This window comes from Intestinimonas butyriciproducens (assembly GCF_016901775.1).
Taxonomy (GTDB): domain Bacteria; phylum Bacillota; class Clostridia; order Oscillospirales; family Butyricicoccaceae; genus Pseudobutyricicoccus.
The window spans coordinates 1-56659 of record NZ_JACJKW010000016.1; the positions used below are offsets into that span (position 1 = coordinate 1).

Genomic DNA, 56659 nt, shown 5'->3' on the forward strand with positions numbered 1-56659 from the left:
CAGCTAAAAACGGGAGAGGCGCCGCTGGCGCGACGCCTCTCCGCCTAAAAACTTAATATTTCCTGCCAGGGGGCTTTTTTGTACTGTCCGCACAAGATGGGGCAGTTCAAAAGCCCGGCTCTTTTTATTTTTTATAGGTCAGAGTGATGAGAACATTATAAAGGGTGTATGGATCCTTCAGAAAGGGAAAGTGATAGGTTTGGCATGGGGTGTGTATTTTTAGCGTGTGGCAAGGGGCCAGAGAGCAGCCGGAAACAAAAGAGAGAGGAAGGTCTACCGTTCCACCTGCCGGAGTATACCCATACAAGCGGCAGTCGGTGATGGTCAGGGAGATTTTTGCAGCTGATCGGTAAAGCCGTAGAAAAAGAAATTCCGCCGTCCCCCAGATCCCAATCAGGAAAAGAATCTGGGGGCGAAACAGGAAACACAGCAGAGCGAAAAAAGGCAGGGGCACCCCAGAATGCATCCCAGGGCAAAGGGAGGAAGAAGCGGTTTTCCACAGGCCAGGATCTGTTTACAACGGTTCATTGTTCTCATCCTTTCCGATTCCATGTGGAGAGTGTAACAAAAATAAATATAATAATCAACTAAAAATAAAGATTATAGTTTCTTAATAGCAGATAATAGCCCGTATACACTAAGATAGAGGTGGTTGTGTTGGACTATGCATTGCTGGGGAAACGGATCCGGGATGAGCGGCTGCTGTTGCGCCTGACCATAGAACAGCTGGCCGAAAAAGTGAACAAAAGCACCAACTATATCGGTCAGATCGAGCGCTGTGATGGAAAACCCAGCCTGGAGACCATTGTGGATATTGCCAATGCCCTGGGCACCACGGTGGACAGTCTGCTTCGGGACAGTTTGCCGGCGGCCCAGCGGGATGGAGCGGACCAGGAGCTGCTTTCTCTCTTTGCATCCCTGGATGAAAAAGGGAAAGCCTTCTTGCTGGATGTGGTCAAACGGTATGTATATTATTATGGAAAGTAGCCTGAGTAAAAGAAAAGACCGGCCTTTGGCCGGTCTTTTCTTTTACTATTTTCCAAATACTTCTTTGGCCCGGGCCATGTTTTCGGTGACCTTTACACCGAAGGGACAGCGGCTTTCGCAGGCACGGCAGCCGATGCACTGGGAGGCATGGGCCCCCAGCTCTTCATAGTGGGCCTGGACGGTGGGAGGAGGCGTTTGTCCTTTTTCCACCAGATCCAGCAGTTTATGGACCTGAGCGATGTTGATATGGGAAGGGCAGGGCAGGCAGTGGTTGCAGTACATACATTTGCCCTTGAGAGAGAATTGGGGCGTGGAGGCCAGGACCACAGAATAGTCCTTTTCTTCCGGGGAGGCCGTTTCATACCGGAGGGCTTCTGTCATTTCTTCCGGTGTTCGCACACCCACCAGCACGCTGCCCACCGCCGGACGGTCCATGGCATAGTGGATGCATTGGATGGGGGAGAGGGCCACGCCGAAGGGGGAGCGCTGGGCAGTCAGGAGAGAGCCGGCCGCCAGGCTTTTCATCACGGTGATGCCGATGTTTTCCCGCTGGCAGGTCTCATAGAATCTGGCCCGCAGGGGGTGCATTCCCAGAAGGGGCTGCTGATAGGTGGCGGGGTCAAAGAGAGGAGCGGTGGAGCCCAGACCGTCGGGGAGCAGATCGTAGGCCGGGTTGATGCTGAAGAGGATCACATCCACAATGCCGCTTTCGATGGCCCGCAGGCCGATGTGAGGATCGTGGGTGCTGATGCCGATGGTGCGCACCGTACCTTGTTGTTTCAGCTTCTGAGCGTAGTCCGCCGTACCGCCGGAGAAGATCTGGTCAAACTCCTGGTCGGTGTCCACACAGTGGAACATACCGATATCCATATAATCGGTGTCCAGACGATGGAGCAGATCTTCGAAGAAAAACTGGGTTTCTTTTAATTCCCGGGTGCGGCCATACTGGCCGTCCTTCCATCGGGCGCCGAAATGGCCCTGGATGAGCACTTTGTCCCGCCTTCCCTTCAAAGCCAGGCTGATATCCCGGCGCACATTGGGTTCGGACATGAACACATCCAGAATATTGATGCCGCCCTCCAAAGCGGTATCCACCACCCTGTGGATGGTTTTGGCGTCCAGGCCTTCCAGGTGCTCGCAGCCAAGGCCGATTTCGCTGGCTTGCAGCCCGGAGCGGCCCAGGGTTTTATAAATCATATATGGCCACCTCGTTTCATGGATTTGCCTTTATTGTAGCACGGGGAAAACAGTGGAACAAGGAAAAAGAAAGGAGCGCCCCGAAGGGCGCTCCCGAAAACGGAGGAGTGTGCAGTTTTGTTGGGCCCAGCTCAGCTGTTCAAAGCGGGTCAGGCCGGCGGGAGTCAGATTGACGCCCTGGAGTTTTTGATTGAAAGCCCGCACATTGCTGCCCTGGTACAGGAGGATCTGGGGGCACAGATGATTGAGGGTCTTGTTCAGCTCCACGATGGCGGCATCACGGGCGTCGTCATCGATGGTGGAAGCGATGGCATCGATCTGGGCGTCGATTTCCGGAATGTTGGTACGGCTCTGGCTGGAAGAGCCAATGGAATTGCTGTGGAACACACCCTTCAGGAAGGTGACGATATCGGTGGAAGAATAGCCGCCGATGGAAGCGGTGAAGTTGCCTTCAGCTGTCACCGACACATAGGTGGCGGTATCCGGGCTTTCGATCTCACAGCTGATGCCGATTTCTTTCAGATTGGCCTGGATCACCTCAGCCATACGGCGCTTACCCTCATTGGAGCACAGGATGCTCAGTTCGATGGAAGCCGGGTCTACGCCGGACTGCTCCAGCCACTGCTTGGCCTTTTCCACATCATAGGTATCGCCGTTTTTCCCGCTGGTGGAGCTCATGCCCACGGGCAGCTGAGAGACGGCCACGCTGCCCAGGCCGTTGGCGGCCACGGTGACCAGATCTTCCTTATTGATGGCACAGTTGCTGGCATGGCGGACCGCTTCATTGTCCAGGCCGGGTTTTTCGTTGTTCAGAGTCATCCAGGACAGGATGTTGGAATTGGAGCGGACGGTGTCCAGTTCTTCGTTTTCTTCCATGCGTTCCAGATCCACGGTTTCCACTTCCATGAGGAAATCCACTTCTCCGGCCTCCAGGGCAATGGTGCGGGCCGAGCCTTCGGGAATGATCTTCCAGGTCATGTCCTTGATGGCGGGAGCGCCGGCATAGTAATCGTCAAAGGCTTCAAAGGTGATGGAAACGCCGCTCTGCCAATCCACAAATTTGTAGGGGCCGGTGCCGATGGGGTTTTTGCCGAAGTCATTGCCGCTGTCAATGAGTTCTTTGGGCAAAATGGCGTTGCCGTGGTTGGACAGGTCATAGAGCAGAGTGGCTGTGGGGGTGGGAGTGGTGATCCTGATGGTGTAATCATCTTCTGCGGTGACGGTCTCCACGGTGGTGGTATAGTTGGAAATATCGGTGCAGGTCTTGGCCCGTTCCAGAGAGGCCACCACATCTTCGGCGGTCATATCGCTGCCGTCGTGGAACTTGACGCCCTGGCGCAGATGAAAGACCCATTCGGTGTCGCTGGTGTTTTCATAACTTTCCGCCAGATCGGCCACAGGCTGCATGTTTTCGTCCATGGTCACCAGTGTGTTGTAGGTGAGCAGATTCATGTAGATGCCCGCCAGAGCGTTGTGTTCTGTGGGGGAGAGTGTGGAGGCTTCGCTGCCGGTGGCAATGACAATGCTGTCCTTGGCCGGTGCTTTTTCCTCTTCTTTGTCCGCGGTCTGGCTTCCCTTGGTGTTTTCCTGGGCTGTGTCTTTCTGGCATCCGGCCAGAAGCCCCAGGGACAGCATCCCGGCCAGAGCCAGAGCCAAAAGCTGCGTTGTGCGTTTTTTCATCATGGCAGCCTTTTTGAAAATATTAAGAAAATATGTCGGATCTGTTTCCGTAGGGTATTGTAGCGGGGAAAAACGCCCAATGCAACCTTTATTCGATATTGTGATAGGGTAAAGCAGCGTTATTGAATGTGTCTATAATAACTCAGGATATTTTGTGCAAAAGGACGGAAAACTTTAGAAGAGGGAGAAACGGGAACTTTTGGAAAAGGGAATCGTCTAATGGAGTAAGCAGCTCTTTAAAACACGAAAGGAGAGGACGGGACATGAAAAGAATCATGGCGTGGATCGTGGCAATGACGCTTCTGCTGGGGATGACCCCCAGCGCTTTGGGAGCATCGGAAGAGTGGAATCAGCAGGCCCAGCAGGTCACCCAAAAGGTCAAGGCTCTTCTCGGGATCGGCGATGAGTACACCGATTTCCACAGTGAGTATCAGACCAACGAAGGGGTGCCTTTGTGGATGCTCAACTGGAGCTTGGGTGAGCTGCGGCTGACGGTGGAGGCTACTGCTCAAGGGCAAGTGATGGAATACCGGCTGGATGATGGGGACTATTCCTCTCAGGAGCCGGGATTTGCTCCCTCTGTGCCCAAGGTGAGTGATGCCCAGGCTTTGAAGTTGGCCCAGGCCTTCATCGACAAGCTGCTGCTGGAGGGGGAAAGCGTGAAGCTGGACGCTTCCCAGATCAGCCGGGGCGGCGATGAGATCTGGTTTTATTTTGATATTGCCCTCCATGGTCTGCCCTCCCCCTTGTCTGGACGGATCACCCTGGACGGGGAAGATGGAACGGTGATTTCCTATCGCCGCACCAATCCGGAGAACTATCGGGGTGGAGTGGATAGCCCCAAGCCTTCGGTAACTTTGGAGCAGGGCCGTGTTACTTTGCAGGGAACCCAGAAGCTTCAGCTGGAATACACCCGGCAGATGGAAAATGGTACAGAGAGCCAGCAGGCTCATTTGCGCTATGTGCCGGTGAGCGGGGACAATTATGTGGTGGATGCTTTTACCGGAAAAGCGGTCAACCTGTCCCAGCTATGGCAAGAATACTATAAGGAATCCGGCGATCAGGAAAGCGGAGGCAGCAATTCTGCTGCGGACGGCGGCCTGAGCGAAGTGGAGCTGGAAGGGCTGGGCAAGCTGGATCAGGTTCTGGAAGAGAAGGAACTGGACAGTTTGCTGCGGCAGATGCCTCAGCTGGCCCTTCAGGATTTTCAGCTGGCCGAGACGGCCTATTATTATAACAAGGAAGACGATTGCTATACTGCCTCCCTCAGCTATACACGGCAGAAGGGAGAGGTGCGGGAATACAAAAATGCCACTGTCAATGCTTCCGATGGACAGCTGATCCGGTTCTTTGCCTTTGGAGATGAAGAGCGGGAGGTTTTGGAAGGAGAAGCGGCTATGGCAAAAGGCCGGGCCTTCCTGGAAACCTATTTCCCCCAGCAGTTCAGCCAGGTGGGAACCTATGAGGGAAGTAGTCTGCAAGGAGAAGGCGTGGCGCTGGTGCGTCAGGCAAATGGCGTGCCTTTCCCGGAAAACTATTATCGCATGAGTTTTGACAAGCAGACTGGCGCCCTGCTGTCCTTCCAGGGGCAATGGGATGAAGATGTGACCTTTGCTGGCAAAGAGGGGATCATTTCCCTGGAGCAGGCCGAGAGCATCTGGAAGGAAGCTCATCCGGTGGAGCTGGGGTATTCGGCAGCTCCCACCGATCATGGGGATAAATTGATGCTGGCCTATCAGTATACGGAGGAGGCCAAGCAGGTTTATGGTGTGGATGCACTGTCCGGCGATGCTCTGCGCAATCAGTGGGAGCAGGTGCAGGTTTCCTATACCGATGTAAAGGAAGGAGACAGCGAGATTTTGGCCCTGGCCCAGATGGGCGTGGGCTTCAAGAGCGATCTGTTCCAAAAGAACAAGGCGCTGACCCAGGCGGATCTGCTGGCCTTCCTGGTGTCGGCTCAGGGTCAGTATTACGATCCTCAGGTGCCGGAAGAGCTGGAAAGCCTGTACTGGAGTGCCTATGAGCTGGGTATTCTGGAAAAGAGCCAGCGGCAGGAGGACGCCCTGATTACCCGGGGGCAGCTGGTGAAGATCATTCTGGATATGTCGGGCTATGGCAAGGCGGCCGGAATGTGGCAGATCTATCAGTGCAACTTCAGCGATGCCGGAAAGATCCCCAAAGAATATTACGGTTATGCCGCCATTGCCCAGGGATTGGGCATGGTGAAGGGGAATGGCAGCGGCCGGTTTGCGGCCCAGGATACCGCTACCCGGGAGCAGATGGCGCTGATGTTCTACCGCTTTATGAATCGTCCCGTATAGACAAAAAGCCAAAGAAGCGGCCCGCATTGCGGGCCGCTTCTTTGGCGCATGGGTTAGTTTTTTGGTTGATTATAAAAGAAGGGAAGAAAGGGCACATCCTCCACCTGGAAGGTCTTGCCCCTGAGATAGGAAAGCTCGCCCCAGTCGCCTTCCTGGGAAAAATGAAGTTTGTAGGAGTAGAGAGCCTGATGGGTCATGCCATAGGGGCGGTTGCGCTCCATGGTGCCGTACTTGGTGTCGCCCACCAAGGGCCAGCCCCGGTGGGACAACTGCACACGGATCTGATGGGTGCGGCCGGTGAAGAGCTCACACTCCACCAAAGAGAGCTTGCCCCGGCTTTGCAGCACTTTATAGCTCATGGAAGCGGTGCGGGCGCCGGGGGTATTCTTTTTCACCACCCGCACCTGGTTTTGCTTGCTGTCCTTCAAAAGGGTATCCTGGATGACGGCCTGCCGGGGGGAGGGGGTGCCGTGGACCAGGCAAAGGTAGAATTTCTGCACCTGGTGCAGCCGGATCTTCTCGTTGAGCACCCGCAGCCCTTCCGCCGTTTTGGCGGCCATGACAATGCCGCCGGTATACCGGTCGATCCGGTTGCACAAGGCGGGGGTAAAGGACTGCTCTTTGTCCGGGTCCCATTCTCCTTTTTCATAGAGATAGGCCTTGATGTGGTTGATCAGGGTGTCCAGCGTGCCCTGGTCGTCTTCATGGACCACCATTCCGGGGCGCTTGTCGCACAGGAGAATGTGATCGTCTTCATAGAGGATGTGCAGCCGGGGAGTGATGCGGCGGAAGGCTTCCTCTTCCTTCACAGGCTGGAAAAATTCATCGTTGATATAAAGGGAGAGCACATCCCCCTCGGTCAGCCGGTCGCTGGTCTGGCACCGTTTGCCATTGCATTTGATCCGCTTGAGGCGCACATATTTGTGCATCAGGGAGGGGGGCAGTGAGGGCAGGGCTTTTTGAAGAAACTTGTCCAGCCGCTGGCCGGCGTCGTTTTTGCCGATGGTCATCTCTCGCATGGCGTTCTCCTGTCGGGTTGTTTTTTTCGGGAATTTGTGATATCATTATACACCAGCGGCGCTCTTTTGCAAACGGGCCGCTGAGGTCCAGGGCGAAAAATTGGGAAATGCGGGTTTTTTGAAACTATTTCTTGACAAACCCCTGGCAGAACACTATAATATTCGATGTATCATTGTGGGAGGTGTGTATTTGTGCTGCTCAACCTCCGTGATGTGCTGGCTTCCGAAGGGATGTGTCTGCCCTTTGATTATGCCTTTTCCCTGGCGGAAGAGGAGCTTTATGGGGAGCACCCGTTTCAGGAGCCGGTGAAGGTCCAGGGGAAATTGGAGAACAAGGCCGATGTGTTTTATCTCTCGGCTGCCGTTTCGGTTCCTGTTTCCACCCGCTGCGCCCGCTGCGGCAAGCCGGTGGAGTATGTGAAAAAACTGGATCTTGCGTTGGTCATCACCCAGACGGTCAGCGGCGATGATATTGCCGAGGATGTGTATGTGGTGGAAGGGGACAGCTTTGAGCTGGACGATATCGTCCGGGAAGAGCTGCTTCTGCACATGGAACTGTCGGTGCTTTGCAAAGAGGATTGCAAGGGACTGTGCCCCAAGTGCGGCCACGATTTGAACGAAGGAGACTGCGGCTGTGACCGCAGGGAGATCGATCCACGCCTTCAAAAGCTCACACAGCTTTTTCAGGAATAAATAATATGTTTTCATAGATCGAGGAGGTGTCACCGATGGCGGTCCCGAAGAGTAAAATCTCGAAACAGAGAAGAGACAAGCGGCGTAGTGCCCACTGGAAGCTGGAAGTTCCCGGTATGGTCAAGTGCCCCAAGTGCGGCGAGATGGTCATGCCCCATAGAGCATGCAGAAGCTGCGGCACATATAAAGGCCGTGAGGTCCTCAAAGTCGAGGTCAGCAAATAACACACGCATGAAAGATAGAGAGGGGACACCACCTTCTCTATTTTTTGTTATGTGGATGTTTTTGACCAAATGTTTGCCGAAAAGGAGGAACGGCCTGTGCCTGCCAAAATTGTGCATGTGGATCCCCAGAGCCCGGCCGAGAAGGCTGGGATCTCCGCTGGATGGTGGCTGCAAAAGATCAACGGCCATGCCATCCGCGATGTGCTGGATTACAAGTTTTATTCCTATGACAGCCGTCTGGAGCTGACTCTGAGCCAGGAGAAGGATGGGGAGCAAAAATCCCTTTCCATCGGAAAGGCCGAAGGGGAGCCGCTGGGGCTGGATTTTGAGACCTATCTCATGGACAAACAGCGCAGCTGTGCCAATAAATGCGTTTTTTGCTTTATCGACCAGCTGCCCAAAGGAATGCGTTCTTCTCTTTATTTCAAAGACGACGACGCCCGTCTCTCCTTTCTCATGGGCAATTATATCTCCATGACCAACCTGAGCGAAGCCGATGTGCAGCGGATCATTGCCATGCACATTTCGCCGCTGAATGTATCCATTCACACCACCAATCCGGCTCTGCGCAGCCGGATGCTGGGCAACCCCCGGGGCGGGGAGAGCCTGGAATACCTCCGGCGGTTTGCTCAGGCCGGACTCAGGATCATGGGTCAGATCGTGGTGTGCCCCGGCTGGAACGATGGGGAAGAGCTGGAGCGGACGCTGGAGGATCTGGCGGCCATGCATCCCAGCATTGCCCATGTGGCCCTGGTGCCGGTGGGGCTGACCCGTCATCGGGAGGGGCTGGAGCCGCTGCGTCCGGTAGGAAAAGAGAAAGCACGGCAGATCATCGGAGTGGTGGACAAGGCCCGGGAAAAATGCCTGAAAACCTGCGGCGAAGCCTTTTTCTATGCGGCTGACGAGTTTTATCTCAAGGCAGGATTGCCTCTTCCGGGGGAGGAATACTATAACGGTTATCCCCAGCTGGAAAATGGCGTGGGGCTGATGTCTCTATTTCGCCAGGAACTGCAGGGGGCGCTGCTTATGGCAGAGCCCACGGAAAATCCCCCGGCCTTTCTCATTGCCACCGGCGTCTCTGCCGCTCCCTTTATGGAGGAGATGGTGGCGCTGTGCAAAGAGAAGTGTCCGGCCCTTCAGGGGAGGGTGCAGCCGGTAAAAAACGACTTTTTCGGCCATGGTGTGGATGTGGCCGGCCTGCTCACCGGCGGGGATATTATCCGCCAGGTAAAGGATGTGCTCCGGCCGGGAGAAGAACTGTGGATCCCCGACTGCATGCTTCGCCACGGTGAGACCGTCTTTCTGGACGATGTATCGGTGGAAGAAATGGAGCAAAGCCTGGGGACAAAGGTGCGGGTGCTGCCGGTGGACGGCGGCGCCTTCTGTGATGCCATTTTCCCCTGGGAGGAATAAAAGGGAGGCGGCTTTTCCCGCCGTAAGATCGAAAGGGGGCAGCTATGCGAAAGCCTGTCATTGCCATTGTGGGACGGCCCAATGTGGGCAAGTCCATGCTTTTTAACCGGCTCATTGGCCGGAAACAGTCCATTGTGGAGGATACTCCCGGCGTCACCCGGGACCGGATCTACGCCGAGGGTGAATGGCGGGGCCGGGCCTTTGAGCTTATCGATACCGGTGGTATCGAGCCCAAAACCGACAACGAAATTCTGAAATTCATGCGGGAGCAGGCGCTTATCGCCATTGATACCGCCGATGTGATCATCTTTATCACCGATGTGCGCACCGGCGTCACCGCTGCCGACCAGGATGTGGCCGCCATGCTCAAGCGGTCCAAAAAGCCGGTGGTGCTCTGCGTCAACAAACTGGATGCTCCCGGTGACCCGCCGGCAGAGTTTTATGAGTTTTACAACCTGGGCATGGGCGATCCCATCGGCGTATCGGCCATCCACGGCAACAACACCGGTGATCTGCTGGATGCCTGCTATGCCCATTTTCCCCCGGATACCGGAGAGAGCGAAGAAGAGGAGAACTGTATTCGGGTGGCCATCATCGGCAAGCCCAATGCGGGCAAATCTTCCCTGCTCAACCGCATCGCCGGGGAAGAGCGGGTCATTGTCAGCGATGTGCCCGGCACCACCCGTGACAGCATCGACCAGCGGGTCAGCAACAAATACGGCGATTATATCATGGTGGATACCGCCGGTATCCGGAAAAAAGCCCGGGTGGATGAGGATATTGAAAAAATCAGTGCGCTGCGGTCCATTATGGCCATTCAACGGGCCGATGTGTGCCTGATTATGATCGACGCCACCCAGGGCGTCACCGAGCAGGATACCAAAGTGGCCGGTTATGCCCATGAAAACGGCAAGGCCGCCATTATTGTGGTGAACAAGTGGGATCTGGTGGAAAAAGAGACCAACACCCAGCGGGAATTTGAGCTGAAGGTGCGGGAAGGGCTTGCTTATATGCAGTATGCCCCGGTGATTTTCTTGTCGGCCCTTACCGGTCAGCGGGTGGAGCAGCTGTTCCCCCTGATCAACACCGTGGCCCAGAACAATGCCATGCGCATCACAACAGGCACTTTGAATACCATTCTGGCTGAAGCAACCCTGCGGGTGCAGCCGCCCACAGACAAGGGCCGCCGGCTGAAGATCTACTATATCACCCAGACGGGGATCAAGCCCCCCACTTTTGTCTGTTTCTGCAACGATGCCCGCCTGTTCCACTTCTCTTATCTCCGGTATCTGGAAAACCGGATCCGGGAAGTCTTTTCTCTCACAGGCACTCCCATCAAGATGATTGTGCGGCAAAAAGGGGAAGAATAGGCGCCTTTTTCCTGTTTTTCGGTTTACAAACCGGCATCCTTTGTTGTAAACTGGATGTAAATTGATCATCAAAATAGTTGAGGGGGAGAAGAAATGTTTCCGCACAGCCTGTGGGCCTGGGCGCTGGCCTTGGTCTGCGCTTATCTGATGGGGTCTTTCAGTACATCCATCACCGTTTCCAAACTTTTTTACAAAACCGATATCCGCAAAATGGGCAGCGGCAATGCAGGGGCTACCAATACATTGCGGAATTTCGGAGTGAAAAAGGCGTTGCTGGTGGTGCTGGGGGACGGCCTCAAAGCGGCGCTGGCCATGGTGCTGGCCAAGATCCTGGTGGGACCTGAGGCGGTACTCTATGCAGGCTGCGTGGCAGTGCTGGGGCATATCTTTCCGGTGTATTATGGCTTCAAAGGCGGCAAAGGCGTCATGAGCGCCGCCGCTATGATCCTGGTGTTCGACTGGCGGATTTTTCTCTTTGTTCTGGCTGTCTTTTTGCTGGTGGCTGTGTTCACCCGCTATGTGTCTTTGGCTTCTATGCTGGCGGCAGTGGCTTTTTCCGTGGGGCTCCTTGTCTGTTATCGGGACCATTCCGGTTATCTGGCGGCGGGGCTTTGCACAGCGGCCATTGTGGTCTGGAAGCATCGGAGCAATATCAAACGGCTTTTGCATGGAGAAGAATCCAAGCTGGGTAAGAAAAAATAGATCCACTTTCAGCAGGGCCATCGCGGCCGGAGGTTACTATGAAGATTTCTGTTATCGGTTCGGGCAGTTGGGGCATTGCTGCCACCAAGCTGCTCAGCGAAAACGGCCACGACATGACTCTGTGGTCTTTTGATCCCAAAGAAGCGGCCCTCTTGCAGGAAAAACGGGAGAATCCCGGGCTGCTCCCCGGCATCCTTCTGCCGGAGCGGGTGCAGGTGACCACCGATATCGCCTGTGTGCAAGAGGCTGATATGGTGGTAGTGGCAGTGCCCAGCTTTGCCGTATTTGAAACCGCTCAGAAGATGCGGCCCTATGTGAACAAGAACCAGGTGATGGTGCTTTTGTCCAAGGGCTTTGATAAAAACAGCGGCTACTCCCTGTTGTCCGATCTGTTGGAACGGGTGTTCCTGGGCGAGGTGCCGGTGGTGGCCCTCACTGGCCCTTCCCATGCCGAAGAAGTGGGAAGAGGCATTCCCACCGCTGTGGTAGCCGCTTCCATGAATCAGCAGGCGGCCGCTCTGGCCCAGGAGGCCTTTATGAATCCGGTGTTTCGGGTGTATACCACTCCGGACATTGTGGGAGCTGAACTGGGCGGCGCTATGAAGAACATCATGGCTTTGGCTGTGGGTATCAGCGACGGCGCCGGTTTTGGCGACAACACCAAAGCCATGCTGATGACCCGGGGCATTATGGAAATGGCCCGTTTCGGCGTGGCACTGGGCGGACGGCCCGAGACCTTCACCGGCCTTTCCGGCGTGGGGGATCTGATCGTCACCTGCATTTCCCAGCATTCCCGCAACCGGCGGGCTGGATTGCTCATCGGCTCGGGGGTTTCGCCGGAAGAGGCCATCCAGAAGGTGGGGGCCACAGTGGAAGGGTATTTTGCCGCCCAGGCCGTTCATGCCCTGTCTCAGGGGAAAGACCTGGAACTGCCCATTTGCCAGGCGGTTTACGGCCTGCTCTATGAAGGCAAGCCTTTGGATGAAACCGTGCGGGCCCTGATGACCCGGGATAAAAAGAGCGAGACCCAGGAAAGCTGGATGCAGCATATCAACTGGTAAAAGAACAGCCTGCCCGGAAAACCGGGCAGGCTGAGCGTGTCGAAAAAGTGGCTTTGGCCACTTTTTCGAGTTTTTGCAAGGAGCTGCATGCACGCCTTCGGCGCACACTTGCCCCTTGAGAGGTGCAAAAAGCCACGCACAGGTCGCGGCTTTTTGCGGATTGATTAAAATCCAGCGAAAGGATCACTCATACGGCAGAAATTTTTCGATAGACAAACAGCCTGTCCGGAAAACCGGGCAGGCTGTTTCTTTATATATGGATAAGCAAAAGAAAATCAAAAAACCCTCTGCCAAAGCAGAGGGTTTGATGTTTCACACATATTCCAAGGGAAGGTCTTAGATAGCTCTGGTGACCTTGCCGGAACGAAGGCACCGGGTACAGACATTGACATGGCTGGGAGTGCCGTTGATCAGCACTTTTACACGCTTCACATTCGGCTTCCAGGTCCGGTTCGATCTTCTGTGTGAATGGGAGACTTTGATGCCGAAGCTGACGCCCTTGCCGCAAATATCACACTTTGCCATTTTCTCTGCACCTCCTTTACCCATAAGCTACAAAGCGACACAAGCTATATTACCACAACTGTTTTTTAAAATCAAGGATTATTCGAAAAAAATCATTCTGTTGCCAAATTTTATTTCATCCCCTATAATGGAAACAGAAAGGACAGGCCGCGTGGCCGATTTTAAAAGGAGGTTTTTGGCGATGGAGAAACCCTTTGTCAAACTGCATCAGATCATCGATGAGTTTCATTTGAATCTGTTTTATGCGCCGGCGGGCTGTCTGGAGTCCCATGTGACCAGCATGGATGTGTACCGTCCGGGCCTGCAGCTGGTGGGCTTTTACGATCATTTTGACGCCGGCAGCATCCAGGTGCTGGGAAAAGTGGAGTGGGCTTTTTTGCAGGGACTGGATCCCCATCAGCGGGAAAAGGTCTTTGAGCAGCTGTTTGAAAAGAAAATTCCCTTGCTCATTTTTGCCCGGGATTATCAGCCTTCCCCTGAGTGTCTGGCCATGGCGGAAAAATATGGTGTGCCGGTGGCCGGTTCGGCGGAATATACCACCGACCTGATGGCGGCCATGACCTCTTCCCTTCATGTGCACCTGGGACCCACCACCACTCTTCACGGCGTGTTGGTGGAGGTGTATGGCGAAGGCATCCTTTTGCTGGGAGGCAGCGGCATCGGCAAAAGCGAGACCGCCATCGAGCTGGTCAAGCGTGGTCACCGGCTCATTGCCGATGATGCCGTAGACATCAAAAAGGTGTCGGCCAAGACGCTGGTGGGTTCGGCACCGGAAATGATCCGCTATTTCATCGAACTGCGGGGCATCGGTATCATCGATGTGCGCCGTATTTTCGGCATGGGCTCGGTAAAACCCACCGAACGGGTGGATCTGGTGGTTCGTCTGGAAAAATGGGAGGACGGCAAGCCTTATGACCGGCTGGGAGTGGACGAAGAGACCATGACCATTCTGGATATCAAGGTGCCGGCTCTGACCATTCCGGTGCATCCGGGGCGGAATCTGGCGGTGATCCTGGAAGTGGCCGCTATGAACAACCGGAACAAGCGGATGGGCCACAACGCTGCCAAAGAGCTGAGCGACAAGCTGTACCGCACCATGCTGGCCCAGCAGAACCCGGAAGAAAACGCCTAAAACATACCTGCCCAAGGGCGGACCGTTTGTCCGCCCTTTTTCTTTCCGATGAACGGGAGAAATCTCCCCTCTCCACTACCAATGGAGAGGGGTTTGTGCTATAATTATAGTAGAATATTGTGCGCATTGGGAGGACACTATGGAACAGAACAATTCCTTTAGCCAAGCCGCTGAAAAAGAAGATATCAAGATCTATTGGGATGAACCCATGAGCCGCCATACCACCATGCAGGTGGGCGGCCCTGCCGCCATGCTGGCTCAGCCCCGGGATATCCGGGAACTGGTGAGCCTGGTCTATCTGGCGGGAAAGAACAACTTCCGCTGCATGGTCATGGGCAATGGCTCCAATCTGATTTTCCCCGACGAAGGGTATCAGGGTCTGGTGATCAAAACTGTACCCAATTACGGGGGCATTTATGTGGATGACGACGGGGTGATCCGGGCAGAAGCCGGGGCACTGCTGTCTCAGGTGGCCACGGTGGCAGCCCAGAATGGCCTCACCGGACTGGAATTTGCCCAGGGCATTCCCGGGACTGTGGGCGGCGCTTTGTGCATGAACGCCGGGGCCTACGGCGGAGAAGTGGGGAATCTGGTGCAGCGTACCTGCTATATGGATGCAAACGCCAAGCTGCATATGCTGGCCCCTCAGGATCATCTGTTTGGCTACCGTACCAGTCTGTTTAAAGAGAAGCCGGGAAATGTGGTGCTTTACACCGAGTTTAAGCTCCAGCCGGGGGATGAGAAGGAAATCCAGGAGAAAATGAGCGATTACGCCGCCCGTCGCCGGGAGAAGCAGCCCTTGGATCAGCCTTCCGCCGGCAGCGTTTATAAGCGCCCCGAAGGCCACTATGCGGGAGAACTGATCGAGCAATGCGGCCTGAAGGGATATCAGATCGGGGGAGCCATGGTTTCTCCCAAGCACGCCGGGTTCATTGTCAACACCGGCAAGGCCACCGCTTCCGATGTAATTGCCTTGATGGAGCACATTGAGGAAGTGGTGCTGGAAAAAACCGGCGTTTCTCTGGAACGAGAAGTGCGGGTAGTGACTCACCGGCGGTAACAACCGCCGGAAGGATGTCCGGAAAGGAGTGTGGCTTTTTATGGAATGTTTGATCATATCGGGCATGGCCGGTGCAGGCAAGAGCATGGCGGTGGATGTGCTGGAGGATATCGGTTATTATTGCATCGACAATATGCCGGTTTCCCTCATTCCCCGTTTTATCCAGCTGTTTGAAAAAAGCCGGGAGCAGTTTGACCGGGTGGCCCTGGTGGTGGATGCCCGCAGCGGTGACGGCTTTGAAGAGTTGTGTCAGGAGCTGGACGATGCCAGAGGGCTGGATTTTTCCTACCGGATCCTGTTTCTCGATGCCCGCAATGCCATTTTGACCAACCGGCATAAGGAAAGCCGCCGGCGTCATCCTTTGCAGACGGCGGATATGGATCTGGAACAGGCACTCTATCAGGAGCGGCGGGTGCTGGAACCCATTCGCCGCCGGGCAGACTTTATGATCGATACCAGCGCCCTGCTGCCCGCCGATTTCCGGGCCTATCTGGTCAGCTTGTTTGCCGGCGGGGAAGAAGGGGGCAATATGGTCATTTCCATCGGCTCCTTTGGCTTCAAATACGGCATGCCCGGCGAGTCGGATATGGTGTTTGATGTGCGTTTTCTGAAGAATCCTTACTATGTGCCGGAACTGAAAAACAAGACCGGTCTGGATCAGGATGTATTTGACTATGTGTTTTCCGACCCGGCGGCGGAAGATTTCTGCGAGCGGGTCTGCTCCCTGTTGGAATTTCTCATTCCCCGGTATATTGAGGAGGGGAAGATGAGCCTGGTGGTCTCCATCGGCTGCACCGGCGGTCAGCACCGTTCGGTGTCGGTGGCCCGGCATCTGGGCCAGCTGTTGGGAAAGCACGCCCGGAATGTGAATGTGCGCCATCGGGATGTGAAAAAACACTAGGAGGCCGGTGGTATGCTGCAAAACCAAGTGCCCCATGATCTGTTGCGGGCCGCCCGGGCGGCGGGACGCAAGGTGGCGGCCATCGGTGGAGGCACCGGTCTTTCCACTCTGCTTCTGGGGCTGAAAGAATACACCGACAATATTACCGCCATCGTCACCGTTACCGATGATGGCGGCGGCAGCGGTGTTCTGCGGGACGAATACGGGATGCTTCCGCCAGGGGACATCCGCAACTGCCTGCTGGCTTTGGCCAACACCAGCGATGCCATGAACGAACTGCTCAATTACCGCTTTTCCGAAGGCTCCCTCAAAGGCCAGAGTTTCGGAAACCTGTTTCTGCTGGCCCTCAATGGGGTGTGCGGTTCTTTCCGCACCGCTGTGGCCCGGATGAATGATTTTCTGGCAGTCACCGGCCAGGTCTTGCCGGTGACCACCAGCAATGTGAGCCTGTGTGCTCAGTTTGAGGACGGTTCCTGTGTCACGGGAGAGACCGCCATCACCAAGGCCAAAAAACAGAACAATCTGGTGATCCAGAAGGTGGGTCTCAAACCGGAGGGAGCCAAGGCCTTGCCGGAAGTGATCAAAGCCATTGACGAAGCCGATCTGATCATCCTGGGGCCGGGGAGCCTTTATACCAGCATTATCCCCAACTTGTTGGTGGAGGGAGTGTCGGAGGCCATCCGCCGCTCCCACGGGCTGAAGATCTATATCCTCAACATCATGACCCAGGACGGCGAGACCGAGGGATACAGTGCATCAGAACATCTGAAAGCGCTGATGGCTCATGGCGGCAAAGCCGATGTGTGTCTGTACAACACCGATCGGGTGGCCCACAGGCTGCTGGAAAAATATGCTGGCGAAAGTGCCCGGCAGCTGTGGCCCGATCCCCGGGAGTTCCGGCAGATGGGGGTGGAGCTGACGGGAGAATCCATTTTGTCCCGGGATGCTCATTTTGTCCGTCATGACCCATTGCGCCTGGCCTATGCAGTGATGAAAACCGCTGCCCGGCTGGCGCCCCGGCAGCAGGTGCTGCGCTATTACGATGAATTGATGCTGCGGCAGGAGGAGTAAGATGTCCTTTACACAACAGATCAAAGAAGAGCTTTGCCGCCTGGGGCCGGGGAAGGATTGCTGTGCCCGGGCAGAGTGTTATGGCATGCTGCTCTTTGCCGCGGTTTTCTCCCAAAGCCGCCTGCGGGTACACAGTGACCTGGCGGCGGTGCGGGGGAGAGTCCGGCAGCTTCTCCGCCGGTGCGCCGGGGTGGAGATTTCTTCCCGTCCCGATGGGACCAACGCGCTGATTTTGGAAGACCCTCCTTCTTTGCGGCGGGTTTTTTCTGCCTTTGGATATGAATTTGAAGGAACTGCTCTTCATCTCAACCGGGCCGTGGTGGAGGAAGATTGCTGCCGCATTGCTTTTCTGCGGGGAGCTTTTCTCACCGGCGGGTATGTATCGGCTCCCGGGAGGGGGTATCATCTGGAACTGGTGACTTCCCATTACAATGTGGCCCGGCAGACGGTGCTGCTGCTGGAAGAAATGGGCCTTAGCTGCGGGTTTGTTTCCCGCCGGGGGAATTTTGTGCTTTACTATAAAGACAGCAATGTGATCGAAGAGATTGTGGGACGCATGGGAGCCCCTGGGGCTGCTATGGATTTCCGGCTGCGGAAGGTGGAAAAGGATTTCCGCAACAACATCAACCGCAGGGTCAACTGTGAAACGGCCAATCTGGGGAAAACGGTGGAAGCGGCCGCCCGCCAGTGCCACGCCATTGGCAGATTGGAAAAAGCGGGGCAGCTGGAGCAGCTGCCGGAAAGTCTGCGAGAGACCGCGCGGGTGCGTATGGAGCATCCGGAAGAATCCCTCACGGAGCTTTTGCAGCATTTTGATCCGCCTCTTTCCAGACCGGGGCTGAACAACCGGCTGCGGAAACTGGAGCAGCTGGCAGCCAAATTGGAAGATTGAGAAAAGGCAAAGAAATTGGGAGATAAAGATACTATGGCCATTGATTTTGTCCATTTGCATGTGCACAGCGTGTTCAGCCTGCTGGACGGTGCCTGTCCGGTGGCGGAGCTGCCCCGCAGGGCCAAGGAGCTGGGGCAGCAGTCCCTGGCCGTCACCGATCACGGGGTGATGTACGGGTGCATTGATTTTTATAAAGCCTGCAAGGCGGAAGGAATCCATCCCATCATCGGCTGCGAGGTCTATGTGGCGCCTCGCAGCCGCTTTGACAAAACCGCTGAGTTGGACGGGGAAGCCTATCACCTGGTGCTTTTGTGCCAGAACCAGAAAGGGTATGAAAACCTGATCTATCTGGTGAGCCAGGGCTTTCTTCAGGGATTTTACAACAAGCCCCGGGTGGACTGGGAGTTGCTGAAAGAATACCACGAAGGATTGATCTGCCTGTCGGCCTGCCTGGCCGGGCAGGTGCCCAGGCTGCTGGAGCAGGACAACTATGAGGGAGCCCTGGAGCTGGCCACACAATACCGGGATCTGTTCGGCCCGGAAAACTACTTCATCGAGGTGCAGGACCACGGCATCCCCGAACAGAAAAAGGTCAATGAGGGACTGTGCCGTTTGGCCAAAGAGCTGGGTGTGGGGCTGGTGGCCACCAACGATGCCCATTATCTCCGGCGGGAGGATGCTTCCAGCCAGGATGTACTTCTTTGCATCCAGACGGGAAAAACGGTGGATGAACCCAACCGGATGCGTTTTGAAGGGGAAGAATTTTACCTGAAAAGCGGAGAGGAGATGGCCCGGCTCTTTCCCGAGGACACATTCCCCGGGGCCATTTCCAATACGGTAAAGATCGCCGAGCGCTGTCAGGTGGAATTTGATTTTTCAGAGCAGCATCTGCCGGCCTTTGATGTGCCCGAAGGGTATGATGCAGAGGGATATCTGCGCCACCTGGCCGATGAGGGCTTTGCCCGCTTGTATCCCCATCCGGATGCTTCTTACCGGGAGCGTCTGGAATACGAACTGGACATGATCTGCCGTATGGGGTTTACCGACTATTTCCTCATTGTGTGGGATTTCGTCCGCTTTGCCCGGTCACGGGATATTCCGGTGGGCCCTGGCCGGGGCAGCGCCGCAGGCAGCATGGTCAGCTATTGTCTGGGCATCACCGACATCGACCCTATGCGGTATAACCTGTACTTCGAACGGTTTCTGAACCCGGAACGGGTGTCCATGCCCGATATCGATATGGACTTCTGCGGCGTGCGGCGGCAGGAGGTCATCGATTATGTGGTGGAAAAATACGGAGAAGACCATGTGGCCCAGATCATCACCTTCGGCACCATGGCGGCCAAGGCGGCGGTGCGGGACTGCGGCCGGGCGCTGAACATGACCTATGCCGAAGTGGACGCGGTGGCAAAGCTGGTGCCCCAGGAACTGAAAATCACCCTGGACAAGGCTTTGAAGGTCTCCCGGGAATTGCGCAGCCTGTATGAAAGCGATGAGCGGGTGCACACCCTTCTGGACACCGCCCGGAAGCTGGAAGGCACTCCCCGCAATGCTTCCACCCATGCCGCCGGTGTGGTCATCACCAAAGAGCCGGTACATCGCTATGTGCCTTTGGCCAAAAACGACCAGGGCGTTGTCACCCAGTATATCATGACCACGCTGGAAGAGCTGGGCCTTTTGAAAATGGATTTCCTGGGGCTGCGGAACCTGACCATCCTCCACGATGCGGTGGAACTGGTAAAGCAAAGCGGGGTGGAGCTGGACCTGCACCACATCGATTATGAGGACAAAGGGGTCTATGAGATGCTCTCCCAGGGCAAGACCTCCGGGGTGTTCCAGCTGGAAAGCGCCGGGATGCGCGGGGTGGTGGTGGCCATGAAGCCCCATTCCATCGAAGATATCACCGCGGCCATCGCTTTGTACCGTCCGGGCCCCATGGCCAGCATCCCCACTTACATCGATTGCAAGCACCATCCGGAAAAAGTGCAGTACAAGCATCCTCTGCTGCGGGACATCTTGCAGGTGACCTATGGCTGCACCGTTTACCAGGAACAGGTGATGGAGATCTTCCGCCGTCTGGCCGGCTATTCTCTGGGAAAGGCCGACCTGGTGCGCAAGGCCATGAGCAAAAAGAAGATGGATGTGCTGCAAAGCGAGCGGGAGAACTTTATCCACGGCAACCAGGAAGAAGGCATCGCAGGGTGCGTGGCCAATGGTGTTCCCGAGGAAGTGGCTTCCCAGCTCTTTGACGATCTGCTGGACTTTGCCAATTATGCCTTCAACAAAGCCCATGCAGTGTCTTATGCGGTTTTGTCCTATCAGACCGCCTATGTAAAATACCACTATCCCACCGAATATATGGCGGCTCTGCTCACTTCGGTGCTGGACGACAGCGCCAAAGTGTCGGAATACATCCTGGAATGCCGGGAAATGGGCATCACCATCCTCACTCCGGACATCAACCAATCGGGAGCGGACTTCACTGTCCGGGGTAAGACCATCCGTTTTGGTCTTGCGGCGGTGAAAAATGTGGGCCGGAGCTTTGTGGCCGCTTTGGAAAAAGAGCGGCAGAGGGGCGGGGCCTTCCGTTCCTTCAGCGATTTTTGCTCCCGCATGGTGGAGACCGATCTGAACAAGCGGGCGCTGGAGAATCTCATCCGCTGCGGTGCCTTTGACAGCTTCGGTCACCATCGCTCCCAGCTGCTGCGGGTTTATGAACAGGTGTTGGACGCTTCGGTGAGCGAACGGCGGAAAAACATCGAAGGTCAGATCGATCTGTTCGGTATGGCCCAGGAGGAAGAAGCGGCGGAAGTGGAGCTGCCTGACATTCCGGAATATCCCAAGCGGGAGCTTCTGGCCATGGAAAAGCAGACCACCGGCATCTATCTGTCCGGCCATCCGCTGGATGAACAGGGGGAGCTGATGAAACAGGTAGGAGCCACTCCCATTGCCCAGGTGCTGGCGGCCTTTGCTCCGGAAGAGGAAGAGGGCATGGGAAGAGCGGAAAGCAATCTGCGGGATGGGATGTACATCACTTTGGCCGGTATCGTCTCGGCAGTCAAGCTGAAGACCACCAAAAACAATACCACTATGGCTTATGTGACTCTGGAGGACCGATCGGGGAGCATGGAGCTGCTGGTGTTCCAGAAAGCCATGGACAGTGCGCCTGGCGCTTTCGCAGAGGACAACGCTTTGGTTGTATATGGCCGTATCTCCGCCAGGGAGGATGAAGCGCCCAAGCTGGTGTGCGACCGGTGCGCCGTGCTCACTCCCCAGAGTGCAGCAGAATGGCAGAACAAAAATAGAAATAGCGGATGGAGAAATGCCTCCCGTGGCTCCTCTCCACGGCCCCAGGCCCGGGAGACACAGGGAAGGACGGAAAAAGAGCCTTCCGGCCCCCGGCTGTATCTCCGCTTCAGCGGAGAAAACGCCCCGCTATTGGAACAGACCAAGACTCTTCTGCGCCAAAGCCCTGGCAGAACGCCGGTGGTCATCTTTTACAGCGATACCGGAAAACGGTTTCTGGCCCGGCAGGAGCTTTGGGTCACACCGGGGGAGGAACTGATCCGGAGCCTGGGCGGGCTGCTTTCTTCCCAGAATGTGGTGCTTCGATAGAAAAAGGGAAAGGGAACAAACATACATGACGGAATTTGATATCAAATACAGCGCCTTGCGCAAATCCATCCTGGAAGAGGAATTTTCCGGGCTCAACCCCATGCAGCGGGAAGCGGTGTTCTGTACCGAAGGGCCTTTGCTGCTGTTGGCCGGAGCGGGAAGCGGCAAAACCACCGTGCTCATCAACCGGGTGATCAATCTGCTGAAATACGGCAGGGGCTACGAAGAGGAAATTGCTCCTGTGGGGGCCACCCAGGAGGATCTCCGGCGCATGGCTGCCTATCTGGCCCAGCCGGAGGATGTGACGCCGGAAGATATTGTGGACTTGTGCAGTGTAGATCCTCCCCGCCCCTGGCAGATCATTGCCATCACCTTTACCAACAAGGCGGCCGGGGAACTGAAGGACCGGTTGGAAAAGGCCTGCGGCGCCATGGCCGAGGACATCTGGGCCCATACCTTCCATTCGGCCTGCGTGCGGATTCTCCGCCGGTATGGGGACCGGATCGGCTACGGCAACTTCACCATCTACGACGAGGACGACAAAAAGAAAATGATGGGTCAGGCTCTGCGGGAGCTGGGCTATGATGAAAAGAAGTTTGATCTGCGGGGGGTCATCAGCCAGATCTCCCGGGCCAAGGACAAACTGATCACTCCCCGGCAGTATCAGCAGCAGGCGGGAGATGATTATTACCAGAAGGCCGTGGGCCGTATTTACGAAGAATACCAGAAGCGGATGCGCCGGGCCGGAGCCATGGACTTTGACGACATCATCATGGAAACCGTCCATCTGCTCCAGGAGTGCAGCGATGTGCGGGAGCATTACCAGCGCCAGTTCCGCTATGTGCTGGTGGACGAATACCAGGACACAAACCATGCCCAATATGTGCTGTGCAGCCTGTTGGCCGGGGGCCATGGGAATATCTGCGTGGTGGGCGACGACGACCAGAGCATCTATAAATTCCGGGGCGCCACCATTGAAAACATCCTGGAATTTGAAAAGCAGTATGAAAATGCCCGGGTCATCCGTCTGGAGCAGAATTACCGCTCCACCATGAGCATTCTGGAAGCGGCCAACGAGGTGATCTCCCACAACACCGCCCGGAAGGGCAAGCGCCTGTGGACAGAAAACGGCGAGGGAGACAAGATCGTCTACTTCTCCGGAGACAACCAGGAGGACGAGGGGCAGTTTATCGCCAGCGAGATCCTCAAAGGCTATGGGAAAGGCCAGAAATTTTCCGATTTCACTGTGCTCTATCGGAACCATGCCCTGTCCAACAGCATCGAAGGAGCCTTCAAGCGCAATGCCATCCCTTACCGGATGGTCAGCGGCCTGCGGTTTTTTGACCGGGCCGAGGTGAAGGATATGCTGGCCTATCTGTGGGTCATTGTCAATCCTTCAGACGGCATCCGTCTGCGGCGGATTATCAACAATCCGCCCCGGAAGATCGGCGCCAAGACCCTGGAGCATGTGGCCGATCTGGCGTCCATGGAAAATACCGATGATTTTTCCGTGATCCAAAGGGCAGGGGAATATCCCGATCTGGCCCGGGCCAAGGACAGTCTGGAGGCCTTTGCCAGGATGATCGAGGGCCTGCAGGACAAAGCCCACGATCTGTCTTTGGGCGAGCTGTATGACGCCTTGCTGGAAGAGAGCGGGTATCTGCGGATGCTGCGCAGCCAGGAAAACATCGAAGCCCAGACCCGGATCGAAAATGTGATGGAGCTGAAATCCAACATTGTGGAGTTTGAAAGCACTCACGAAGGGGGGACATTGCTGGACTTTCTGGAAGAAGTGGCCCTGTTCACCGACATTGACCGGTACGATGAGCAGGCCGACGCCGTTACGCTGATGACCATGCACTCGGCCAAGGGATTGGAGTTTGACACGGTGTTCCTCTGCGGCATGGAAGAGGGCATTTTCCCCTCCCACCGGAGCATGGACAGTGATGAGGAGCTGGAAGAGGAGCGGCGGATCTGCTATGTGGCCATGACCCGGGCCAAGCGGAAGCTTTATATCACCTGCGCCCAGCGGCGGATGCTCTATGGCCAGACCTCCTTTTGCCGGCCTTCCCGGTTTATCGGAGAAGTGCCGGAAGAACACATGGAGAAAAAGGCAAAGGCCCGTCCGGCTCCCCAGCGCCGTCAGGCCGCCAGCATCCGTCCCACTGTGCAGAAAAGCTTTACCTCGGCCTTCTCCGGCAAAGCCAAGGAGGCCCAGAAGGATCTGCCCTCTGTGCGCCCTGGTCAGGCCATCACCCACAAGGCCTTTGGGGATGGGGTGGTGCAGGCCTGCACGCCCATGGGCAACGATGTGCTGATGGAAGTGAAATTCGCCGAAGGTACCAAAATGATGATGCTGCGCACGGCCAGCCAGTTTATCACCATCAAATAAAGGAGGAAAACCTATGATTCGTCCCATGCGTCTGGGAAAGCGGGCTATGGAAGAGGAAAAGGCCCGGAAGCTGTTGTCGGAATGTGAATATGCCCTGTTTACTACGGTGGATGAAGAGGGGGCGCCTCACACCGTGCCGGTCTCTCCGGTGGTGTTGGGAGATACTCTGTATTTCCACTGTGCTCCGGCGGGAGAGAAGCTGGATAACATCCGGAAGAACCCCCAGGTCTGCCTGTGCGCCCTGGGACGCACCCAGGTGTTGCAAAAGGAAATGACCATGGCTTATGAATCGGTGGTGGCCCAGGGAAAAGCCCGGCTGGCCCAGGGAGAGGAAGCCCAGAAGGCCCTCTTGGCCATCTGCCAGAAATATTCTCCCGGCTATGAGAGTGAATGGGAAAAGGAAATTGAAAAATTCCCCAAGGTGCAGGTGGTGGCCGTGGACCTGATCCATATCACCGGCAAGAGTAACCGCCTGTGATGGAAAAAGACCTGCCGGAAAGGGGAAGCTGGTGCCTGTACATCCTCCGCTGCGGCGATGGCAGCCTGTATACCGGCGTGACCACCGATCTGCCCCGGCGGCTCCGGGCCCATCGGGAAGGGCGGGGGGCCAAATACACCCGGGGCCGGGGAGAACTGACGCTGGTTTACTGGGAGAGCTGCCTTAGCCAGGGAGCAGCTTTGCGCCGGGAGCGGCAGGTGAAAAAGCTGAAAAAAAGAGAAAAGCTGAAGCTGATCCAAAGCCATCCTTTTTCTTCGGGGGAAACGCTGCCCTGAGAAAATGGCACAGAAGGGAATGGAAAAGGAAGGGGAGAAGCCAAAGTGGAAAGAGAGATTTTGCTGCTGGGAGATCCCAGGCTATACCAGGTTTCCCAGGAGGTCAGGCAGGAAGAGCTGGAACAGCTGCGCCCCATGTTTGAGGATTTGTTTGACTGCATCCGGGGCATTCGCCGGGATTATGGCTTCGGGAGGGCCATTGCGGCCCCCCAGATCGGGATACACAAACGGGTGATTTGTATGCTTACCGACAAGCCCTATGTGATCCTCAACCCCCATCTTTCTTTCGTTGGTGATGAAACCATGGAACTGATGGACGATTGTATGTCTTTCCCGGGGCTTTTGGTCCGGGTGCGCCGGCACCGCCACTGTTTACTGCGCTACCGGGACGAAAACTGGGTGGAGCAGGAAATGCAGATGGACGATGACATGGCCGAACTGATCCAGCATGAATACGATCATCTGGATGGCATCCTGGCCACCATGCGGGCCCTGGACAGCCGGTCTTTTGTGATGAAGAAGCGGCCATAGACTGGCCTTGGGAAGGAAGAAGGCTGCAAAGAAGCAAGAACAAAGGAGGAAAGGCCCGTGCGCTATGATCTGGCCCCTTTGGAGGGGATCACCGGCCCTCTGTACCGGCGGACCCATCACCAAATTTTCGGCGGCGCCGACCGGTACTATACCCCCTTTCTTTCCCCGGGGGAAGGGGGCACGCTGAACAAAAGAGAGCTGCGGGATATTGCTCCTGAGGAAAACCAGGGGCTGCCCTTGGTTCCTCAGCTGCTCACCCGGCGCAGTGGGGATTTCATCGGCGCGGCCCGCCGTTTGGGGGAGATGGGCTACCGGCATATCAACCTGAATCTGGGATGCCCTTCGGGCACCGTCACCGCCAAAGGCAAGGGATCGGGGTTTCTGGCCCATCCACAGGAGCTGGATCATTTTTTGGAAACGATCTTTTCCGCCGCTTTGCCGGTGAAAATTTCGGTGAAAAGCCGGTTGGGTATGACTTCGGAAGATGAGTTTCCTCCCATTCTGGCTATTTTTGAAAAGTATCCCCTGGAAGAGCTGATCCTCCATCCCCGGGTGCGTCAGGATCTTTACCGAAAACCGGTGCGGCCTCATGCTTTCCGGTGGACGGCAGAACACACCAGCCTGCCCCTTTGCTACAATGGGGATCTGGTGACAGCGGCGGACTGTGCCCGGATGGAGCAGGAATATCCCATGCTGCGGGGGTTGATGCTGGGACGAGGGGCTATTGCCGATCCGGCGGTGTTCCGCAAGGCCAAAGGGGGCAAAGCGGCCCGGCGGGAAGAGCTGCGGCTGTTTCACGATACTTTGTACCAAGGATACTGCCAGGCATTCCAAAGTCCCAAAAACGCCATTTGCCGCATGAAGGACATCTGGCGGTGTATGATTTATCTTTTTGAAGATGAGCAGGGGCTGGGTAAGAAATTGCGCAAAGCCACAGAACCGGCGGATTATCAGTGGGCTGTGGAAGGAATTTTCCGCCTGCCCCTGCGGGAGGATGCCAAAGAACCCTGGTGACCTGCTGTTTCCCCAAAGTCTTTTGGGCTTTGGGGAAATTTTTTTGCCATGAGGAAGCAAAACGACAGGGAAAAGCGTCCAATGGGAGAAAGGAGGAAGCGGGATGGAGCAGGAGGAAAAGAAAGCCCTTTTTCAGAAGATGCTGGAACAGGAGGGGGACCGGCTTTTGCGGCTGTGTACCCTCTATCTGAAGGATGGGAATCTGGCAGAGGATGCGGTGCAGGAAAGCTTTTTGCGGGCTTTTCAGCACATGGACGAATTTCGGGGTCAGGCAGCCATGGCCACCTGGCTGACCCGCATTGCCATCAATGTATGCAAAGGCTATCTGCGTTCGCCCTGGCATTGGCGCCGTCTGTCCTCTCAGGTGCTGGAACAGCTGCCGGCCCCTGGGATGCCGGAGACCGATGACACCTTGCCTGGGGCGGTGATGGCTCTGTCCCGGCCCTACCGGGAGGTCATTTTGCTTTATTACTATCAGCAGCTGAAGGCGAGGGAGATTGCAGAGATTCTCCATGTCCCCTTGTCCACGGTGACGGTGCGTCTGTCCAGGGCCCGTCGGCAGCTGAAAGAGCAGCTGAAAGGATGGTATTACGATGAAGAATAAGCGGGATTTTCGTCAGGATATGGATCAGGCCCTGTCCGGGCTGACCTTGGGAGAAAAGAAGGAAGAAATCCTGGAAAAAGCGTTTGCTCCTCAAAAGAAACGGAAAGGCCGGATGGCACGGCGTGTGGCGGTGGCCTGCTTGGCGGTGTGTGCTTTGACTGCGGCGGTCTTTGCATTTTCCCCCGGCCTGCGCCAGATTCTGAATCAGCACCTGGGCAGCTGGCAGGAAGAAAGCCAGCAATTTTCCGGTTTGGAAACGGAGGACAATGGTATCGTCGTCCGGGCAGTATCCGCCCTGTCCGATGACGGTTTTACCCAGATCTACCTGGAAATCCAGGACAAAACAGGAGACCGTCTGGGGGAGAATACCAGTCTGGGATCCTACGGAAGTGACTGGAATCTGGAATTGCCTTCCCAGGAGATGGCTACCATGGGCCAGAAATGTCTGGGTTATGACCCGGAAAGCCGCACCGCCTTGGTGAAAGTGAGTTGGAGTGGAGAAACTACGGGAGAAGAGCAGGTGGCAAAGCTGACCTTACAGAAAATCAGTGCCCGGGAGGAATTTACAGCCTCTTTGCCCCAGACGGAGATTGCTTCCCGGATCCAGAAAACCATCCTGGCAGAAAACACCCAGAAAGCTGGGGAAAAGAGCCCTGTGCTCCAGCCGGGGGAGGAAGCGGCTCCTTTGGAAGAAGGAAAGGGATTTTCTCTTTCGGCCCTGGGCTTTGGAGACGATGGAGCGTTCCATGTGCAGGTCAAGTGTCCGGAAGACATCTGTCTGGAGTATCTGAATGTGCTCACCACTCTGCGCAGCAGAACCGGCCAGGAAGCTCAGTATAACCAAAGTCTGACCCAGATCCTGTTTGAATGGGAAGGGGAACTTTATTACGATATCGCTTTTGGAGGCGTGGGGCCGGAGATCCTGGATGATCTGATGTTGGAGGACTTGTATTTTCTTTATCTCAAGATCCGGCCTGTGGAAGGAAACTGGGAGCTGGAGATTCCTTTGGAGACGCCGGATCAGCTGGTGTATACCCCGGAGACCCAGGTGGAGGGATGCCCGGTGAACCGCATCGTCCTCACCCCCATGACTCTCAGTCTGGAAATCGGAAGCGATCATGCAGGCTTTGGCCAGTCCACAGTGACCTTTGTGATGGAGGATGGCTCCAAACTGGTTCTGGACAAGGGGGACTGCGTCACCAGTTTCTGGAATGGACTGGAAAAGCAGAATGGTACCGGACATTTCTTTGGACGGTGGCTCTTCCCTAAAGCCATCCAGCCGGAAAAAGTGCAGTCCATTGCCTTGGGAGATACAGTGATTTTCTCCAAATGAGCAGCAAAAAAGAGGGTAAGGCCATTGGCCTTACCCTCTTTTTCTAGTTGTTCCAAGCACGGACAAGAGCCTGGGTCAGAGCGGGGATCTCCTCCAAAGGCAGCCGTCCATAGCCGCAAAGCAGGGTGGAAGGGGGTGCCAACATAGGGTCATGGTAACAGTGGGACAGGGGAAGAAGGTCCACTCCCTGCTCCCGGGCCCGACGGGCCATCTCCTTTTCCGAAAGGCCGCCATGGAACCGGAGAAGGAAGTGGAGCCCGGCCTGGGAACCTAAGATCTCCAGGTTTGGGCCCAGGGGAGAGGATTTCAGGCTGGCCGCCAGCTCTTCCCGCCTTTTTTTGTACAGAATACGGGTGCGGTTGAGGTGCCGTTCCCAGTAGCCTTCTTCCAGAAACCGAAGCAGGGTGTGTTGTTCAAAGCGGGAAACGGTGGAGGACTGGAGGGAAAACAGCCGGTGATAGGTGGGAAGCAGGGACATGGGCAGCACCAGATAGGCGATACGGATGGAAGGGGCCAGGCTGCGGGAAAAGGTACCGCAGTAGATCACCCGATCATGGAGATCGCTGCCCTGCAAGGCGGGAATGGGACGGCCGGCATAGCGGTATTCGCTGTCATAGTCGTCCTCGATGAGATACCGTCCTTCCTGCTCCGCTGCCCACCCCAGTATCTGGGCCCGGCGGGGAGCAGGCATCACTCCGCCGGTGGGAAACTGGTGGGAAGGGGTGAGATAGGCGCAGCAGCCCCCGCTTTCTTCCAGCTTCACCGGATCCATTCCGTCTTTATCCACCGGAATGTGGACAACTTTCCGCCCCAGATTGCGGAAGGATTGGGCGGCTTTGGGATAACCGGGCTCTTCCATGGCGTAAACCGTCTCCGGAGGAAGGAGGCAGCAAAGCAAAGTGAGCAGATATTCCATGCCTGCGCCGATGAGAACCTGGCAGGGCTGGCACTGAACGCCCCGGTACTGGTGAAGATAGCGGCACAAGGCCTGGCGCAGGCATAGATCTCCCTGGGCTTCCCCTTTGGACAGGAGCTCCCCCTGTCCCATCACTTCCCGGGTGAGCTTGCCCCAGGTGGCAAAGGGAAAGGCGCTGGGGTCGGCAGAGCCGGGGGAGCAGTCAAAAGGAAGGTATGGTTTGGGCGCTTCAGGCGGCGGTGGGGGAGAAACTGGCCGCTGGGGTGTGGGAAGCTGCGGCAGAGGACAGACATAAAAACCGCTTTTTGGGGCAGCGCGAAGATAGCCTTCGGTGGTGAGCATCTGATAAGCGGCGTCCACCGTATTGACACTCACCGAAAGATGCTGGGCCAGGGCCCGTTTGGAAGGAAGCTTTTCCCCGGCTTGCAGTCCTCCTTTTTTGATTTCTTTCAGGATATGTCGGTAGAGCTGAAGGTAATAAGGCTCGCCGCCGGAAGTGAGAAGGGGAAAGGTAATGTGGCTCATGATAAAACGCTCCTGCAAATGTGATAGGGTATAAAAGAGAAAAAATCCCTTATGAGACCGGATCAGATCCCTTTTATCATAGCAGAGGCGGGGCCAGGGGACAAGGTCAGTTTTCCTTCGGGCCTTGGAGCAGACGGGGAAAAGTCCGGTCAATGGCGAAGGCGCCCAAGGGGGCCGTAATGAGGATGGCCAGCACTGCCACCGTCAGCACCAGTTCTCCGCAGGGCAAACCCATGGCCAGAGGCACTGAGCCGATAGCCGCCTGCACAGTGGCTTTGGGGGTATAGGCCAAAGCGCAGAACAGCCTTTCTTTTTTGTTCAGCGGTGTTTTCAGAAGGGAAAGCCCCACTCCCATCATGCGGAAACAGAGCACGCCCAGCAGCAGCAAAACCGCCATGGGCCCGGCTTTGAAGGCGTAGGATACATCCACCTGGGCGCCTACCAGTACGAAAAGCAGAATTTCCGCACCGCTCCACAAAAGGGACAGCTGCCCGCTGAGGGAAAGGCTGGTTTTGGGGGATGCGTGCCGCCAGGAAACCCCCATGGCCATCACGGCCAGCAGGCCGGAAAAGCCGATAAAGCCGGTGAACAGGTCTTCGGCAGAGGAAAGCAGGAAGGCACAGGAGAGCGCCAGAAGCAGACGGCGAACAGGAAGCAGATTCCATTTTTGACAGAAGTGGGCCAGAATCTGTCCCAGCAAAAGCCCTGCAAGACAACCGAAAACAATGGATGTAGGGATGCGCAGAAGAAAAAGGGGAGAAAAGTGGCCGGTGGCGCACAGATCGGAAAAGACCGAAAAAAGCACGATCACATACACATCATCAGCAGAAGCTCCGGCCATCACCAACTGGGGGATGTGGTGGTTTTTGCCCCATCCCTTTTCCAGCAAGGAAAGCATTTTGGGAACCACCACCGCCGGAGAAACAGCAGCGATCACAGCGCCCAGCAGAGCGCTTTCCAACAGGGAAAGTCCCAGCAAAGAGGGAGCCAGCAGGATCATGCCGCATATTTCACAGGTGGCCGGGAGAAAACACATCAGGAAGGCAGGGCGGCCCATCTGCCGCAGTTCTCCCGCATCCAGGTTGAGACCAGCCCGGGCCAGGATGATCAGCAAGGCCACCTTGCGCAGGTCGGCAGATACGGCGGAGAGGGAAGGGGAGAGCAGGTCAAACACAGAAGGCCCCAGCAGGATGCCGGCCAGAAGCATTCCAAAGAGGGGCGGCAGCCCCAGTTTCTGAGAGGCTTTTCCCAAAAGCATCCCCAGAAGAAAAACAAGTGCCAGACTGTATAGCATTTCGATTGCTCCTTTCTGTTTCGGGGCAACAAAAAAGCTGATGCCCCTGCGGAAAATATCGCAGAAGTCATCAGCCAAAAAGCGGTTTGGGCCTGAAGAGGCCGGGGGAGAACTTCATTCCCGGAAAAAAGAATACCACAGCGCAAAGAGTTTGGCAAGAAAAACTTCCCCGAGGAAACCCTCGGGGAAGCAGATACATTTTGTTATTTATTTCTGGGGCTGGGGAATGGGAATCTCTTCGGGGATGGGGCAATGATAGGTATCACCGTGCATCCGCTCTTTCCATTCTTCCTGTGCCTTTTCCACCAAGGTGGGATCATCCACCAGCTTGCTGGCGGTAGCGGCCAGCACCTTGGCGCCATAGAGCATACCCTTGTGGCCGATGCTCATGCCGGCGCAGGCAGTAATCTGCCAGCTGTGGCCCGGAGCGGCCCGGTTGCAGGTTGCAGTGCTCACCATGATGCAGGGAACGATGTGCTGCACATCGCCCACATCGGAGGAACCATACCCGTTGCGATTGGCAATGGGAGGTACCACCGAACAGATGGCGGGGCCGTCCAGCAGACCTGCGGCCTTCATCTTTTCATACTGGGGGCTTTCCAGATTGAGCTTCTGGGCAAAGTCCAGCTCTTCCTCAGTCCACTGGGGCAGGGGGATCTGCTCCATCATGTCGTGGGCTACTTCCACCAGCACCTTGTTGCTCATGGAGTTATAGCAGCCGCCCAAAAATTCAATTTCCAGCTTGGTTTCGGTCATATGGGCGGCGCCTTCGGCCACCTTGACCAGACGGGCATAGGTATCCTCAATGGCCTGGCGGCTCATGGCCCGCACATAATACCAGACACTGGCGTTATCAGGAACGATGTTGGGGGCTGTGCCGCCTTCTTTGATCACATAATGAATGCGAACATCGCTGGTCACATGCTCCCGCAGGTAGTTTGCACCCACATTCATCAGCTCTACGGCGTCCAGGGCCGAGCGGCCGTTGTGAGGATCGCCGCCGGCATGAGCGGTGACGCCGTGGAAATGGAAAATGGCGCTGTTCAGGCCGTTGGAAGTGCCCAGATTGACTCCGTTCATGGAGCCGCCGTGCCAGGCCAGAGCCACATCCAGCTCTTTGAAAGCGCCGCCGCGGGCCATGAAGGTTTTGCCGGTGAGGGCTTCTTCGGCAGGGCAGCCATAAAAGACCACAGTACCTTCTTTTCCGGTCTCTTCCAGATGGGCCTTCATGCCCAGAGCGCCGCCGATGCAGGCTACGCCCAGCAGGTTATGACCGCAGCCCTGGCCAGGTGCGCCGGGAGTGACAGGATCTTTCTGGGTGCAGATTTTCTGGCTCAGGCCGGGAAGGGCGTCATATTCTCCCAAAAAGCCGATCACCGGATGGCCCTTGCCCCAGGTGGCCCGGATGGCGGTGGGGAGACCGGCATAGCCCACTTCCACTGTGAAGCCCTGCTGACGCAGATAATCGGCCAGCCACTGGCAGGCGTTGACTTCGTTGTAGGCGGTTTCGGGAGTTTCCCAGATCTTCTGAGCCAGTTCGGTCAGTTCCTGAGCGGCCTGATCCACAGCACGGGTGGCAGCGATGTCCAACATAAAAGTTCCTCTCCTTTTCTGGTGGGAGGGTAACCCGGAAAGAGTAAATTCGGCAAGTTGCTGAAAAATGCAAAAAAATTATGTATAAAATACATAAATGCTCCGGTATATGCCCTTCCATTTGTGGATTATGAATCAATTTTACTCCCGTTATAGCGGGTTTGTCAATGCGCCGGGATCATTTGACGGCAAAAGAGGGGATATGGTATCATCAGAAAAAAACAAAGGGAGGATGCGAAAGTGAAGAAGGCATATATTTCTGCGGATATCGAGGGAATGGAAGGAGTTGTCACAAACATCCAGTGCTCCCGGCAGGGGGCGGATTTTGCTGTGGCCCGCAAACGCCTGGCGTTGGATGTGAACGCTGCGGCCCGTGCCTGTTTTGACAGCGGGTATGATGAAGTGCTGGTGTGCGATGGTCACGCCGATATGGAGAATCTGCTCATTGAAGATCTGGACGAGCGGATTAAACTGCTTTCCGGCGCCATGCGCCAGAGCCTGCAGATGGAGGCCATCGACGGCACCTTTGATGCTTATATTTCCTTTGGTCATGCCGGAGCCGGTCTGACTCCCGGCGGCGTCATCGACCACTGCTACAATGGGGGAAAGGTGTACAACCTGCGCTTTAACGGCATCACCATGAACACCGAAACGGTGGCCAATGCCGCCATGGCCGGTCATTACGGTGTGCCTTTGGTGGCCTGCATCGGTGATGCCGCCTTGGCCAAAGAAGTACAGGCTTTTGTGCCGAATTGTGAGGCCATTGTGGTGAAAGAGGGTGTTTCCCGCTTTGCTGCCATTTCCATTCACCCCAACAAGGCCCGGAAGCTGATTTATGATGGAGTCAAGGCAGGACTTGCCCGGCGGGATCAGATCCAGCCTTTGCGCCTGGGAGATCAGGTGACCATGGAAGTGGATTATAAAGATTCCAATATGGCCGATACCGCTATGCTCATTCCTGGAATGCGCCGCCTGAGCCAGCGGACAGTGGCCTATACAGGGGATGCCGAAACGGTTTTCAAACTCCATGAACTGATGCTCTATCGTCTGGTGGACAAGCTGTAAAAAGAAGGGAGAAAAAAGTGCGCTACCCAGAATTTTTGAAAAAAGGGGAAAGCCTGGGTTTTATCGCCCCGTCTTTTGGCTGTGCCATCGAGCCCTATCGCTCGGCTTTTCAGAACTCTCTGAAAAAATGGGAGAGCTTGGGGTATCGTGCCTTGCTGGGACCCAACTGTTATGAAGGTCAGGGGGTGGGAATCAGCAACACGCCCCAGGCCTGCGGAGCGGAGGTCAATGACTTTTTCCTCCATCAGCCGGTACAGGCCATTTTGTCCTGCGGCGGCGGAGAACTGATGTGTGAAATCCTGGATCATGTGGATTTTGAAGCCATCGGCAAAGCGCATCCCAAATGGTTCATGGGTTATTCCGACAACACCAACCTGACATTTCTGCTCACTACCCTGTGCAATCAGGCTTCCATTTACGGTCCCTGTGCTCCGGCCTTCGGCATGGAGCCCTGGCACCCCTCTCTGAGGGATGCTCATGGGCTGCTTACCGGGGAAAAGTGGACGGTGGAAAGCTATGACAAATGGGAAAAGGAAAGCCTGAAAGATGAAAACCACCCCTTGGAACCCTATCATGTCACAGAGGAAAACCGGGTTCTGGCCTTTCCCCAGCAGGACGCCGCTTTTTCCGGCCGGCTCCTGGGCGGGTGCATGGATTGTCTGGTGAATCTTACTGGTACCCGTTTTGACAAAGTGGAGGAGTTTTGTCACACCTACCGGCAGGACGGCATTGTGTGGTTTTTGGAAAGCTGTGATCTGAATGTGTTTGCTATTCGCAGGGCTTTGTGGCAGATGAAGGAGGCCGGTTGGTTCCGTCATGCCAAAGGTTTTCTCATTGGCCGCCCCGGTATTCACGGCCAGCAGATGATGGGCCTGGATCAATACCAGGCGGTGACAGAAGTGCTGCAAGAGTTTTCCGTTCCGGTGATTCTGGATGCCGACATCGGACATTTGCCTCCCATGATGCCTTTGGTGTGCGGCGCTCTGGCCCAGGCAGAGTACCGGGGAGGAAAACTGTCTCTCAGGATGAAGCGGGGATAGGGCTTGACGAACAACTTGTGCCCATGGTATGCTGAGCATAGAAAAGAGCGTTTTGCGGATCATACCCGATCTGCAAAACGCTCTTTTTTTATTTTGGGAAAAGGAGCGGAAGTGTATGACAAAATATCGGAAGATCGGGGCCGATGTGGTCATGGAGATCCTGGGTGGGATGCTCATTGCGTTGGGCGTTTATAATTTTGCTCTGGAAGCTGACTTTCCCATGACCGGCTTTTCCGGCATTTCCTTGCTGCTTTATCGTTTTTTGGGGGTGCCCATCGGCCTTTCCACGGTGCTGCTCAATGTGCCGGTGGCCATTTTGTGTTTCCGGCTGCTGGGACGGGGATTTTTCTTCCGTTCCATCCGGTGTATGGTGCTTTCCTCGCTGCTCATTGACTATGTGGCGCCCTTGCTGCCCCATTATGAAGGAAGTCGGTTGCTGGCGGCCATCTGCACCGGTGTGCTGGCCGGGTTGGGATATGCTTTGATCTATCTGCGCTCCTCTTCTACCGGCGGCACCGATTTTATCATCATGGCGGCCAAAAAGAAATGGCCCCATGTTACCCTGGGCAAGATCACCTTTATCACCGATGTGACGGTGGTGCTGTTGGGAGGACTGCTGATGGGAGATGTGGATGGCGTGATTTACGGTATGATTGTCAGCTATATCATGGCCATTGTGGTAGACCGGGTGATGTACGGCGTGGACGCAGGCAAACTGGCCCTGGTGGTTACCCGGAAAGGGCAGCAGGTGGCTGATGCCATTGAGGCCTGTTGCGGCCGGGGGTCCACCTTGCTTCAGGGGCAGGGGGGTTCCAGGGAGAAGAGAAGAAAGTGGTGATGTGCGCCTGCAACAACAAACAGATGCATCTGGTGCGTCAGGCGGCCAAGGGAGTGGATCCCCAGGCTTTCATCATCATTCTGGAATCCAATGAAGTGCTGGGAGAAGGGTTCAAAACAGGCGCAGCATAAAAAGAAGGCGGAGGGTCTTCCTCCGCCTTCTTGCTATGGCATATTGTTTTTGTGTTTATTTCACCACAGAGCTGTCTTTCAGCACCACATCGTGAGAACCACCTTCCACAATGCTGGTGGCCGAGACCAGGGTGATCTTGGCGTTTTTCTGCAGATCGGGAATGTTCAGCACGCCGCAGTTGCACATGGTGGAACGGACTTTGTTCAGAGAAACGGTTACATTGTCCTTCAGACTGCCAGCGTAGGGAACATAGGAGTCCACGCCTTCTTCAAAGGAGAGCTTCTTGTCGCCGCCCAGGTCATAGCGCTGCCAGTTGCGGGCCCGGTTGGAACCTTCGCCCCAGTATTCCTTCATATAGTTGCCGTTGATGATCACCTTGTTGGTGGGGCTCTCATCAAAGCGGGAGAAGTATCGACCCAGCATGATGAAGTCGGCACCCATGGCCAGAGCCAGGGTCATGTGATAATCGTGGACGATGCCGCCGTCGGAGCACAGAGGGATATAGATGCCGGTTTCTTCAAAGTACTCGTCCCGGGCCTTGGCCACTTCGATGACAGCAGTAGCCTGTCCGCGGCCGATGCCCTTCTGTTCACGGGTGATGCAGATACTGCCGCCGCCGATGCCGATCTTGATAAAGTCAGCTCCGGCTTCAGCCAGGAAACGGAAGCCTTCGGTGTCCACCACATTGCCGGCGCCAACCTTCACTTTGTCGCCATAGCGGGAGCGGATCCAGTCCAGAGTGATCTTCTGCCACTCGGAGAAGCCTTCGGAAGAGTCAATGCACAGCACATCGGCACCGGCTTCCACCAGAGCGGGAACCCGCTCGGCATAGTCACGGGTGTTGATGCCGGCGCCCACCATATAACGCTTGGAGCTGTCCAGCAGTTCATGGGCGTTTTCCTTGTGGGAGGAGTAGTCCTTGCGGAAAACGAAATACTTCAGCTTCTGATCCTTGTCCACCAGAGGGAGAGAGTTGAGCTTGTGTTCCCAGATGATGTCGTTGGCTTCCTTCAGGGAAGTGGAATCGGAAGCATAGATCAGTTTGTCAAAGGGAGTCATAAATTCAGATACCTTGGTGGAGGTATCCATACGGCTGACACGGTAATCACGGCTGGTGACCACACCCATCAGTTTGCCGTCGGGGGTGCCGTCATCGGTGATGGCCATGGTGGAGTGGCCGGTTTTTTCCTTGAGGGCCAGCACATCAGCCAGGGTATGTTCCGGAGTCAGGTTGGAATCGCTGCGGACAAAGCCGGCTTTATATGCTTTGACCCGGGCAACCATAGCGGCTTCATCTTCCACGCTCTGGGAGCCATAAATGAAGGAAAGGCCGCCCTCCTTGGCCAGGGCAATGGCCATGCGGTCATCGGAGACCGACTGCATAATGGCCGATACCAGAGGGATGTTCAGAGTCAAAGCAGATTCTTCGCCCTTTTTGAATTTGACCAAGGGAGTTTTCAGACTCACATTGGCCGGAATGCACTGGCTGGAAGAGTAGCCGGGGACCAACAGATATTCACCGAAAGTATGGGAAGGTTCCTCATAATAAAATGCCATGCTCAACTCTCCTTTATCTCTATATGTTTTCTACAAAAAATAACACAAAACTTCGGCAAAGTCAACAAGAACTTTTTCGGATTACAAAGCGGGGGGCTGTTTCATGCCAATACAGCTGAATACCACCGCAGCAGCGCCAGCCACAATGGCGGAAATACCCAGCACCAATCCGGTGATGGCAAAGGCTTTTTTCATAGGATCCATCCTTTCTCCCGGCAGGCCGGGTATATCGGTTTTTGAAAACGGCTACATCTACATCTATAATAGATGTAGTATAACACACACTGAGACAAAAAGCATCTATTCTTCTGCGGAAAAACAGAAAAGAACAAGAAAAAGTTTTGGCAAAGCAGAAAAAACAGTTGAAAAATACAAAGCAATCCGTTATACTATCTGAGTAACACGCCGGTGTGATGGAACTGGCAGACGTACGGGACTCAAAATCCCGCGGTGGCAACACCGTGCGGGTTCGACCCCCGCCACCGGCACCATACTGGAATGGAAACATTCCACTTGAAGAGCCCAGCCAATTTGGCTGGGCTCTTTTCATAACTATTTCCAGCAGAATTGGTTGAGCTGGGCGGAAAAGTATGTCTGCTTTCGCAAATAGCAAAAGTGAATGAACGGCTGATCGTAACCCCGAGAAGAACATAACAGTTCTTCTCGGGGTTTTGTTGAATATTAACTTTAATTTCCTATTGACTTTAATATTATTTATGATATACTCAATATAGTTAAAGTGAAAACGAAAGGAGAATTGAAATGGAAATAGATAAGATTCCACAGTGGATTCTTGCATTGGAACCGGAAGATGCGACTTTTCTTAAAAATTTTGTGCTGAAATCCGGGTCGCTCAAAGAAATTGCTCGCTTGTATGAGGTATCCTATCCCACTGTTCGTCTTCGTCTGGATAAACTGATCCAGAAAATAGAGCTGAACGATAAAAAGGAGGAGGAGCCCTTTTCCACTTTCATCAAAGGGCTGGCCGTGGATTCCAGAATCGATCTGGAAACGGCGAAGCTTATTATTGATAAGTACAAGCAAGAGAAAGGAGAATAGCAATGTAACATTGGATCTTTATGATCGTTGTCATAGGCCTTTTTGCAATCCATGAAAAATGGGACATTGGTTTATAACTGAGAACCTTTGATTGAATGAGCATAGATGCGTAGGGCTGAAATGATGAAAGCAAGTGATATATAAGGAAAGGGAGAAGCGAGAATGATTGATGTAACGGTTCTAGAACTTGTTGCTGGTTTTGCTATTGCGTTGGTATTGATGGTGGCTGAGAATCTCTTGTGTACAAAGATGAAAAGTCCCCTTTGGGGTGGTATGATTCCATGCTTGATCCTTATAGGAACCATTTGGATTTTTGCCAGCGGTATTGTTCCGTTGGAAATGCGGTATGTTTTTCCCTTCGTTATCCTGAATACTTTGTTTTTTGGAGAGTGGGGAAGTGGACGGGATAAATACAAAAAGCTGCAGCAGAAAGAAATGGAACGCATGAGAGCGAAAGATATGTAAGGAGGTAAATTTGATGAAGGCAGCAATTTCGTTGGTGATTGCCCTCGTTGTGATCGTATTTCATTATTGGGCTTGTCGCCGTCCTCCGAAATATTGGTATGTGGGCGGAATTATCCCTTTTGCGTGGATTATCTTTTTGGCCGTGCTCTTCTTCAATGGTATGATCAATTTGGCAGAGGACTGGAAAACAATTTTGTTTCCTACAGTGATTGTTTTTTTGATGTGGGCCGAAGGCCATGAAGTTGCGAAGAAAAAAGAAATCGCCAAGATGAAAGCAAAAGATATTTGAATCAAAGTCAGACCGTAAAACAGGGAAGCGGTTGACCCTTTGTTTTTTAGTGCCATAAATGTTTTATCGTTGTTCCAAAATCCACAAGCTTTCTTAAGAGCTTGTGGATTTTTTTGTGTTCGGAAAAACATTTACGATTTACGGGGGAAAAGGCGGAACAGGGTTTGAAAGTTGAACCAACAGGGAAAAAGGTGTATAATATAAAACCAATGTTTTGATCATTTGACAGCCATGGGGCGGAGGAGTGGGAAAATGGCAAGGGAAAAAAGACCGGTGTGGCAGGTGCTGGCCTGGGACTGGGGATATTTGCTCTGTTTTGAGCTGGCCCATAAAATGGCGGGATTTTTGCTGCTTCTGCCCTTGTTCCGGGGTATGTCCGCCCGAATGCTTCGCACTTCGGAACTGGAGACCGTCACAAAGCAGACCTTGCGGGCCATGACCCAAAGCCCTTCGGCGGCCGTGGTGAGTTTTCTCTGGGCGCTGCTTTTTTTGTGGTATTTTTATTTTGAAATGATGACCCTGGCCCTGGCTTGTGAGCGAGCCTGGCGGCGGGAGAGCACATCTTTTCTCAGACTGCTGGGAAAGGCTTTTCTCCGCTCTGTGCGGTTGTTCCGATGGGCCAATCTGCCGCTGCTTCTTGGCCTGACGGCGGCGCTGCCGGTGCTGATGGCTCCTTTTACCGGGAACATGGGCATTGCAGGGCAGATCGTCAATTCCTTTCTCAATCTGGCCCAGCAGCACAGTTGGGTATGGGGACTTCTGTTGCTTCTGATCCTGCTTCTGGCCGGGGCGTTGTTCTGGTTTCTTTTCGGCTTTCAGGCCATGGCCCAGGGGGCCAAGTTTCCTCAGGCATGGGAGCAAAGCTGCCGTATTCTCAGCCGCTATAAGAAACAGGCTTTGAATCAGGTGGTGCGCTATTTTCTGCGGATGGGCCTGGGTGTGCTGGTGCTTTATCTGGTGGCGGTGTACATCACGGCGGGAGTGGCCAATTTCCGTTATGATACCGACGAAGCCAGAGCAGTTTTTCAGCTGGATTATCTGGCCTGGAGCCGATTGGGGCGCATTGGTGTGTTTGTTCTTTTCTCCGTGGTGTTCTTTGCGCTCACCACTGTGATGTATCACCGGTTCCGGGGAGACCGGCAGCCTCAGGGAAAGCAGAGACGGCGGCTGGCACGGATATTGCGTCTGACTTCCATCACGCTCGGTTTGGCGGCGCTGGCCGTTTTCAGTGAGACCGAACTGGGCGGTCAGGTGTTTTATTGGCCGGAGACCCAGATCCAGGTGGTGGCTCACCGGGGCGGCGCCCAGTTGGCGCCGGAAAACACACTGGCTGCTTTGCGGGCGGCCAAAGCCAGCGGATCGGCCATTGCGGAGATCGATATCCGTCAGACCAGCGATGGCACACTGATTCTGCTCCATGACACTTCCTTGCGCCGCACGACCGGCTATAATGCCCAGGTGTGGGATGTAACTTATGAAGATATACAGAAACTCAATCTGGTGGAGCCGATTCCCACGCTGGATGAAGCCATCAAGACGGCAGGGAAAAAACTGGATCTGATGATCGAACTGAAGGTAACCGGAAACGAACGGTCTTTGGTGGAGCGAACCGTGGCGCTCATTCGGAAGAACAAAGCAGAGGAACGCTGCTCCATCGCGTCCATGGATCTGGAAACGCTGGAGCGGGTGAAGGAGATCGCACCGGAGATCAAGACGGTCTACATCACTTCCTTGCTTTATGGAGATCAATATAATATTGATTATGTGGATGGATACAGTATCCAATATACATTTCTCAATCCCTTGCTGGTGTCGCAGATCCATGCCGCAGGAAAAGAGGCCTATACCTGGACCGCCAACAGTGAATGGGGTATCCGACGGGCCATCTATTGCCAGCCGGACGGCATTGTCACCGATAACCCTTATCTGGTACAATATTTTCTGGAATCAGGTGATCAGAGCCTGCTGCTGGAATTTTGGACGCCGGTATTTTTCGGCTATCCCACAGCGCCTTCTGTTTTGCTGGATGAAGTAAACGATTTGTTGGAATAGAAAAGGGGACAGATGTGAAACAGGCCATATTTCTGGATACTTTTTTGGGGCGGGTGGGTATCGCCCAGGAAGGTGAGGCCATTACCCATGTGTTTTTTGGAAACTCGGTGCGGCCCGATGCCTTTGTGGAAGAGAGTACCCCTCTTTTGGAGGAGGCCGCCCGGCAGTTGAGAGAATATTTGGAAGGAACGCGCAAAGAATTTGATCTGCCCCTTTGTCCTCATGGAACAGAGTTTCAGTGCCAGGTGTGGCAGCTGCTCAGACAGATCCCCTATGGAACCACCATCACCTATGGGCAGCTGGCCCGGATGGTTGGTAAACCCGGGGCAGCCCGGGCGGTAGGGCAGGCCAACGGCCGCAATCCCATTTCCATTTTCATTCCCTGCCACCGGGTGGTGGGGGCCGCAGGAGTGCTGCGGGGATATGCCGGAGGCACAGAGCAAAAGAAGAAACTGCTGCATCTGGAAGGGGCATTGCCTCAGAAACCGGGAAAGGAGAAGAAAAAATGACAGGAGAATACACCATTGCCGTTCACGCATTGGTCTATTTGAATCATATGGGCACCATGTTGTCCAGCGAAAAGATGGCCTCCAACATTTGCACCAATCCGGCTCGGGTGCGGAAGGTGCTGGCCAAGCTGAAGCGGGCCGGACTGGTGGAGACCCGGGAAGGCAGCGAAGGGGGATATCGCTTTCAGAAAGATCCCGATCAGGTGACGCTGCGCCAGGTGGCCGAGGCGGTGGAAACCACTTTTGTGGAATGTTCCTGGCATTCCGGCGGGGAAGACATCAAATGTCAGGTGGCTTCCGGAATGGCCGGCGTGATGGACGATATCTGCAGCCAGCTCAATAGCATCTGCCTGGACCGTCTGGAGCAGATCACCATCGCCCAGATTGAAAAAAGACTGTTCCATAAGGAATGAATGGCAAAGGGCCGCTTGACCTGGAGCAAACTCCAGGGAGTACAATGGAAAAAAGAAAGGCTGGGAGGGAAAGGCATGACCATTGGAGAAGCGGCGCAGAAATATGATTTGTCCGTGGATACACTGCGTTATTATGAACGCATCGGTTTGATTCCGCCGGTACCACGCACCCCCAGCGGACTTCGGGATTATGATGAAGAGTCGTGCGGCTGGGTGGAATTTGTCAAATGTATGCGCAGTGCCGGCGTGGCTGTGGAGGCCCTGATCCAGTATGTGGCGTTGTTTCGCCAGGGGGAAAGCACCCGGGAGCAGCGGAAGCATCTTCTTCTGGAGCAGCGGCAGCGGCTGTGCAGCCGTATTCAGGAAATGGAACAGACTTTGCAGCGGCTGGATGCCAAGATTGACAATTATGAAAACTGGGTGATTCCGGCGGAGAAGCGCCTGTTTCATTCTCAGGATGTGGAAAAATGCGTGGAATAAGCGGGGCGCACAAGAGTGCGCTCCGCTTATTCTGTTTTGCATAAAAAATGTTATCGAAAAATTTCATAAATATTGAAAATGTGCAAATGATCTTTGAAAAAGTAGGTAAAAAATCTCAAAAAAGCAAAAGATTAAATTGAAAATTTGTGAAAAATGTTTAAATAAAGTGTCGCTTCCATAGGCGGTGAAGAAGATAAAATTGTGCAAATTTCTGATTTTAGAAAAGTAAAGTATGCAAAAATATACAAAAATCAGCGGCGGATTCCAGCGAGGAAACAGGAATTTATTGTTTTTTAATTTTTGACAGCAACCAGGCAGGGGGCTATAATAAAAAGCAGTCAATGGAAAACACAATCCGGAGACAGAACCCAGTTTTCACCTGCGGGGTGCAGGTGAAATGATGAAAATGAGGTGAAAGGTATGAAGAAGAAAACACGAATACTCAGCTTCCTGTTGGCCACTGTGATGGCTTCCGGCTTGTTGGCTGGCTGCTCCAGCGACGGCGGCGATAAGGACAGCGGTAAGGAAGATGGCGGCAAGAAGGACAGCATTGTCATTGCTACCATGGGTGAGACCCCTTCTCTGTCTCCCACTGAGCACAACGCAGTGGCAGGCTCTTATATGAATATCCTCACCTATAACACCCTGTTCAAAACCAGTATGGACCTGGAACCGGTTCCTGATCTGGTGGATTCCTATGAGAATGTGGACGACAGTACATGGCACTTCAAGCTGAAGGAAGGCGTCAAGTTCCACAACGGCGATACCATGACCGCTGATGATGTGGTGGCTTCCCTCCAGTGGGCCCAGGGCTTTGCCGAAGTCAATCTGTACAATAAGAACTTTATCTCCATCTCCAAGGTGGACGACCTGACTGTTGAGATCAAGACCGACGGCCCCGACGCCATGGTGCTGAGCAACCTGACTTCCCATGGTAATGCCGTTGTTCCCAAGAAGCTCATCGACGAAGGTCATGACTTCAACGCCGATCCCATCGGCACCGGCCCCTACAAGCTGGTCGAGTGGAAGCGGGGCGACAGCCTGGAGTTCGAGGCTTTTGAAGATTATTTTGAAGGCGCTCCTTCCATCAAGCATATGACCTGGAAGATCATCCCTGAAGGTTCTTCCCGTACCATCGCTCTGGAAGCTGGCGAAATCGACTTCATCATCGAAGTGGAAGCCATGGACGCTGATCGTCTGAAGGAAAACAGCGATCTGTCCGTTATCGAGTATAACGCCACCAACCTGACCTGGCTGATGCTGAACAACGAAGTGCCCGGCCTGGACAATCAGGATGTGCGTCATGCTATCAACACCGCCATCGACAAAGAAAGCGTCGTCACCGTGGCTTACAACGGTATGGCCACCCCGGCTCTTTCCCAGATGCCTATGAACTTTGAAGGCGCTACCGAAGAGAACGCCGACACCTATGATGTGGAGAAGGCCAAGGAATGGCTGGAGAAATCCGGTGTGGATCCTGCTTCTGTCCAGTTCTCCATCATCTGCTCCGATGACACCAAGAAGCGCGCCGGTGAAGTAATTCAGGCCAACCTGAAGGAAATCGGCATCAACTGCGAAATCGAGAGCATGGACCTGGCCACTTATCTGTCGGCCACAGCCGAAGGTGACTTCACCGCGGCCATCGGCGGCTATTCTTCTGACAGCCTGCTTTCCTATGTGGTAGGCGTCTATCACAGCTCCTCTATCAATGCTTCCAACAAGACTCGTCTGAACAATCCTGAAGTGGATGCCCTGATCGACAAGGCGAAGATCACTGTGGATGCGGCGGAGAGAAAGCCCATCATGGAAGAACTGTCTGCTCTGCTCAACGAGATCTGCTCCCAGGCTCCCATCTATCAGCCCATTTCTATGAGAGCTTTTGATGCCCGCCTCCAGGGTGTGGAAATCACCGACGGCGGCACAATCTTCTGGCAGTATGTCTCTTGGGGCGAATAAGTTTCCAGTATATTGATTCCAATCCAATAAAAAAGCCGGGGTTATTGCCCCGGCTTTTTTGTACAAATGAAGAAGCAGATTTATTGACATTTTCTTGACAAATAACCATGCCTGGGGTAGGATGGTAGCGAGAGGAGCGGGACCATGCGGGAAGAAGAAAAAAAGCCGTTGGATTTGTCTGAATATGGGAGAACAGATCTGATTTTTGATTTTGTCTCCACTTATTATGAAAGAACCAATATTTCCCGGGATTACGGCACGGGGGACTCCTATTCCATGACGGAAGTGCATATGCTCACCCGCATTGCAGATCATCCGGGAATCACTGTGACCGAGTTGTCTCAGCGGGGAAATCGCACCAAAAGCGCCATTTCCCAGGTGGTCAAGCGCCTGGAGGAAAAAGGCCTGGTGGAAAAACGCAAGGCAGCAGACAATGGAAGCCGCACATTGCTTTATGCTACCCCCAGCGGCCAGCAGCTCAGTGAATACCATAAAGCTTACGATGTGGAACACGGCGCAGCTTTTGATGCCATGCTGGCAAAAGAAAAAGGGGAAGAAGCTGTGGAACAGTTTTACGAAGTTTTGGCCTGCATGTATAATTATATGCGCCGGAAGAGAGAAAACAGCATAAGGGAAAAATGCTGTCGGGGATGCGGCTGCGAAGAAGAGCTGACAGCAGAAGAATCATAAGAGTGCAAAACGGCGCCGGAAGCCCGGCGCCGTTTTCTTACAATGTTTATTTAGCGTTTTAGAAGAAAAAAGAGATGGAACAGCGGAGAAAATCCGATTGGAAGCAGGAGAGAAAGGGTTATCTCTGGCGGAAGGTGGCGCATTCGGTCTGCTGGCCCGGGCCGCTGCGCACGGTGACCTGGGCAGCTGTGCAGCTGCCGCCTGCGTTGTAGGTGCAGCTCTGGGCTGCGCAGGAGATCTGGCAGTTGGGATGGGGAACGCCCTGGGAGGGGCCGTTCTGCATTGCGCTGTTCTGAGGCTGGAACGAAGCGCAGCAGGTATCGGCACACTGGCTGGCCTGTGTGCCGCCCACTTCAATGCTCTGGAGACAGCAGCAGCCCTGGGAATTGTTGGCGCAGGAACTGACGCCGCATTGCAGATTTGTCATATCGATCGTCTTCCTTTCTGCGTCCGTCCTTGCCGCTTGGCGGCGTTTCGGACCGCAGTGATAGTTTTTCCCAAAAAAGACGGTCTATTCACAATTTTATTCGTTTGCAGTTGACGGGCTTTTCAGAGCATGGTATACTTCGAACTGTTTGAATATCAAATAAAAAACAACCTGAAAGGAAAAGAAAGGGGCGGAAAGATGGCGGGAAATTTGGAAAATCTCAATGGATTTTTGGTAGGGCTTTTCAATGAGATTTTGAAAATCGAAGGAAATGCCTTGTGTTCTGGGGAGACCCAGGAGATCTCCTTGAGGGATATGCACATTATTGAGGCCATCTGCGCCGGAAAAACCATGCGTGAGAGGCGGACAACAGCCGTGGCCCAGCGGCTGGGCGTGACCACGGGAACATTGACCGTGGCCATCAACAGCCTGGAGAAAAAGGGATATGTGGAGCGCCAGCAGGACCCTGCCGACCGAAGGGTGGTATTGCTCTCGCTGACGGAGAAAGCACTGCGTGCTCAGCAGATCCATGAGAATTTTCATCGGGAGATGGTGGAGAACATTGCCGGTGTTCTGTCTGCGGAGGAAATGGCTGTTTTGATGCGGGCCTTGGGGGCAGTGCAAAACTATCTGCGCTCGTATCAATAAGAATATTTTGGATGGAAAAGAGAGGGGTATTTTATGTCTGTGCGCATTTTTACCGACAGCACCAGCGATTTGTCCCAGCAGCAGGCCCAGCAGTTGGGCGTGGAAGTTATTCCGCTCACCGTCCGGTTTGGTGAGGAAGAGTTTGTGGACGGCGTCACGATGACCCCGGCAGAATTTTATGAAAAGCTGGAAAGCAGCCAGCAGCTGCCGCAAACAGCCCAGATCAACCCGGATGTGTTTGAAAAAGTTTTCAAGGCGGCCCGGGAGCAGGGGGATACCCTGGTGGGGATTTTCCTTTCTTCCGATTTAAGCGGTACTTTTCAGTCGGCCCGGGTGGCCCAGCAGATGCTGGGGGAAGAAGGGATTGTTTTGGTGGATAGCCGTACGGTCACCTTTGGACTGGGGCTGTTGGTGCGGGAAGCAGCGGCGATGCGGGATGCAGGAAAAAGCGCTCAGGAGATCGGTCAGGCCCTGGACGAGCTGCGCCACAGAGTGCGTTTGTATGCCGCTGTGGATACATTGAAGTATCTTCGCCTGGGGGGAAGGCTTTCCGGCGCTGCTGCGGCCCTGGGCGGACTTCTCAACATCAAGCCGCTGATCTCGGTGCAGGAGGGAAAGGTGGAGTCTGTGGCAAAAGTGCGGGGACTGGGACCGGCGCTGGACTGGATCGTCTCCCGGATCGAGACCGAAGAGATGGATCCGGAGCATATGGTGATGTTTGGTCACACAGCTTCCCCGGAAGTGTGTGGAAAATTTGCTCAGAAGGTGCTGGAAAAATTGCCGGTGGCCCAGTATGACTGGGCAGAGATCGGCAGCACTGTGGGTACTCATGCAGGGCTGGGAGCCGTAGGCGCCGCCTTTATCAAAAAAGCGTAGACAAAGGTCAAAAAGAACAGGGAGAAAAGATGGATTTGAATACTTCCCTGAAGGTCAAAACCATGAAAAAAGGGCAGATACGCAAGATATACCGCCAGTGGATGCGGTGGGATTTCCCACCGGCTGAACGCCGTCCTCTCCGGCGGATACTCAAATTTGTGGCTCAAAAGAAATATGAATGCCTGGGACTGTGGCGGGGGGAAAAACAGGTAGGCTATGCTTTTCTGGCTCTGGATGGCCGGGGTGGTGCATTGCTGGATTATTATGCCATGGCCCCGGCCTGCCGGGGAAAAGGCTATGGCAGCACCTTTTTTCCCTTGATCGCCTGCCGGTATCCTGCCGGAATACTGGCAGAAGTGGAAAGCCCGGAAAAGGCCTCCTGCAACCAGGAAAAGGCTCTTCGCTGCCGCCGGGTGGAATTTTACCGGCGGCTGGGGATGAAAGATACCGGCCTTCGCTGCTTGCTTTACGGAATCCCTCTTGCTTTACGGAATCCCTTATGAAATTTTGTGGCATCCCGGCTGCTGGAAACAGGAGGAACTGCACCGGCATCTGGATGGATTTTACCGGCAGCTGATGACACCGCTGATGTACCGGGAGAACCTCCGGTATGAAATGCCGGATAAGATGTGACCGGCTTTACATTTTCTCCTGGGGAGAGTATCATGGGAAACAGCGGGGCCGAAGGCCCTTTTGTGAAAAAGAAAAAAGGAGTGGAGAAATATGGCCAAAGGCATTGTGGGGGCGGAGGACTGTGCCGCTCTGCTGGAAAAACTGGTGACCACCAACACCTGCCAGCCAGAGGGAAACGAGGAAAAGTTGGGACAGATGATCGCCGGTCTGTTTCCTGATTCGGTGGAAAAGCGGTGGATTGATCATGGCAATGGCCGGGCCAGTCTGGCACTGCGCATTCCTGGCGAGAGTCCGGAAGGCGGTCTTGCCTTTATGGGGCACATGGATACGGTGTCCTGCGGCGATCCGGCTTTGTGGAAATGCGATCCCCTCAGCGCTCAGCGGGAGGGAGATCTGATCTACGGCCGGGGCACCGCCGATATGAAGGGCGGCCTGGTGTCGATGATAGAAGCTGCCCTGGCTCTGCTGAAAAAAGGACAGCCGCTCAAGCGGGATCTGTGGCTGTGCTTTACAGCGGATGAGGAAGCTCACGGTACCGGCGCGTTGGCTTTTTCGCAGAATGGCTGGCTGAAGGATGTCAGTGCGCTGGTGGTGGCCGAGCCCTCGGCGGAAAACATCGGTCTGTGTGAAAAGGGGGCTTTGTGGCTGCGGTTTTCCGCGGTGGGCGCCCTGGCCCACGGCTCCCGTCCGGAGATCGGCATCAACGGCGTGGAAAAGCTGATGGAGCTGGAACGCCGCTTCCGTACCATGGTGCCGGTGGAGGAAGAGCATCCCAGCCTGAACCATACCACAATGGCTGTGACACGGCTGGAAGGGGGCATCATGACCAATGTGATCCCGGCTAATGCTGTCATGGAGCTGGATATCCGTACATTGCCCAGCCTGTCTCACGATGCCCTTTTGGAGAAAGCCCAGGGGTTGTGCCAGGAAATGATGGAGGCTTGCCCCGGCCTGCATCTGGAGATGGAAGTGCTCAATAACCGTCCGGCGGTGGAAGTGGCGGCGGAGCATCCCTTTGTATCCTTGGTGCAGGACTGCTGCAAGGAAGCCGGGATCCAGCCGGTGTGCAAGGGGCTGTATTTCTACACCGATGCCTCCCAGGTAGTGCCTGCTCTGGGATGCCCCTTTGTGATCTTCGGGCCTGGCGAAGACACCATGGCTCACCAGATCGACGAACGCATTGACATCCATTCCATGGCTCGGGTGGGCGATGCCTATTATTCCGCCATGGAGAAGATCTGTTTGTAAACGCTGAACGGAAAGAAAAAGACGGACGAAGAAAATTCTTCGTCCGTCTTTTGTTATTTTGGGGAAATGCCCTTTTTGGTTTTCACAAGGGACTTTTAGGCAGCGGGAACTTCTTCGGTGGGAAATTCAGGGATCTGGCCGCCCAGCAGCTCCATCAGATCAAGGACAGTGGAGCCGGCTGCGGGCTCTGTGAGCACAGCATCGGTAAGCTCGCTGTAATCCATGGACAGTTCCATCTTCATTTCCATAGGCTCACCGGTGAAGGCATCGCCGGACAGAGAGAAGGACAGAGTGGTGTTCTTGGTGCTTTCAGCCACATTCATGGAGATCTCCATGCCTTCTGCGGCGGCAGTCAGATCCATTGTCATGGCGGAGATCTTGCCGTTGGTCTCGGTGAGGGTCATCTTGAGGCCTACACTCTGACCATTCTGGGAAAATGCAAAGTTGGAAGTGTACACATTGCCGCTCTTGGTGAAGGCCTTGTCGCCCAGAATGCTTTCGCAGGTATTGAGCACAGTGACCACCTGAGCATAGGCGTCGGGGGCGTCCTTGACCATGTCGGCTGCCATCAGCAGGGCGTCCACAATGGGCATATCCTGGCTCTGAGTCATCAGAGTGGCAAAGTCCACATCCATACCCAGAATCTGCTGATAGATCTCATTGAGAGACAGGGAATACCAAGCATCGGCCTGGAAAGAAGGTTCCAGCTGAGCTAGAACAGGCATATTCAGATAGATCATGCCGGTCTTCATGTTGATGATGTAGTTGATTTCTACATTCTTCAGCGCAGCCATGAGCTGGACAGCCTGCTGGTATTCTTCCTTTGTCATGGAGGATTCGTCCAGCAGCTTGGTCAGATCCAGGGACAGATTGGCCTTCATGTTGGCTGCATCCTCATTCATGCCGCCGGAAATGGTGCCGGTGATGGAGATGGGAAAGGTGGTGCCGCTGTCTGTGACAGACAGCTCCATATTCAGCTTGCCGGAGAAGGACAGCTCTTTGGGCATGGCCTCCTGCATTTCCTTGGAAGCACGCTCCATCAGCTGGAACTTATCCCCATAGGCAGCTCTGAGGGCATCCACATCGATGACATTGACCGTCTTGGTTTCCTGATCCCAGCCCACCATGCAGCCCAGGGCCTGAGCGGCAAAGCGAACGGGAACCATGGTGCGGTCGGTGTTGGGATCGATGTACGGAGCGGCGTCGGTGGGCACAGTCTGGGTCTCATCGTTTTCAGTGACGGTCACCTGGGTGGTGCCCAGAACGAAAGAGACCTGGGTGTCATCCCGCTGAGCGGTAACGGTGCGGGTAGCGCCGTCGTAGGCCACCTGGGCGCCCAGGGCTTCAAATACAGCACGATAAGGCACATAGGTCCGGTCATCTTTCAGCTGAGGAGCGGCATCGGTAAATGTGAGAGCTTTGCCGTTTACCAGCACAGTCACCTGCACATCGGAATCGGCCGGAGCAGCTACAGCGGCCATGGAAAAGACCATAACCAAAGCCATGACCAGAGCCAAAGACTTTTTCAGCATACGGTTCATAACATTTCCTCCTTTTGTGATAAAAGTGAGCCTTTCTCTATGAATATAGTATAATACAGCCGGGTAAAAACCGCAAGGCATTTGGGAGGGGGAGGGAGTTTTCTTTTTGTCCGGAGCGTGATATAATCGGGGTGTGCAAAAGGGGAGAAACTGGGGAAAAGAGAAAATTTTTCAAAAAGGAAACAAAACCGGACTTTTCTCCGTCTAATGCATTTGGATACAAAAAAGAAGGATGGGAAAGAATATATGGATTATACAGAAGTTTCCATTGAGACAACCCGTCCCGGGGCTGAGGAGCTGACAGCAGTGCTGGAGGATGCAGCCCAGGGATTTGTCATCGACGATCCCCAGGATGTGCAGGATCTGCTGACGGCCCCTTCCCCCCGCTGGGATTATATCGACGAGCGTCTGGTGGCGAAAAAAGAGGATCAGACAGGAGTTACGCTGCGCTTTTATCTGGAGGACAGCGAAGATGGACAGCTTGCTCTGGCAGAGGCCTGTCAGCGGGTGGAGCAGCTGAAAAACCAGGGGGAGGACATCCTGGGCAGTCTCTCCATGACAGTGCGTCCTGTGCGCAGTGAGGACTGGGAAAACAACTGGAAACAATATTATAAGCCCTTTGCCGTCGGGCCCCGGCTGCTGGTGCGGCCCTCTTGGGAGGAAGCCCAGCCGGAAGAAGGGCAGAAGGTGTTGGTGATGGACCCGGCCAGCAGTTTTGGCACCGGAAGCCATGCCACTACCCGCCTGTGTCTGGAAGAGCTGGAGGGAATGGATCTGGAAGGGCGGATGCTGCTGGACGCCGGCTGCGGCAGCGGTATCCTGGCCATTGCCGCACTGCTGCTGGGAGCACGGGAAGGGATGGCCTGTGATGTGGAGGAAAATGCCATCCGCACCACTTTGGAAAATATGGAGAAAAACGGCCTGGAGAAAGAGCGGTGCATTTTGCTTCAGGGGGATTTTCTTCAGGATGAGACGATGTACCGGCAGTTGGCGCAGCATCGTTATGGGATCATTACAGCCAACATTGTATCCGATGTGCTTATCGCCATGGCGCCCCACCTGTGCCGCTTTTTGGAAGAAGAGGGCGATCTTCTGCTTTCCGGCATCATCGATGAACGGGGAGACGAAGTGCTGGCCTCCTATGAAAAAGAAGGAATGCTGGTGAAAAGCCGCAAAAGCCGGGAAGGCTGGACGATGCTACACCTGGGAAAAAAGGTGTGAACAAGGTGAAAATTTTTCTTCTCTCCAGTGTGGAAAAAGCTTTGTCACTGGACAAGTTGGAAAGTTTTTGATAAAATAATAGATACTGCTTCTAACAAAGATAAGAGAAGAGGAGGGCCGCCGTGCGTTTTTTTATCAGCCGTCAGGATATCAGCGGTGACACGGTGCAGCTTTCTTGCGAGGACAGCGCCCATATCAGCCGTGTGCTTCGCCGTCGGGAGGGGGACAGTCTTTCCCTTTGCGATGGAGAGGGCATGGATTATGAGGCCTGTATTCTGGAAGCGTCTCCCCAGGGTGTGAAGGCCCGGATCACAGACCGTTTCCCCAACCGCACAGAGCCCCGTATCCAGGTGACGCTGTATGCCGGTTTGTCCAAGGGAGAGCGGTTTGATCTGCTGATCCAGAAAGCCGTGGAGCTGGGGGTTTTCCGCATCGTGCCAGTGCTTTCCCGTTATTGTGTGGTCAAGCTGCCGGAAAAGGAGCGGGAGAAAAAGCTGGCCCGGATGAATAAAATTGCTCTGGAAGCCTGTAAACAGTCGCTGCGAGGCCGTGTGGTACAGGTAGGGCCGGTGATGGATTTTGCCCAGGCGGTGGAGGAAATGGTTCAAAGCCCTTGTCCGCTGCTTTTGTATGAAAAGGAAAACAAACAATCCCTGTCCCGGATGTTGAAGGACAATCAGCAATGTTCCGCCTTTGCCGTGCTCACCGGTCCCGAGGGTGGTTTCAGCCAGGAAGAAGCGGACTATGCCATGGGAAAAGGGCTTTCTTCGGTGTCCGTCGGGCCGCGGATCCTTCGTTGTGAGACGGCGCCTCTGGCCGCTTTGTGCGCCATCATGTACCAAACGGGAAATTTCGATATCGGAGAGTGAGATCTTGAAAAAGACAGAGAATAAGGCGCGGCGTACGGCCGCCCAGGAGAGCGATTATGTGACCAACCGGGTGCTGACGGTTTTTGCCGGCGGCATTCTGCTTTTGATCTTTGCTACCTATCTGAAAAATGGCTTGAGCTATGCCTCTTCCTTTACCACTGCGCTGGGCGTGGCCCAGGGAAGCATCTGGGCAGGATTGGTTCTGGCTCTGGCCGGTCTGGTCCTCACAGGACGGCAGCTGGCCAAGGGCAGCTATAAAAGCACCACCCTGTTCAATGGCAACGGCCTTTTGATGCTGGGGCTGCTTCTGTCCCTGTGTGGTTATCTGATGGTGGATTTCGGGCCGCAGCAGGCTTTGCGGGCTCTCTATGTGATCATCCCCGTCTGGGCCATCCTCTATCTGGTTTACAGTGTCTATCCCCGGGAGTTCTTTACCATTGCCACAGCCATGACCCTTCTGGCGGCTTTCCTGTGGCTGGTGGCCAAGAGTGCGGCCAGCAACAGCTTTACCGCCACTACCGGAGTCTTTTTGGCCCTGGGGCTGGTGGTGTGCGCTGCTCTGGAAGGCCTTTACCTTGCAACCCGTTCCCATCGGGGACGGCTGAAATGGGGCAAGGTGTCTGTTGCCGTCTTTAACCATGACACCAAACATGCTCTTGTGGCCACGGTGGCGGCCGCAGGCGCTGTGCTGCTTCTGGCTGCCTTTTTCCTGGGCGGCAGCGTGGGTTATTATGCCATGTATGCCGTGGCGGCTGTACTGTTTCTGATGGCAGTTTATTATACGGCGCGGATGATGTGATCTCCGCGCCGATCCCCCTGAAATGACCGGAAAAAACTTTTTTGAAAAATTTCGAAAAAGGGGTTGACTTTTCGGGGGAATGGCCCTATAATATGTCTTGCTCGCCACGCTTCACAGCTTCACAGCGAACGGCAGCGAGTGAAGAAATGGCGGCATAGCTCAGCTGGCTAGAGCATTCGGTTCATACCCGAACGGTCGTAGGTTCAAGTCCCACTGCCGCTACCATATTCGGCCCGTTGGTCAAGAGGTTAAGACACCGCCCTTTCACGGCGGTAACGCGAGTTCGATTCTCGCACGGGTCACCATCCATGGAGGCATAGCTCAGCTGGCTAGAGCGTTCGCCTCACACGCGAGAGGTCGTTGGTTCGAGCCCAACTGTCTCCACCATGGAAAAAGCACCACATCCTTTGGATGCGGTGCTTTTTTATTTTTTTATACCCGCAGATCTTCCCGGGAAAGATTTCCGGTGAGAAAAAGAAGGAAAATATAAAAAAGCCCGGTGAGCAAAATGGCCGGAATGAAAGAGGCGGGAATCAGCAGACGCACGGTGAAGCAGGAGCAGGCCATGCAGAGGGCTGGGCCCAGAATCCACTTTTTCCATTGGAGTGAAAATCCGGCGGTGTCTTGCAGACAGCGGATGCTCAGAGTTCCGTTGAAAATCTCGCTGAAAAACAAACACAGAAGATAACCATAGATTCCGGTGGAAGGAAGCAAAAGAGCCAGCAGACCCAGAGAAAGCAGAGACTCGGCAATGTTGATCCGGGCCAGACGGCTTTGTTTGTCCATGGCTTTGAGCATAGCGTCCACAATATCGTCCAGGTACATGATCATCACAATGGGACTGAGGATGCGGAGAAAGTGGGCCACCTGAGGCTCCTGGTAGATGGCCAGACTGATGTCCTGGGCATAAAACAGCAGGATGCCGCAGACACCGATGGAAAAAAGCAGAGACAGACGGAAGATCCGGGTGACGATATAGCGGATGTGAACCTGGTGGCCTTGGATGTGATCTTCGGCCAGTTCCGGAATGAGCAGAGCGCTGAAGGAAGCCAGAAGGGCAGAGGGAAACTGAAGGATGGGCATAGCCATGCCACGGATCAGGCCGTACTGGGCAAGGGCTGTTTGGCAGGACAGTCCGTAGCGCTCCAGCCCCAGGGGCACCATGACCTGTTTGGCCGTGTTGATGGCCGAACGCACCAGGGAGCTGAGTCCCACCGGCAGGCAGATGGAAAGGATCTGATGCAGCCCAGGACCGCTCGCTGGAGCAGAACCGGTGAGACGGCGGCTGTCCAGGCGATAGAGTATAAGCAGACAGCAAAAAGAGCAAACTTCCGATAAAGCCCCGCCGATAACCAGAGCCAGGCAGGCCGCTTCCAGCCCCTGGGGTGCGAGCCAGGTAAACAGGGCCACCGTGAGGCCCATATGGCTCAGCTGTTCCAGCACCTGCGCGGCGGCGCCTTTGGCTACCCGCCGCACAGCGGTGAAATAGCCGCTGTATACGGCGGCTCCGGCCATAAATGGAAGGCTCAGAGCTAGAAGGCGCAGAGGAAGGGGGGAGATCTGTCCGTGGAACCAGGCGCCTGTGATGGGCTCCGCGCCCAGGAAGAGCAGACAAGCGGCCAGCAGACTGCCAGACAGGCTGTAAAGAAAACAGCGGAACACAGCCCGACGGGCCCCCTGGGCGGAAGCACGAGTGAGCTGTTCCGCCACCAGACGGGTGGTGGCCAGGCTCACTCCGGCCAGAGAAAGGGTGATGCCGAAGGAATAGATGGACAGCAGAAGCTGATAGATGCCCATTCCTTCTGCGCCGATCTTGTTGGAGATGTATACCGAAAATCCCATGCCCAGGGTGCGCAGAAACAGGGATGTGGCGGTGAGGATCAGGGTGTTGAGCAAAAATTTCCGAGCCTTTTTCATGGGGGATGCCCCCCTCCTTCTCCATGGTCTGTTTATGCCAGTCTATGCAGAAAGGAAAAAGGGTAGAAGAATGTTGACAAAAGTATACTTGTAAAGTATACTTTTAAATAGAACAATTCCAGAAAAATAACAGGAGGACGGCAATATGGATCTGAAAGCATTCAATCAGCTGAGCTGCGGGCTTTATCTGATCAGCAGTGCCTATGAAGGAAAAGAAAGCGGCTGCATTGTCAACACGGTACAGCAGGTAACAGCGGAGCCGGCTCAGCTGGCAGTGACCATCAATAAAAACAGCTACACCGGAGAACTCATTGCCCAGTCGGGGATGTTTGAAGCCACGGTGCTCAGCAAGGATGTAGCTCTGGAGCAGATCGGCCGTTTTGGTTTTCAGTCCGGCCGGGATACAGAGAAATTTAAGGGAATTTCCTGCCTGCGTGATGAAGAGGGGATCCCTTATGTGAAAGAGGGCATGACAGCTCGTTTCTTCTGCCGGGTCACAGGGCAGATGGATGTGGGAACACACCGGATTTTTGTGGGAAAGGTGGAGCAGGCCCAGTGCATGGAAGGGGAGAGCATGACCTATGCCTACTACCATCAGGTGAAAAAAGGCGGCACTCCAAAGGAGGCGCCTTCCTATCAGGGAGAAGAAAAAGGGCAGCCGGCACAAAAGGGCTGGCGGTGCAAGATCTGCGGTTATGTGTTCGAAGGAGAAGCCCTTCCTCCGGATTTCGTTTGTCCCATCTGTAAGAAGGGGCCGGAGTACATGGAGCCTCTGGCCGGGTAACCGCCCTTCTTTGCCCTTTTTCCGGGCCTGGACAGTTTTCCCGGGCTGTGGTAGACTGAAAGCAAATAGGCCCCTTCAGGGCCGGGAAAGGGTGAAAAGGGATGAATCAACAGCGTCTGGCCAGAGTGCGGCAGGCCATGGCAGAGCAGGGACTGGAACAGATTTTGGTGACGGCTCCTGCTTCGGTATACTATCTCACCGGTCTTTGGGTTTCGCCCATGGAGCGGATGTGGGTGCTGTATATCACAGAAAAAGACTGCGTGCTTTATGCCAATGAGCTTTTTGGGGTGGAAGAGCAGGAAGGGGCGGAGC

At 54.7% G+C, this 56659-nt stretch carries 55 protein-coding genes, 4 tRNA genes and 1 riboswitch (1 of these 60 cut by a window edge); of the genes, 48 read left to right on the forward strand and 11 right to left on the reverse strand.

Annotated features, from left to right (window positions below; genetic code table 11):
* Positions 1-657 precede the first annotated feature (657 nt).
* On the forward strand, positions 658-987 hold the full coding sequence (locus tag H6A25_RS09175; protein ID WP_204751854.1) for a helix-turn-helix domain-containing protein: 330 nt from the start codon (positions 658-660) through the stop codon (positions 985-987).
* A 45-nt stretch (positions 988-1032) separates the two neighbouring features.
* On the opposite strand, the gene H6A25_RS09180 is transcribed toward H6A25_RS09175, so the two are convergent.
* Both H6A25_RS09180 and H6A25_RS09185 read right to left on the reverse strand, forming a co-directional pair.
* Positions 1033-2184: an aldo/keto reductase gene (locus tag H6A25_RS09180; RefSeq protein ID WP_204751855.1), complete on the reverse strand. Its 1152-nt coding sequence runs from the start codon at positions 2182-2184 to the stop codon at positions 1033-1035.
* Positions 2185-2214: 30 nt separating this feature from the next.
* On the reverse strand, positions 2215-3867 hold the full coding sequence (locus H6A25_RS09185; protein WP_204751856.1) for an ABC transporter substrate-binding protein: 1653 nt from the start codon (positions 3865-3867) through the stop codon (positions 2215-2217).
* Positions 3868-4127: 260 nt separating this feature from the next.
* Between H6A25_RS09185 and H6A25_RS09190 the strand changes: the two genes are divergently transcribed.
* The gene (locus H6A25_RS09190) at positions 4128-6185 is read left to right on the forward strand and encodes an S-layer homology domain-containing protein (protein WP_204751857.1); all 2058 of its coding nucleotides are present in this window, start codon (positions 4128-4130) and stop codon (positions 6183-6185) included.
* Positions 6186-6238: 53 nt separating this feature from the next.
* Here H6A25_RS09190 and H6A25_RS09195 read toward each other — a convergent pair whose 3' ends face one another.
* A complete protein-coding gene (locus H6A25_RS09195) occupies positions 6239-7204 on the reverse strand; it encodes an RluA family pseudouridine synthase (protein WP_204751858.1) in 966 nt (321 codons plus the stop codon).
* Positions 7205-7396: 192 nt separating this feature from the next.
* Here H6A25_RS09195 and H6A25_RS09200 point away from each other — a divergent pair, with 192 nt between their 5' ends.
* The 6 genes from H6A25_RS09200 to H6A25_RS09225 all read left to right on the forward strand — a co-directional run bounded on the left by H6A25_RS09200 (position 7397) and on the right by H6A25_RS09225 (position 12667).
* Complete coding sequence (locus H6A25_RS09200) at positions 7397-7897, forward strand: YceD family protein (RefSeq protein WP_204751859.1); 501 nt, start codon at positions 7397-7399, stop codon at positions 7895-7897.
* Between the two features lie 35 nt (positions 7898-7932).
* Positions 7933-8121 (forward strand): 50S ribosomal protein L32, encoded by a 189-nt coding sequence (gene rpmF / locus H6A25_RS09205; protein WP_204751860.1) that lies wholly within the window; start codon positions 7933-7935, stop codon positions 8119-8121.
* Between the two features lie 96 nt (positions 8122-8217).
* Complete coding sequence (locus H6A25_RS09210; RefSeq protein WP_204751861.1) at positions 8218-9534, forward strand: DUF512 domain-containing protein; 1317 nt, start codon at positions 8218-8220, stop codon at positions 9532-9534.
* Positions 9535-9578: 44 nt separating this feature from the next.
* Positions 9579-10904, forward strand: coding sequence for a ribosome biogenesis GTPase Der (der, locus tag H6A25_RS09215; RefSeq protein WP_204751862.1), 1326 nt, complete (start codon positions 9579-9581; stop codon positions 10902-10904).
* 93 nt (positions 10905-10997) lie between these two features.
* Positions 10998-11606 carry a glycerol-3-phosphate 1-O-acyltransferase PlsY gene (gene plsY, locus H6A25_RS09220; RefSeq protein WP_204751863.1) on the forward strand — a complete coding sequence of 203 codons (609 nt, stop codon included), beginning with the start codon at positions 10998-11000 and terminating at the stop codon, positions 11604-11606.
* Between the two features lie 38 nt (positions 11607-11644).
* Entirely contained in the window at positions 11645-12667 is a 1023-nt protein-coding gene (locus tag H6A25_RS09225; RefSeq protein WP_204751864.1) for an NAD(P)H-dependent glycerol-3-phosphate dehydrogenase, read from the forward strand.
* Between the two features lie 336 nt (positions 12668-13003).
* On the opposite strand, the gene rpmB is transcribed toward H6A25_RS09225, so the two are convergent.
* Complete coding sequence (gene rpmB / locus H6A25_RS09230) at positions 13004-13192, reverse strand: 50S ribosomal protein L28 (RefSeq protein ID WP_118428351.1); 189 nt, start codon at positions 13190-13192, stop codon at positions 13004-13006.
* A gap of 181 nt (positions 13193-13373) precedes the next feature.
* On the opposite strand from rpmB, the gene hprK reads away from it, so the two are divergent.
* From hprK to H6A25_RS09295, 13 genes are all read left to right on the forward strand, one after another.
* On the forward strand, positions 13374-14324 hold the full coding sequence (gene hprK, locus H6A25_RS09235) for an HPr(Ser) kinase/phosphatase (protein WP_204751865.1): 951 nt from the start codon (positions 13374-13376) through the stop codon (positions 14322-14324).
* A gap of 139 nt (positions 14325-14463) precedes the next feature.
* Positions 14464-15384: a UDP-N-acetylmuramate dehydrogenase gene (murB, locus tag H6A25_RS09240; RefSeq protein WP_204751866.1), complete on the forward strand. Its 921-nt coding sequence runs from the start codon at positions 14464-14466 to the stop codon at positions 15382-15384.
* Positions 15385-15424: 40 nt separating this feature from the next.
* Positions 15425-16285: an RNase adapter RapZ gene (rapZ, locus tag H6A25_RS09245; protein ID WP_204751867.1), complete on the forward strand. Its 861-nt coding sequence runs from the start codon at positions 15425-15427 to the stop codon at positions 16283-16285.
* A 12-nt stretch (positions 16286-16297) separates the two neighbouring features.
* A complete protein-coding gene (locus tag H6A25_RS09250; protein ID WP_204751868.1) occupies positions 16298-17356 on the forward strand; it encodes a gluconeogenesis factor YvcK family protein in 1059 nt (352 codons plus the stop codon).
* 1 nt (position 17357) lies between these two features.
* Positions 17358-18248 carry a DNA-binding protein WhiA gene (gene whiA, locus H6A25_RS09255; protein WP_204751869.1) on the forward strand — a complete coding sequence of 297 codons (891 nt, stop codon included), beginning with the start codon at positions 17358-17360 and terminating at the stop codon, positions 18246-18248.
* 33 nt (positions 18249-18281) lie between these two features.
* Positions 18282-21863, forward strand: a complete 3582-nt coding sequence (locus H6A25_RS09260; protein WP_207750849.1) for a DNA polymerase III subunit alpha — start codon at positions 18282-18284, stop codon at positions 21861-21863.
* A 25-nt stretch (positions 21864-21888) separates the two neighbouring features.
* A complete protein-coding gene (locus H6A25_RS09265) occupies positions 21889-24255 on the forward strand; it encodes an ATP-dependent helicase (protein WP_204751870.1) in 2367 nt (788 codons plus the stop codon).
* Between the two features lie 13 nt (positions 24256-24268).
* Positions 24269-24733, forward strand: a complete 465-nt coding sequence (locus tag H6A25_RS09270) for a pyridoxamine 5'-phosphate oxidase family protein (RefSeq protein WP_204751871.1) — start codon at positions 24269-24271, stop codon at positions 24731-24733.
* Entirely contained in the window at positions 24733-25029 is a 297-nt protein-coding gene (locus tag H6A25_RS09275) for a GIY-YIG nuclease family protein (RefSeq protein ID WP_204751920.1), read from the forward strand. The genes H6A25_RS09270 and H6A25_RS09275 overlap by 1 nt, the downstream gene beginning before the upstream one ends.
* Positions 25030-25074: 45 nt before the next feature.
* Positions 25075-25560: a peptide deformylase gene (locus H6A25_RS09280; protein ID WP_204751872.1), complete on the forward strand. Its 486-nt coding sequence runs from the start codon at positions 25075-25077 to the stop codon at positions 25558-25560.
* A gap of 57 nt (positions 25561-25617) precedes the next feature.
* Positions 25618-26574 (forward strand): tRNA-dihydrouridine synthase, encoded by a 957-nt coding sequence (locus tag H6A25_RS09285; RefSeq protein WP_204751873.1) that lies wholly within the window; start codon positions 25618-25620, stop codon positions 26572-26574.
* A 103-nt stretch (positions 26575-26677) separates the two neighbouring features.
* Positions 26678-27178, forward strand: coding sequence for a sigma-70 family RNA polymerase sigma factor (locus H6A25_RS09290; RefSeq protein WP_204751874.1), 501 nt, complete (start codon positions 26678-26680; stop codon positions 27176-27178).
* A complete protein-coding gene (locus tag H6A25_RS09295) occupies positions 27168-28511 on the forward strand; it encodes a DUF4179 domain-containing protein (RefSeq protein ID WP_204751875.1) in 1344 nt (447 codons plus the stop codon). The genes H6A25_RS09290 and H6A25_RS09295 overlap by 11 nt, the downstream gene beginning before the upstream one ends.
* A gap of 43 nt (positions 28512-28554) precedes the next feature.
* Here the strand turns inward: H6A25_RS09295 and H6A25_RS09300 are convergent, their stop codons facing one another.
* The 3 genes from H6A25_RS09300 to H6A25_RS09310 form a co-directional block, all read right to left on the reverse strand.
* Positions 28555-29952: a PLP-dependent aminotransferase family protein gene (locus H6A25_RS09300; RefSeq protein WP_204751876.1), complete on the reverse strand. Its 1398-nt coding sequence runs from the start codon at positions 29950-29952 to the stop codon at positions 28555-28557.
* Between the two features lie 106 nt (positions 29953-30058).
* The gene (locus tag H6A25_RS09305; RefSeq protein WP_204751877.1) at positions 30059-31246 is read right to left on the reverse strand and encodes a cation:proton antiporter; all 1188 of its coding nucleotides are present in this window, start codon (positions 31244-31246) and stop codon (positions 30059-30061) included.
* A 54-nt stretch (positions 31247-31300) separates the two neighbouring features.
* Positions 31301-31377, reverse strand: a riboswitch (Fluoride riboswitch).
* A 76-nt stretch (positions 31378-31453) separates the two neighbouring features.
* Positions 31454-32839: an amidohydrolase gene (locus tag H6A25_RS09310; protein WP_204751878.1), complete on the reverse strand. Its 1386-nt coding sequence runs from the start codon at positions 32837-32839 to the stop codon at positions 31454-31456.
* A gap of 240 nt (positions 32840-33079) precedes the next feature.
* Between H6A25_RS09310 and H6A25_RS09315 the strand changes: the two genes are divergently transcribed.
* From H6A25_RS09315 to H6A25_RS13085, 4 genes are all read left to right on the forward strand, one after another.
* Positions 33080-33904 (forward strand): M55 family metallopeptidase, encoded by an 825-nt coding sequence (locus H6A25_RS09315; RefSeq protein ID WP_204751879.1) that lies wholly within the window; start codon positions 33080-33082, stop codon positions 33902-33904.
* 17 nt (positions 33905-33921) lie between these two features.
* Entirely contained in the window at positions 33922-34944 is a 1023-nt protein-coding gene (locus H6A25_RS09320; RefSeq protein ID WP_204751880.1) for an LD-carboxypeptidase, read from the forward strand.
* A gap of 115 nt (positions 34945-35059) precedes the next feature.
* Positions 35060-35782, forward strand: coding sequence for a YitT family protein (locus H6A25_RS09325; protein ID WP_345941602.1), 723 nt, complete (start codon positions 35060-35062; stop codon positions 35780-35782).
* Positions 35782-35913: a DUF2179 domain-containing protein gene (locus H6A25_RS13085; protein ID WP_345941603.1), complete on the forward strand. Its 132-nt coding sequence runs from the start codon at positions 35782-35784 to the stop codon at positions 35911-35913. The genes H6A25_RS09325 and H6A25_RS13085 overlap by 1 nt, the downstream gene beginning before the upstream one ends.
* 55 nt (positions 35914-35968) lie before the next feature.
* On the opposite strand, the gene H6A25_RS09330 is transcribed toward H6A25_RS13085, so the two are convergent.
* Positions 35969-37471 carry an IMP dehydrogenase gene (locus H6A25_RS09330; RefSeq protein WP_204751881.1) on the reverse strand — a complete coding sequence of 501 codons (1503 nt, stop codon included), beginning with the start codon at positions 37469-37471 and terminating at the stop codon, positions 35969-35971.
* 404 nt (positions 37472-37875) lie between these two features.
* Between H6A25_RS09330 and H6A25_RS09335 the strand changes: the two genes are divergently transcribed.
* From H6A25_RS09335 to H6A25_RS09380, 10 genes are all read left to right on the forward strand, one after another.
* Positions 37876-37962: transfer RNA gene (locus H6A25_RS09335), tRNA-Leu, on the forward strand.
* 271 nt (positions 37963-38233) lie between these two features.
* Positions 38234-38530: a DUF2089 family protein gene (locus H6A25_RS09340; protein ID WP_204751882.1), complete on the forward strand. Its 297-nt coding sequence runs from the start codon at positions 38234-38236 to the stop codon at positions 38528-38530.
* A 162-nt stretch (positions 38531-38692) separates the two neighbouring features.
* Positions 38693-38995 carry a hypothetical protein gene (locus H6A25_RS09345; protein WP_204751883.1) on the forward strand — a complete coding sequence of 101 codons (303 nt, stop codon included), beginning with the start codon at positions 38693-38695 and terminating at the stop codon, positions 38993-38995.
* Between the two features lie 13 nt (positions 38996-39008).
* Positions 39009-39284, forward strand: coding sequence for a hypothetical protein (locus H6A25_RS09350; protein WP_118428332.1), 276 nt, complete (start codon positions 39009-39011; stop codon positions 39282-39284).
* A 252-nt stretch (positions 39285-39536) separates the two neighbouring features.
* On the forward strand, positions 39537-41336 hold the full coding sequence (locus tag H6A25_RS09355; protein ID WP_204751884.1) for a glycerophosphodiester phosphodiesterase family protein: 1800 nt from the start codon (positions 39537-39539) through the stop codon (positions 41334-41336).
* Positions 41337-41350: 14 nt separating this feature from the next.
* Entirely contained in the window at positions 41351-41845 is a 495-nt protein-coding gene (locus H6A25_RS09360) for a methylated-DNA--[protein]-cysteine S-methyltransferase (protein WP_204751885.1), read from the forward strand.
* On the forward strand, positions 41842-42258 hold the full coding sequence (locus tag H6A25_RS09365) for an RrF2 family transcriptional regulator (protein WP_204751886.1): 417 nt from the start codon (positions 41842-41844) through the stop codon (positions 42256-42258). The genes H6A25_RS09360 and H6A25_RS09365 overlap by 4 nt, the downstream gene beginning before the upstream one ends.
* A gap of 75 nt (positions 42259-42333) precedes the next feature.
* The gene (locus H6A25_RS09370) at positions 42334-42738 is read left to right on the forward strand and encodes a MerR family transcriptional regulator (RefSeq protein WP_204751887.1); all 405 of its coding nucleotides are present in this window, start codon (positions 42334-42336) and stop codon (positions 42736-42738) included.
* A 420-nt stretch (positions 42739-43158) separates the two neighbouring features.
* The gene (locus H6A25_RS09375; RefSeq protein ID WP_204751888.1) at positions 43159-44694 is read left to right on the forward strand and encodes an ABC transporter substrate-binding protein; all 1536 of its coding nucleotides are present in this window, start codon (positions 43159-43161) and stop codon (positions 44692-44694) included.
* 144 nt (positions 44695-44838) lie between these two features.
* Positions 44839-45384 carry a MarR family winged helix-turn-helix transcriptional regulator gene (locus H6A25_RS09380; RefSeq protein WP_204751889.1) on the forward strand — a complete coding sequence of 182 codons (546 nt, stop codon included), beginning with the start codon at positions 44839-44841 and terminating at the stop codon, positions 45382-45384.
* A 118-nt stretch (positions 45385-45502) separates the two neighbouring features.
* Here the strand turns inward: H6A25_RS09380 and H6A25_RS09385 are convergent, their stop codons facing one another.
* Positions 45503-45811, reverse strand: coding sequence for a DUF1540 domain-containing protein (locus H6A25_RS09385; protein ID WP_204751890.1), 309 nt, complete (start codon positions 45809-45811; stop codon positions 45503-45505).
* Between the two features lie 198 nt (positions 45812-46009).
* Between H6A25_RS09385 and H6A25_RS09390 the strand changes: the two genes are divergently transcribed.
* The 5 genes from H6A25_RS09390 (at position 46010) to H6A25_RS09410 (ending at position 49216) form a co-directional block, all read left to right on the forward strand.
* The gene (locus H6A25_RS09390; protein ID WP_204751891.1) at positions 46010-46459 is read left to right on the forward strand and encodes a MarR family winged helix-turn-helix transcriptional regulator; all 450 of its coding nucleotides are present in this window, start codon (positions 46010-46012) and stop codon (positions 46457-46459) included.
* A gap of 33 nt (positions 46460-46492) precedes the next feature.
* Complete coding sequence (locus H6A25_RS09395) at positions 46493-47335, forward strand: DegV family protein (protein ID WP_204751892.1); 843 nt, start codon at positions 46493-46495, stop codon at positions 47333-47335.
* 29 nt (positions 47336-47364) lie between these two features.
* Entirely contained in the window at positions 47365-47838 is a 474-nt protein-coding gene (locus H6A25_RS09400; protein WP_204751893.1) for a GNAT family N-acetyltransferase, read from the forward strand.
* On the forward strand, positions 47816-47968 hold the full coding sequence (locus H6A25_RS09405) for a hypothetical protein (protein ID WP_204751894.1): 153 nt from the start codon (positions 47816-47818) through the stop codon (positions 47966-47968). The genes H6A25_RS09400 and H6A25_RS09405 overlap by 23 nt, the downstream gene beginning before the upstream one ends.
* Before the next feature lie 90 nt (positions 47969-48058).
* Positions 48059-49216, forward strand: a complete 1158-nt coding sequence (locus tag H6A25_RS09410; protein WP_204751895.1) for a M20 family metallopeptidase — start codon at positions 48059-48061, stop codon at positions 49214-49216.
* A 95-nt stretch (positions 49217-49311) separates the two neighbouring features.
* Here the strand turns inward: H6A25_RS09410 and H6A25_RS09415 are convergent, their stop codons facing one another.
* The gene (locus H6A25_RS09415; protein ID WP_204751896.1) at positions 49312-50757 is read right to left on the reverse strand and encodes a copper amine oxidase N-terminal domain-containing protein; all 1446 of its coding nucleotides are present in this window, start codon (positions 50755-50757) and stop codon (positions 49312-49314) included.
* A 246-nt stretch (positions 50758-51003) separates the two neighbouring features.
* Between H6A25_RS09415 and prmA the strand changes: the two genes are divergently transcribed.
* From prmA to H6A25_RS09445, 6 genes are all read left to right on the forward strand, one after another.
* Positions 51004-51978 carry a 50S ribosomal protein L11 methyltransferase gene (prmA, locus tag H6A25_RS09420; RefSeq protein ID WP_204751897.1) on the forward strand — a complete coding sequence of 325 codons (975 nt, stop codon included), beginning with the start codon at positions 51004-51006 and terminating at the stop codon, positions 51976-51978.
* Positions 51979-52100: 122 nt separating this feature from the next.
* Positions 52101-52847 carry a 16S rRNA (uracil(1498)-N(3))-methyltransferase gene (locus H6A25_RS09425; protein ID WP_204751898.1) on the forward strand — a complete coding sequence of 249 codons (747 nt, stop codon included), beginning with the start codon at positions 52101-52103 and terminating at the stop codon, positions 52845-52847.
* A gap of 4 nt (positions 52848-52851) precedes the next feature.
* Positions 52852-53646: a hypothetical protein gene (locus H6A25_RS09430; protein ID WP_204751899.1), complete on the forward strand. Its 795-nt coding sequence runs from the start codon at positions 52852-52854 to the stop codon at positions 53644-53646.
* Between the two features lie 148 nt (positions 53647-53794).
* Positions 53795-53871 (forward strand) — tRNA-Met (locus H6A25_RS09435).
* Positions 53872-53876: 5 nt separating this feature from the next.
* Positions 53877-53951, forward strand: a tRNA-Glu gene (locus tag H6A25_RS09440).
* A 5-nt stretch (positions 53952-53956) separates the two neighbouring features.
* Positions 53957-54033: transfer RNA gene (locus H6A25_RS09445), tRNA-Val, on the forward strand.
* Between the two features lie 45 nt (positions 54034-54078).
* Here the strand turns inward: H6A25_RS09445 and H6A25_RS09450 are convergent.
* Positions 54079-55563 (reverse strand): oligosaccharide flippase family protein, encoded by a 1485-nt coding sequence (locus tag H6A25_RS09450; RefSeq protein ID WP_204751900.1) that lies wholly within the window; start codon positions 55561-55563, stop codon positions 54079-54081.
* Between the two features lie 145 nt (positions 55564-55708).
* On the opposite strand from H6A25_RS09450, the gene H6A25_RS09455 reads away from it, so the two are divergent.
* Together H6A25_RS09455 and H6A25_RS09460 are read left to right on the forward strand one after the other, a co-directional pair.
* Positions 55709-56347, forward strand: coding sequence for a flavin reductase (locus H6A25_RS09455; RefSeq protein WP_204751901.1), 639 nt, complete (start codon positions 55709-55711; stop codon positions 56345-56347).
* A 101-nt stretch (positions 56348-56448) separates the two neighbouring features.
* A protein-coding gene (locus tag H6A25_RS09460; RefSeq protein ID WP_204751902.1) for a M24 family metallopeptidase crosses the window boundary here: on the forward strand, positions 56449-56659 show its beginning. 854 nt of this gene lie beyond the right edge of the window; 211 of the gene's 1065 nt are visible here — the first part of the coding sequence; it begins with the start codon at positions 56449-56451; its stop codon lies off the right edge, out of view.

Excerpts from the sequence above, each read along its gene's own strand:
- H6A25_RS09180 (WP_204751855.1), bottom strand. The coding sequence starts at position 2,184 with ATGATTTATAAAACCCTGGGCCGCTCCGGGCTGCAAGCCAGCGAAATC.
- H6A25_RS09185 (WP_204751856.1), bottom strand. The coding sequence starts at position 3,867 with ATGATGAAAAAACGCACAACGCAGCTTTTGGCTCTGGCTCTGGCCGGG.
- H6A25_RS09190 (WP_204751857.1), top strand. The coding sequence starts at position 4,128 with ATGAAAAGAATCATGGCGTGGATCGTGGCAATGACGCTTCTGCTGGGG.
- H6A25_RS09195 (WP_204751858.1), bottom strand. The coding sequence starts at position 7,204 with ATGCGAGAGATGACCATCGGCAAAAACGACGCCGGCCAGCGGCTGGAC.
- rpmF (WP_204751860.1), top strand. The coding sequence starts at position 7,933 with ATGGCGGTCCCGAAGAGTAAAATCTCGAAACAGAGAAGAGACAAGCGG.
- der (WP_204751862.1), top strand. The coding sequence starts at position 9,579 with ATGCGAAAGCCTGTCATTGCCATTGTGGGACGGCCCAATGTGGGCAAG.
- plsY (WP_204751863.1), top strand. The coding sequence starts at position 10,998 with ATGTTTCCGCACAGCCTGTGGGCCTGGGCGCTGGCCTTGGTCTGCGCT.
- H6A25_RS09225 (WP_204751864.1), top strand. The coding sequence starts at position 11,645 with ATGAAGATTTCTGTTATCGGTTCGGGCAGTTGGGGCATTGCTGCCACC.
- rpmB (WP_118428351.1), bottom strand. The coding sequence starts at position 13,192 with ATGGCAAAGTGTGATATTTGCGGCAAGGGCGTCAGCTTCGGCATCAAA.
- hprK (WP_204751865.1), top strand. The coding sequence starts at position 13,374 with ATGGAGAAACCCTTTGTCAAACTGCATCAGATCATCGATGAGTTTCAT.
- murB (WP_204751866.1), top strand. The coding sequence starts at position 14,464 with ATGGAACAGAACAATTCCTTTAGCCAAGCCGCTGAAAAAGAAGATATC.
- rapZ (WP_204751867.1), top strand. The coding sequence starts at position 15,425 with ATGGAATGTTTGATCATATCGGGCATGGCCGGTGCAGGCAAGAGCATG.
- H6A25_RS09250 (WP_204751868.1), top strand. The coding sequence starts at position 16,298 with ATGCTGCAAAACCAAGTGCCCCATGATCTGTTGCGGGCCGCCCGGGCG.
- whiA (WP_204751869.1), top strand. The coding sequence starts at position 17,358 with ATGTCCTTTACACAACAGATCAAAGAAGAGCTTTGCCGCCTGGGGCCG.
- H6A25_RS09260 (WP_207750849.1), top strand. The coding sequence starts at position 18,282 with ATGGCCATTGATTTTGTCCATTTGCATGTGCACAGCGTGTTCAGCCTG.
- H6A25_RS09265 (WP_204751870.1), top strand. The coding sequence starts at position 21,889 with ATGACGGAATTTGATATCAAATACAGCGCCTTGCGCAAATCCATCCTG.
- H6A25_RS09270 (WP_204751871.1), top strand. The coding sequence starts at position 24,269 with ATGATTCGTCCCATGCGTCTGGGAAAGCGGGCTATGGAAGAGGAAAAG.
- H6A25_RS09275 (WP_204751920.1), top strand. The coding sequence starts at position 24,733 with ATGGAAAAAGACCTGCCGGAAAGGGGAAGCTGGTGCCTGTACATCCTC.
- H6A25_RS09290 (WP_204751874.1), top strand. The coding sequence starts at position 26,678 with ATGGAGCAGGAGGAAAAGAAAGCCCTTTTTCAGAAGATGCTGGAACAG.
- H6A25_RS09295 (WP_204751875.1), top strand. The coding sequence starts at position 27,168 with ATGAAGAATAAGCGGGATTTTCGTCAGGATATGGATCAGGCCCTGTCC.
- H6A25_RS09300 (WP_204751876.1), bottom strand. The coding sequence starts at position 29,952 with ATGAGCCACATTACCTTTCCCCTTCTCACTTCCGGCGGCGAGCCTTAT.
- H6A25_RS09305 (WP_204751877.1), bottom strand. The coding sequence starts at position 31,246 with ATGCTATACAGTCTGGCACTTGTTTTTCTTCTGGGGATGCTTTTGGGA.
- H6A25_RS09310 (WP_204751878.1), bottom strand. The coding sequence starts at position 32,839 with ATGTTGGACATCGCTGCCACCCGTGCTGTGGATCAGGCCGCTCAGGAA.
- H6A25_RS09325 (WP_345941602.1), top strand. The coding sequence starts at position 35,060 with ATGACAAAATATCGGAAGATCGGGGCCGATGTGGTCATGGAGATCCTG.
- H6A25_RS13085 (WP_345941603.1), top strand. The coding sequence starts at position 35,782 with ATGTGCGCCTGCAACAACAAACAGATGCATCTGGTGCGTCAGGCGGCC.
- H6A25_RS09330 (WP_204751881.1), bottom strand. The coding sequence starts at position 37,471 with ATGGCATTTTATTATGAGGAACCTTCCCATACTTTCGGTGAATATCTG.
- H6A25_RS09340 (WP_204751882.1), top strand. The coding sequence starts at position 38,234 with ATGGAAATAGATAAGATTCCACAGTGGATTCTTGCATTGGAACCGGAA.
- H6A25_RS09345 (WP_204751883.1), top strand. The coding sequence starts at position 38,693 with ATGATTGATGTAACGGTTCTAGAACTTGTTGCTGGTTTTGCTATTGCG.
- H6A25_RS09350 (WP_118428332.1), top strand. The coding sequence starts at position 39,009 with ATGAAGGCAGCAATTTCGTTGGTGATTGCCCTCGTTGTGATCGTATTT.
- H6A25_RS09355 (WP_204751884.1), top strand. The coding sequence starts at position 39,537 with ATGGCAAGGGAAAAAAGACCGGTGTGGCAGGTGCTGGCCTGGGACTGG.
- H6A25_RS09365 (WP_204751886.1), top strand. The coding sequence starts at position 41,842 with ATGACAGGAGAATACACCATTGCCGTTCACGCATTGGTCTATTTGAAT.
- H6A25_RS09370 (WP_204751887.1), top strand. The coding sequence starts at position 42,334 with ATGACCATTGGAGAAGCGGCGCAGAAATATGATTTGTCCGTGGATACA.
- H6A25_RS09375 (WP_204751888.1), top strand. The coding sequence starts at position 43,159 with ATGAAGAAGAAAACACGAATACTCAGCTTCCTGTTGGCCACTGTGATG.
- H6A25_RS09380 (WP_204751889.1), top strand. The coding sequence starts at position 44,839 with ATGCGGGAAGAAGAAAAAAAGCCGTTGGATTTGTCTGAATATGGGAGA.
- H6A25_RS09385 (WP_204751890.1), bottom strand. The coding sequence starts at position 45,811 with ATGACAAATCTGCAATGCGGCGTCAGTTCCTGCGCCAACAATTCCCAG.
- H6A25_RS09390 (WP_204751891.1), top strand. The coding sequence starts at position 46,010 with ATGGCGGGAAATTTGGAAAATCTCAATGGATTTTTGGTAGGGCTTTTC.
- H6A25_RS09395 (WP_204751892.1), top strand. The coding sequence starts at position 46,493 with ATGTCTGTGCGCATTTTTACCGACAGCACCAGCGATTTGTCCCAGCAG.
- H6A25_RS09400 (WP_204751893.1), top strand. The coding sequence starts at position 47,365 with ATGGATTTGAATACTTCCCTGAAGGTCAAAACCATGAAAAAAGGGCAG.
- H6A25_RS09410 (WP_204751895.1), top strand. The coding sequence starts at position 48,059 with ATGGCCAAAGGCATTGTGGGGGCGGAGGACTGTGCCGCTCTGCTGGAA.
- H6A25_RS09415 (WP_204751896.1), bottom strand. The coding sequence starts at position 50,757 with ATGAACCGTATGCTGAAAAAGTCTTTGGCTCTGGTCATGGCTTTGGTT.
- prmA (WP_204751897.1), top strand. The coding sequence starts at position 51,004 with ATGGATTATACAGAAGTTTCCATTGAGACAACCCGTCCCGGGGCTGAG.
- H6A25_RS09450 (WP_204751900.1), bottom strand. The coding sequence starts at position 55,563 with ATGAAAAAGGCTCGGAAATTTTTGCTCAACACCCTGATCCTCACCGCC.
- H6A25_RS09455 (WP_204751901.1), top strand. The coding sequence starts at position 55,709 with ATGGATCTGAAAGCATTCAATCAGCTGAGCTGCGGGCTTTATCTGATC.